Origin of the sequence: Streptomyces sp. NPDC102437, from assembly GCF_044765565.1 — a bacterium.
Classification (GTDB): Bacteria; Actinomycetota; Actinomycetes; order Streptomycetales; family Streptomycetaceae; genus Streptomyces.
Genome location: NZ_JBIWKI010000018.1, coordinates 113,430 through 171,100 on the forward strand (window position 1 = coordinate 113,430; position 57,671 = coordinate 171,100).

A 57,671-nucleotide genomic window follows, 5' to 3' on the forward strand; every position below is an offset into this window, starting at 1 on the left:
GCGCGGGGTGGAGGAGAGCAGGTCCTCGCCGCGCAGGACGTGGGTGATCTCCATCAGCGCGTCGTCGACCGGGTTGACCAGCGTGTAGAGCGGGGCGCCGTTGGCGCGGACGATGCCGTAGTCCGGCACGTTCTCCGGCTGGAAGGTCAGCTCGCCGCGGACCAGGTCGTTGAAGGTGAGCGCCTCGTCGGGCATCCGGAAGCGGACGATGGAGGTGCGGCCCTCGGCCTCGTAGGCGGCGATCTGCTCGGCGCTCAGCTCGCGGCAGTGGCCGTCGTAGCCGGACGGCTTGCCGGCGGCGCGGGCGGCGTCGCGGCGGGCGTCGAGCTCCTCGGTGGTGCAGTAGCAGTGGTACGCGTACCCGCCCGCGAGGAGCTTTTCGGCGACGTCCTTGTAGATGTCCATCCGCTGCGACTGGCGGTACGGGGCGTGCGGGCCGCCGACCTCGGGGCCCTCGTCCCAGTCGAAGCCGAGCCAGCGCATGGACTCCAGGAGCTGGTTGTAGGAGTCCTCGGAGTCGCGGGCCGCGTCCGTGTCCTCGATACGGAAGACCAGGGTGCCGCCGTGGTGCCGGGCGAAGGCCCAGTTGAACAGGGCGGTGCGGACCAGGCCCACGTGGGGGTTGCCGGTCGGGGAGGGACAGAAACGTACACGGACAGGTGCGTTAACCACGCTTGATCACCTTGTTGGTGAGAGTGCCGATGCCTTCGATGGTGACGGCGACCTCGTCGCCGACATGGAGGGGTCCGACCCCTGCGGGAGTGCCCGTGAGGATCACATCGCCCGGGAGCAGCGTCATGGCTTCCGTGATGTGGACGACCAGATCCTCGATCGAGCGGATCATGTCGCTCGTACGGCCGAGTTGCCGTTGCTCTCCGTTGACCGTCGCCTGAATGGTGAGGTCGTGGGGGTCGAGGTCGGTCTCCACCCAGGGGCCGAGCGGGCAGGACGTGTCGAAGCCCTTGGCACGGGCCCACTGCTTCTCGCGCTTCTGGGCGTCGCGGGCGGTGACGTCATTGGCGCAGGTGTAGCCGAAGATGACGTCCTTGACCCGCTCGCGCGGAACTTCCCGGCACATGCGGCCGATGACCACGGCCAGTTCGGCCTCGTGGTGGAGTTCGTCGGAGAAGGAGGGGTACTCGATGGCGTCGCCGGAGCCGATCACCGAGGTGGTGGGCTTGAAGAAGGCGACGGGTACGTCCGGTACCTCGTTGCCCAGCTCCTTGGCGTGCTCCGCGTAGTTGCGGCCGATGGCCACGACCTTGTTGGGGAGCACGGGCGGCAGGAGGCGGACCTTGCTCAGCGGGACCTTGGTACCGGAGAGCTCGAACTCGGCGTACGGGATGCCCTTGATGATGTCGAGGACGAGACCATCGGGCCCCTCGCCCTCGACGGCGCCGAAGGCGACATTGCCGTCGATGGAGAACCTGGCGATGCGCACGGGATGCTGTCGCCCCTCACTTGCTGGCTGAAGACTGACGCTCCAGGCTAACGCGTCGCCCGTCGGGAACCGCTCCGATTACCGGGCGGCGCGGGTGACCCGACAGGCTCCGAGGGGGACGGCGTCCGCGCTACTTGGCGACGGCGGTGACCGGGGCGACCATGAGGACGGTGCGCCGGGGGTTGGCCGTCTGGGTGGGCAGGTCCACGGCGTGCTCCGGCTGCTCCGGCGTGCGCGGCCCGTCGGCGCCGTCGAGGTGCGCCAGCGTGGTGCGCCGGGGGTTGGCAATGTTGCGGAACATCATCGTCGTCTTCATCTGCCGTTCGGACCCTGTCGGTACGGGCGCCGCCCGGAGGGGCGCCGGTTGTCGGATTTGCCATCCCTGTAAAGGGTCAGGCTAAACATCCGATTCCCTCCGGAAGCCCGGAAGAGACGACGATCATCATGTGAGTTTGCTCACGAACTGACAGACAATTCCCCCATTCCAGGCGGCCCGGCACGTCGCCAGAAACGGACATTACGTAACTGAATCAGCTATTCCGCTCCTGATCATGTCGACTGGGACACCTCTTACTCTTCGTCGATTCGCCGGTAATCGTCCGCTTTATCCATGATCACCCTCCACGGTTTGTTACTCAGTCATCACAACGCGTCACCCAGGTCACAGCCCGGCACGGGGCCCTTGTTGGAGATCCGGCACTGTGCTGGAATTCCACGCACCGCCGCGGGTTTCAAGCCGGCGCGCAGGGGGCGCAACGGAGCGCCGAGTGGCGGCGGGAAGGGGAAGGACGCCGGTCACTCACGACCACCATGGGGCGGGTACAACGCCCCACGACGCCGACACCGTCCGACCGCCCAGCGCGGGGGGACGCCTGGTCCAGAGGTTGCGACGCTAGTGCAGGGACGTTTCAAGAGGGATGGCAGCGCTGCGGCGGAGCAGGAGCCGCGCGGCGGGACCGACCGCGGCTCCTCGGCCCAGCACGCCCAGAACCCCGGGCCTGCCGCGGCCGGCGGCAGCGGCGACCGTGCTCAGCGACCCGGTGCCGCGGCGAACGGTGACGTCGATCCGATCTCTTCACTCAAGTCCCGGGAGCCCGTCAGCACCGGCTCGCGACTCGCGCTTCGCAACTGGCGCATCAGCACCCGTCTGGTCTCCCTGCTCGCCCTTCCCGTGGTCGCCGCGACCACGCTGGGTGGTCTGCGGATCAACGAGTCCATGAACGACATCCAGCAGCTGGATCACATGCAGCTGCTGACGAACATGACGAAGCAGGCGACGGCGCTCGCCCAGGCGCTCCAGCAGGAGCGCGACGAGTCGGCCGGTCCGCTGTCCAATGGGGGGAAGGCCGACGACTTCAAGGTCACTGTTCCCCGCAAGAAGACCGACCGGGCGAAGACCGCCTTCCTCGACGCGACCACCTCGATCGGCGACCCCTCCGGCGACGAGGCCCTCGAAGGCATCTTCGCCAGCGTCAACCAGATCGCGAGCCAGCTCTCCACGATCCGTGACATCCGCAAGGCCGCGTACATCGAGGGCAGTCCGAGTCTTCAGACCGTCGACCAGTACAGCCAGCTGATCACCTCGCTGCTGAGCCTCTCGCAGGACATGGCGCAGGCGACCAGCAACTCGGAGATGATCAAGCGGACCCGGGCGCTGGCGGCCTTCTCCTCCGCCAAGGAGTACGCCTCGATCCAGCGCGCGATCATCGCCGCGGCCCTGCCCGGCGGGAACAACAAGCAGCCGCACCTCGACGAGAACGACAAGCAGTTCGGCCAGGGCGCGCTGCGCAAGGAGCGATCGGCGCTCAACACCTTCAAGGCCGTGTACAAGGCGACCGGCAACAACGCCGACGAGCTGACCGCCACGCTGGACGAGGGCAACCCCGAGATCAAGGCCGCCGACTCCTACGCCAGGAAGGTGCTGGACAGTCCCCAGGGCATGTCCGGCACCGTGCGGCGTTCCTACCTGGACTGGTACGACCAGAGCTCGACCAAGATCCAGGCTATGAAGACCATCGAGGAGACCCTCCTCAGCGACATGGAGAGCAAGGCCCGCGAGCTTCGCGACGAGTCGAAGCGTGAAGCGATCATCAGCGGTGCGCTCATCCTGCTGGTGCTCGGCGTCTCGCTGGTCGGTGCCTTCGTCGTCGCCCGGTCGATGATCCGTTCGCTGCGGCGGCTGCAGGACACGGCCACCCGCGTCGCCCAGGACCGCCTGCCCGAGCTCGTCAAGCAGCTCTCCGAGGCCGACCCGCAGGACGTGGACACCTCGGTCGAGTCCGTCGGTCTGCACTCCCGGGACGAGATCGGCCAGGTGGCCGCGGCCTTCGACGACGTGCACCGCGAGGCCGTCCGTCTCGCCGCCGAGCAGGCCCTGCTCCGGGGCAACGTCAACGCGATGTTCACCAACCTCTCGCGCCGCAGCCAGGGCCTCATCCAGCGTCAGCTCTCGCTCATCTCCGAACTGGAGTCGCGCGAGGCCGACCCGGACCAGCTCTCCTCGCTCTTCAAGCTCGACCACCTCGCGACCCGTATGCGCCGTAACGGCGAGAACCTCCTCGTCCTCGCGGGCGAGGAGCCGGGCCGCCGGTGGACCCGCCCCGTCCCGCTGGTCGACGTGCTCCGTGCCGCCGCCTCCGAGGTGGAGCAGTACGAGCGCATCGAACTGGCCGCGGTGCCCGCCACCGAGGTCGCCGGCCGCGTGGTCAACGACCTCGTGCACCTGCTCGCCGAGCTGCTGGAGAACGCCACGTCGTTCTCCTCGCCCCAGACCAAGGTCCGGGTCACCGGTCACGCGCTGCCCGACGGGCGGGTGCTGGTCGAGATCCACGACACCGGCATCGGCCTCTCCCCCGAGGATCTCGCCGCGATCAACGAGCGGCTCGCCTCGCCGCCCACCGTGGACGTCTCGGTCTCCCGCCGCATGGGTCTGTTCGTGGTCGGCCGGCTGTCCCTGCGTCACGGCATCCGGATCCAGCTGCGTCCCTCCGACTCCGGCGGCACGACCGCGCTGGTCATGCTGCCCGTCGATGTCGCGCACGGCGGCAAGCAGCCGGCTCCCAAGCAGGCTCCCGGACAGCAGTCCGGCGCCCCGGGCGGTCTGCTCGGCGGTGGCCCGGCGGGCGCGGGCAACGCCTCCCGTCCCGGCCTCGGCGGCCCCGCCTCGGGCCCGGCGGGCCGTCTCGCCTCGGGTCCCGGCGCCTCGCGCGGTCAGGTCGGTGCGGGCTCCGCGCCGCGTGCCGCGCTGCCCTCGCGCGACGGCGGCCCCCGCCACCAGTCGGGCCAGCCGAACCAGTCGGGCCAGCAGAACGCCGGGTTCCAGTCCGCCGGGCTGTCCGGCACCGGGCCGCAGGACGTCTCCCGCCCGGAGCCGCAGCGTCAGGGCGGCGGCCTCGCCGGCGCCTTCGGCAACGGTGCCCGCCTCGGCGCCCGCGGCCAGGGCGACGGACCGGGCCGTACGGACTCGGGCCGTCCCGACCTGTTCGGCCAGAACCGCCAGGGTTCGGACCGTCAGGACCAGAACCGCCAGGGCCAGGACCAGAACGGCCCGCAGGGCCGCCCGAACGGTCCCTCCCCGTGGCAGCCGTCCCAGCCGCAGCAGGCCCGGCAGAACCCGGCCGGCCAGGACGGCCCCGGCCGTCAACTGCCCCCGGTCGGCGGCCCCCGTGCCGAACTGCCCGGCGGCAATCCGCAGCCGCAGCGTCCGCAGACCACCAGCTGGGGCACCGAGGAGCCGTCCGCGCCGCAGCACACTCCGCTGGACGCCCCGCGCGGTCACGAGGACCCCGAGTCCACCGGCCAGTTCCAGGGGCCGATGAACCCGCCGCTCACGCCGCGGGCACCCATCGACGACCGGCAGGGCCCCGGCTCCACCGCCGAGTTCGCCCGCCCGGACTTCTCGGCCCCGGCCCCGCAGCCCTACGGCTCGCAGAACACGTCCGCGCAGGACCCGGCGAGCACCGCGCAGTTCGCCCGCCCCGACTTCGGCCAGCCGCAGCCCGCACGGGCGCAGGACCAGGGCCTGCCGGCCCCGCGCCGTCGCGGCCCGGAGGACGAGGACTTCGGTGCCCCGCGGACGCCCGCCGGTGACGCGCAGTACCGTCCGGTCCTGCCTGCGCAGCCGCAGCCCGAGGCGCTGCCTCCGGCGGCCGGCCCCGGGGACGGCCGTACCCCGCTGTACGACACCCTGGAGACGAACTGGTTCCACGGCCCGCAGCAGGGCGGCCAGCAGCCGCCCGCCGAGCCGCAGGCGCCCGCGTCCCTCCCCCAGCGGCCGACCGGCCCGGACTCTCCCGCGGCGCCTCGCCGCGACGGAGGCGACCCGGGCGGCACCACAAGTTCCTGGCGCCCTTCGCCGAACGACGAACTCGTACGGCAGGCGGAGCGGGTCAAGAAGCCCGCGGCAGGCGGAGTCACCACCTCCGGACTGCCGCGCCGAGTGCCTCGCGCCAACCTGGTGCCGGGCACGGCACAGCAGCAGAACCATCAGTCCGGTCCTCAGGTGTCACGCGCCCCCGACGATGTACGTGGGCGGTTGACCAATCTCCGCCGGGGCATCCAGCAAGGGCGGCAGGCCAACAACAGCCAGTCGACCGGCAGTTTCCCACTCGGCCCCACTCACCAGCAGGAGCGTTAGTTGAGCCCGATGAGTCAGGCCGCGCAGAATCTGAACTGGTTGATCACCAACTTCGTGGACAACACCCCCGGGGTGTCCCACACGGTGGTGGTCTCCGCCGACGGACTCCTGCTGGCCATGTCCGAGGGATTCCCCCGTGACCGCGCCGACCAGCTGGCGGCCGTCGCCTCCGGACTGACCTCGCTGACCGCGGGTGCCTCCCGGATCTTCGAAGGCGGCGCCGTCAGCCAGACCGTGGTGGAGATGGAACGCGGGTTCCTCTTCCTGATGTCCATCTCCGACGGCTCCTCACTGGCCGTTCTCGCCCACCCGGACGCCGACATCGGTCTGGTCGGGTACGAGATGGCTCTGCTGGTCGACCGTGCGGGCAGCGTCCTCACCCCCGACCTCCGTGCCGAACTCCAGGGCAGCCTGCTCCACTAGGCGGCCATGGATCGATGACAGACTCGATTGCCCCAGGTAATGCCCATATCCCTCACCCGTCAGGCCGCTTAGAGCCCCCCACCGGCCCCTTCAGACGGCAAGCCGACGTACTGCTGTCACGCCCGGAGGATTCATGACCCCGCCACCCGCCTCACCCGATCCGTACGGCGCACTGCACCATGCGTCGTACGAAGGTGAAGGCGACCAGCCACTGGTCCGCCCGTACGCCATGACCGGTGGCCGGACCCGGCCCCGCTATCAGCTCGCCATAGAGGCACTGGTCTCGACCACGGCCGACCCCGCGCATCTGGGAACCCTGCTCCCCGAGCACCAGCGGATCTGCCACCTCTGCCGTGAGGTGAAGTCGGTGGCCGAGGTGTCGGCGCTGCTGTCGATGCCGCTCGGTGTGGCCCGGATTCTCGTCGCGGACCTGGCGGAAGCCGGCATGGTGGCCATCCACCAGCCGGGCAATGGAGAGGCCGGCGGCGCGCCGGATGTGACACTGCTCGAAAGGGTGCTCAGTGGACTTCGCAAGCTCTAGCGGCGGTGCGGCCCGTGCCACCACCTCGGCGAAGATCGTGGTGGCAGGGGGCTTCGGCGTGGGTAAGACCACGTTCGTCGGTGCCGTCTCGGAGATCAACCCGTTGCGTACGGAGGCCGTGATGACGTCCGCGTCCGCGGGCATCGACGACCTGACGCACACCGGGGGCAAGACGACGACGACCGTCGCCATGGACTTCGGTCGTATCACCCTGGACCAGGACCTGATCCTGTACCTCTTCGGTACGCCCGGTCAGGACCGCTTCTGGTTCATGTGGGACGACCTGGTCCGCGGCGCCATCGGCGCCGTCGTCCTCGTCGACACCCGCCGCCTCGCCGACTGCTTCCCCGCCGTCGACTACTTCGAGAACAGCGGCCTCCCGTTCGTCATCGCCCTCAACGGCTTCGACGGACACCAGCCCTACACCCCCGACGAGGTCCGCGAGGCCCTCCAGATCGGCCCGGACACGCCGATCATCACGACGGACGCGCGGCACCGCGCGGACGCCAAGAGCGGTCTGATCACGCTCGTGGAACACGCCCTCATGGCCCGGCTCAAGTAGTCACAAGTCGGTATTGCCATACGGTAGTTACCGTAGTCGGACGGGGGTGGACTGTGTCCTTTGACACGATCCACCTCCGTATTCATAACGTTTCGAAAGAGAATTACCCCGCGTTCGACACCCGACGCATCCGAACGGTGCCACTGCGCTCACATGAGCCCCGCCTTTTGGCGGGGCTCGTTCTTTATGCCCGTTTTATCTGAGGCTTGCGCCACTCGGAATGACAGATTCCGACTGTTTGGAAGGCGACCGGTCGCCGTGCTGGAATTCGTCGAACTCCCGAGTAGTACGGCCCTGAACGAAATACGGCACAACGTAGGTGCCGACGCCGAGAGGTTGTTGGTCGAGTGAGGCGAAGCAACGCGGACTCCACGGCGCGGGAGCGGGGCAACTTCACCCCGCCACCGCGCGCTGCGGCGTCCTCCGCGGAGGCGTCCGACGCAACGGGGCCCGGTGGCAGCACGAGTCGGCTGTCGCCGCGCAACTGGCGCGTACCCACCCGGCTGAACGCGATTCTCCTGATCCCCGTCCTGGTCGGCCTGGTCATGGGCGGATTCCAGGTGAAGGGGTCGATCGACACCTGGCGCGAGGCACAGGACGCCGAGAAGACCGCGCTCATCGTGCGCGCGGCCGCCGAGTACGGCCAGGCGCTGCTCAACGAGCGTGACCTCTCCGCCCAGCCCCTGCTGTCCAACAAGCGGGACGCCGGCATCATCACGGAGGTCCGGGCCACCACCGACGCCGCCGCGGAGAAGTTCGACGCGGCCGTGAAGGACATGCCGAAGAAGCAGGGCCTGGAGCGACGCCTTCAGCTGTTCCAGCTGGAGGAGCCCACCCTTCCCGAGCTGCGCAAGGCCGCCTTCGCCGAGGGCATGGACCCGGTGAAGACGGAGGAGGGCTACGTCAAGGTCCAGCACTCTCTGATGGAGTTCAGCAACGAGCTGGGTCTGGGCACCGGCAACATCACCGCCTACGGCCGTACGGTCTACGCGATCGAGCTCGCCAAGGCTGCAGAATCGCTTCAGCGCTCCATCGGCATGCACCTCCTGGTGCGTCCGAGTCAGGAGAGCGCCAAGTTCGACGCCCAGGTCAAGGCCTTCGGCTCGTACAACTACCTGGAGCAGATCGCGCTCGGCGAGTTCAACTCCGGCGGCACCGAGGCCGACGCGGCCCGGCTGAAGCAGGTCATGGTCGCCAAGGCCGAAGAGGGCGCGAAGGACCTGAAGCAGGCCAAGGAGGAGGCCGACGCCGCGGGGACCCCGTTCGTCGCCCCGCCGAGCATCGACGGCTCGGTCTTCGACGGCATGGCCCAGCAGATCGGCCAGGGCAAATCGCCCGAGAAGCTGGCCGCGAAGGGCATCACGCCGGAGACCTGGATGGCGGCCGCCACCGCCAAGTTCGACGGCTACACCACGGTCGAGGACGAGCTCGTCGACAAGGCGGTGACCGAGGCCGCGGACATCTCGTCCAGCGCCAAGAACGACGCCGTCATCAACGCCGCCGTCGTGGTCGTCGCCCTGCTGGCCGCCTTCGTCCTGGCCGGACTCATGGCCCGGCAGATGAGCCGCTCGATGCGCCAACTGCGTACCGCCGCCTTCGGGATAGCCGAGCAGCGGCTGCCGATGCTGGTCGACCAGCTCTCCCGGGCCGAACCGGGCCGGGTCGACACCCGCGTCCAGCCGATCCCGATCCACAGCCACGACGAGATCGGCGAGGTCGCCCGCGCCTTCGACCAGGTGCACCGCGAGGCGGTCCGGCTGGCGGCCGAGCAGGCCATGCTCCGGGGCAACGTCAACGCGATCTTCACCAATCTCTCGCGCCGCAACCAGTCGCTGATCGAGGGCCAGCTGACCCTCATCACCGACCTGGAGAACAACGAGGCCGACCCGGACCAGCTGGAGAACCTCTTCCGGCTGGACCACCTGGCCACCCGTATGCGCCGCAACGGCGAGAACCTCCTGGTCCTTGCCGGCGAAGAGCCCGGCCGCCGCTGGAACCAGCCGGTCCCGCTGGTCGACGTGCTCCGGGCCGCCGCCTCCGAGGTGGAGTCGTACGAGCGCATCGAGCTCGCCGGGGTACCCGAGACCGAGATCCACGGCCAGTCGGTCACCGACCTCGTGCACCTGCTGGCCGAGCTGCTGGAGAACGCCACCACGTTCTCCTCGCCGCAGACCAAGGTGCGGGTCACCGCGACCCGGCTGCCCGACAGCCGTGTGATGATCGAGATCCACGACAAGGGCATCGGGCTCACCGCCGAGGACTTCGCCGACATCAACCACAAGCTGGCCAACCCGCCGACCGTGGACGCCGCGGTGTCGCAGCGGATGGGTCTGTTCGTGGTCGGCCGGCTCTCCGACCGGCACGGCATCCGGGTCCAGCTGCGCCCCTCGGGCGAGCAGGCCGGAACCACCTCGCTGGTCATGCTGCCGGACGCGATCACCCACGGCGGCGGCGGCGAACCGTCCGCCGCGACGGACGACTTCACCGTCTCCTCGATCATTCCGGAGCAGCAGAGCTTCGAACAGCAGCCGTCCCAGCCGCACATGCGCACGGCGGCGGAGCTCGGCTTCGACGACTCGCGCTACGAGCAGCCCTCGGCGGACCCGGCGCAGCTGGACCCGGTGGGCCGTTCGCTGATGCGTGAGGAGCGCCGGGCGGCGCTGGAGGCGCAGACGGCGGGCGAGCACCAGCAGTTCCCGCAGGAACAGTACGCCGACAACCAGTACGGGGACGGCGGGTACGCCGGGAACGGCTACGCCCAGGAGCCGCAGCAGGAGCAGTACGAGCAGGCTCCCCAGCAGCTCCCGCAGCAAGGCCGGTACGAGCAGACTCCGTACCGGGGCAGCTACGAGCCCTACCAGGCCGACGCGGGCCTCGCCCAGCAGCCCGGCCAGGGTCTGCCCGGTGGTTATGCGGAAGGCGGGTACGCGGCCGCTGAGGCCCCGCAGCCGTCCTACGAGGAGCAGTTCGCTCCCCAGCCCCACCAGGACGACTGGCCGGATCAGGGCGCCTATCAGGGTGCGTACGAGCCTTCGGCGCCGACGGAAGCGGAATCCTTCCCGAGCGCTCCCGCAGAGCCGCAGGAGCGCGTAGGCTTCGACCGTCCGGGCCCCACGCCCGACTCCGGTCCCGAGCTGACCGAAGCCGGTCTGCCGCGTCGGGGCGGTCAGCAGCACTGGCAGCCCACCGGCCGCGGCAACGGTCGGCCCGTCGCCGCGCAGCAGCAGCGGGAGGAACCGCCGCAGCAGGAGCCCGCGCAGGCGGGCGCGGACGGCTCCGACGACTGGCGCTCGGCCAACGACGAGCGCTGGGAGCGGGCCGAGAAGCTCCGGGAGCCGAAGGCGGGCGGGATCACCCCGTCCGGACTCCCCCGGCGGGTGCCCAAGGCCAACCTGGTCGAGGGCACGGCCGAGCAGACCTTGCAGGGCGGCCCCCAGGTTTCCCGTGCTCCCGAGGACGTCCGCGGCAGGTTGAGCAACCTGCGGCGGGGCGTGCTGCGGGGACGCAGCGCGGGTTCGGACGACAGTAATACCTACAACCAGGAGCGTTAGTGTGAGCCCGATGAGCCAGGCGGCGCAGAATCTGAACTGGTTGATCACCAACTTCGTGGACAACACCCCCGGGGTGTCCCACACGGTGGTGGTCTCCGCCGACGGACTCCTGCTGGCCATGTCCGAGGGATTCCCCCGTGACCGCGCCGACCAGCTGGCGGCCGTCGCCTCCGGGCTGACCTCGCTGACCGCGGGTGCTTCGCGGATCTTCGAGGGCGGCGCGGTGAATCAGACAGTTGTGGAGATGGAGCGCGGATTCCTCTTCATCATGTCCATTTCCGACGGATCTTCACTTGCCGTTCTCGCACATCCGGACGCCGATATCGGTCTGGTTGGGTACGAAATGGCACTTCTCGTCGACCGTGCGGGCAGTGTCCTCACCCCGGACCTCCGTGCTGAACTGCAGGGAAGTCTTCTTAACTAATAGACAGACAGTGCGTTTCGCGCCACCGGGCCATAAGGTGCGTTGGCGCGGACCCACTGGGATCGGGACCGGTAGTCGGAGGAGGAATCGTGGACACACCCCAGGGCGGACACCCGTACAACGGTGGCCGACAGGTACCGGGTGAGCACGGGGACAACCGATTCAACTTCCCCTCCACACCCAGCGGACACGGCGCCCAGCAGCCTTACCGGCCCTATCAGCAGCAGCCGCAGCAGCCCCCGCGGCCGCCGCACGACGCCCAGCAGGGTTCCGGGTGGCCCACGCAGCGTCCGTTCCGCTACGACTCGCCCCAGGCGCCCCGTATCCAGCCGGTACAGCCGCGGCAGACCCCCGAGCCTGCCGCGGCCGCCGCGCACAATCCGCTGGTTCGTCCGTACGCCATGACCGGCGGCCGGACCCGACCGCGCTACCAACTCGCCATTGAGGCGTTGGTCAGTACCACGGCTGATCCGTCCCGGCTGCAAGGGCAGTTGCCCGAGCACCAGCGGATCTGCCGGCTGTGCTTCGAGATCAAGTCGGTCGCCGAGATTTCGGCACTGCTCTCGATCCCGCTCGGCGTTGCCCGGATCCTCGTAGCCGACCTGGCAGAGGCCGGACTCGTCGCTATCCATCAGCCCGGCGGCGACGAGTCCGCCGGCGGCCAGCCAGATGTGACACTGCTCGAAAGGGTGCTCAGTGGACTTCGCAAGCTCTAGCGGCGGAGCAGCCCGCTCCACTACCTCGGCGAAGATCGTGGTGGCAGGGGGCTTCGGCGTGGGTAAGACCACGTTCGTCGGTGCCGTCTCGGAGATCAATCCGCTGCGCACCGAAGCCGTGATGACGTCCGCGTCCGCGGGCATCGACGACCTGACGCACACCGGGGACAAGACCACCACGACGGTGGCGATGGACTTCGGTCGTATCACCCTGGACCAGGACCTGATCCTGTACCTCTTCGGTACGCCCGGTCAGGACCGCTTCTGGTTCATGTGGGACGACCTGGTCCGCGGCGCCATCGGCGCCGTCGTCCTCGTCGACACCCGCCGCCTCGCCGACTGCTTCCCCGCCGTCGACTACTTCGAGAACAGCGGCCTCCCGTTCGTCATCGCCCTCAACGGCTTCGACGGACACCAGCCCTACACCCCCGACGAGGTCCGCGAGGCCCTCCAGATCGGCCCGGACACGCCGATCCTGACGACGGACGCGCGGCACCGCGCGGACGCCAAGAGTGCGCTGATCACGCTCGTGGAGCACGCCCTCATGGCGCGCCTGCGGTAGGGCCCACGGTCCGGACATACGAAAAGGGCCCCGCACTCCCCAAGGAGTGCTGGGCCCTTTCGCGCGTGGTGTGTCAGCCCTGCCAGGAATGCGGGGCGCGGAAGCCCGGCGTGCGTTCCAGGCGGCGCCAGCCGGCGGTGTTGCGGCCCCGGTGGGCGGGGGGCGTGGCGGGCTGGGCCGCGGCGCGGGCGAGCAGGACCGCGGTTATCGCGGCCAGTTCCTCGGGGTCGGCAAGGCCCTTCTCGACGCGCAGCACGGACTCGGCGGCAGTGCTCATGGGTTGTTTCTCCGTCTTCTCGGCAGGTCTTCGCGGGCTCGGCAGGGGTGCTGCGCGGTGTGCGGACTACTGCGGGGGGTTGCCGTGCTTGCGGGACGGCAGGTCTGCGTGCTTGGAACGGAGCATGGCGAGCGAGGCGATCAGCACCTCGCGGGTCTCGGCGGGGTCGATGACGTCGTCGACCAGGCCTCGCTCGGCTGCGTAGTACGGATGCATCAGTTCCGCCTTGTACTCCTTGACCATGCGCTTGCGCATGGCTTCCGGGTCCTCGGCGTCGGCGATCTGCCGACGGAAGATGACGTTGGCGGCGCCCTCGGCGCCCATCACCGCGATCTCGTTGGTCGGCCAGGCGTACGTCAGGTCCGCACCGATGGACTGGCTGTCCATCACGATGTACGCACCGCCGTAGGCCTTGCGCAGGATCAGCGAGATCCTCGGCACCGTGGCGTTGCAGTACGCGTAGAGCAGCTTCGCACCGTGCCGAATGATCCCACCGTGCTCCTGGTCGACCCCGGGCAGAAAGCCGGGTACGTCCAAAAGAGTGATGATGGGGATGTTGAATGCATCACACATCTGGACGAAGCGGGCCGCCTTCTCGGAAGCCTCGATGTCCAGGACGCCGGCCAGGGTCTGCGGCTGGTTGGCGACGATGCCGACGACCTGGCCGTCCATCCGGGCCAGGGCGCAGACGATGTTGCGGGCCCAGCGCTCGTGGATCTCCAGGTAGTCGCCGTCGTCGACGAGCTCCTCGATGACCTTGTGCATGTCGTACGGGCGGTTGCCGTCGGCCGGGACCAGGTCGAGCAGGACGTCGCCGCGCCGGTCGGCGGGGTCGTCGCTCGCGGCGGCCGGCGGGTTCTCGCGGTTGTTGGAGGGCAGCATCCCGATCAGGTAGCGGACCTCGGCGATGCAGGTCTCCTCGTCGTCGTACGCGAAGTGCGCGACGCCCGAGGTCTCGGCGTGCACGTCCGCGCCGCCGAGCCCGTTCTGGGTGATCTCCTCACCGGTGACCGCCTTCACGACGTCCGGTCCGGTGATGAACATCTGCGAGGTCTCGCGGACCATGAACACGAAGTCCGTCAGCGCCGGGCTGTACGCCGCACCGCCCGCGCACGGGCCGAGCATCACACTGATCTGCGGGATCACGCCCGAGGCCCGGGTGTTGCGCTGGAAGATCCCGCCGTAACCCGCGAGCGCGGAGACGCCCTCCTGGATACGGGCGCCGGCGCCGTCGTTCAACGAAACCAGCGGCGCACCCGCCGAGATGGCCATGTCCATGATCTTGTGGATCTTCGTGGCGTGGGCCTCGCCCAGCGCACCGCCGAAGATCCGGAAGTCGTGCGCGTACACGAAGACCGTGCGGCCCTCGACCGTGCCCCAGCCGGTGATGACACCGTCGGTGTACGGCTTCTTCTCCTCCAGGCCGAACCCCGTCGCCCGGTGCCGGCGCAGCTGCTCGACCTCCTTGAACGAACCCTCGTCCAGGAGCAGCGCGATGCGCTCACGCGCCGTCAGCTTGCCCTTGGCGTGCTGCGCCTCGGTCGCCCGGTCACTCGGTCCGCGGCGGGCCTGCTCACGCAGCGCCAGCAGTTCGGCCACCCGGCCACGGGTGTCGCTCGGCTCGCCCGGGGTTTCGTCCACAACGGTCATGTACCGACCCTACGAAGCCGGGCAAGCAAATCCCGCCGTCGACTCCGTACAGTCTCCTGACCCGTTTCCTGGTGGAGCCCAACAGAAGCCGGACGGCTTGCAGGCGAAGTACCAGCCAGTACGGTGCAGTCTTTGTGCGAGTCCGACAAAGACTCACTGTGGTCTGCTGCACACCCCTGTCAGCCTCCGGGTGTCGTCCGCTTGGGCCTCCTGGACCCGTTGGACGTCCTCCAGCCGGGGTCGCACCGGGGCGTCGGGGTGGGCCATGGTCAGCAGCACCGCCTCGTAGAAGGCGTCCCGCACGGCGGCGGGCATCACATCGGAGGCGTCCAGGCAGAGCGGCACCCGCTGGTCGGTGAGGCGGTCGCTGATCTGCTTCTCGACCGTCCCCTTCGGGGCGGGCACGTCGGAGTTCGGCGAGAATACCCCGGCCCGGCGGCCCCACTCCTGCTGGGCCCCGCGCGAGGTGAGCCGGGTGAGCAGATCGCGGGCCTGTGCGGAGTCGCCGAAGAGCGCGGCGAAGTCGGCGGACACCTCACGGCCCTTGAGCCTCGGGCCCGAGGGCAGCAGCGGCGCGGAGTCCGTGACGGCGGCCAGCGCGCTGCGGTCCCGGTAGAAGAACCGGGCGAAGGAGCCCTGGTGCTCCAGGGAGCACCTCTTGCCGTCGTCGGATTTCCTGGTGCCGTCGAAGAGCAGTCCGTGGCCGCCGGGCTCTCCCCGGTGGTCTTCGCGCATGGCCCGGCCGGCGGATTCCTTGTCCTGGGCCAGCAGCCCGGCCCACAGGCTCCAGGCGTCGACCAGCCGGTCGTCCGCCCACTCCAGGTCCCCGGTCGCCCAGCGCTCGTACAGCACCGGGCCCACCGTCTGGAGGATCAGGTCCTCGATCCAGTCGCTGCCCGGCCAGCCGGACGCGCCGTCGTCGCCCATGCCGATGCACCAGGAGGCGAGCGACGCGGGGCGGGCGGCCGGGCGGCTGTCCTTGCGGTACCAGACGATGGACTTGAGGTCTGCCTTGAGCGGCACCCAGAGATTGGCCTCTATCCCCTTCGCCTCCGGCTGCCAGGGCCTGCCGTACTTCGCGGCCGCGCCGTCGCCGCCCAGCTGGCGCAGCCGCCCCTCGGCGGCGTACTCGACGAGGTCCCCGACGCCGGGCAGGATCGCGATGTCGGGCGGATTGCCGGCCTGCACGGCGGCGAGCAGGACCTCCCGGGTGGCGGCGGTGCCCTGGTAGGTGTACGCGGTGCCCAGGGAGTCCAGAACCGCCTTGAAGTGCGTCTCCTGTATGTCGGTCCACGGCCCGAGGATCGTCACCCTCGGCTGTTCGTCGCTGCCGCCGGGTGCGGCGAGCCCGCAACCCGCCGCGGTCAGCGCCAGGCACAGCAGGAGCAGGAGCGCTCGGGCATGCGACCTCATCCGGCCCTCCAGTAGTCGGCGTTCAGGTGCCGGCCGATGCCGACGGCGGGGAGCAGCACGACCAGGGCGCCCGCCGCGAGCGCCCCGTAGTAGATGCCGCTCTGCCAGCCCTGGGCGGCGAGCCCGGCGCGCACCCCGGTCGCCGTGTCGGTGACGTCCTGCTGGGATTCGGCCAGGTCGGTGTGGTTCCGGGCCTGTTGTTCGATCAGGACCAGTCCGTCGCGGGCCGCGTCCAGCCGGTCCTGGGTGTTGCTCGTCGCGATCAGCGGGGCCGTCGCCAGGAAGACGACGGCCAGCAGCGAGACCAGCAGGCAGAGATCGAGGCTGTGTCCGCAGCGGGTGCGCAGCGTCCACAGCGCGGAGAGGGTGATCAGTGCCATGGCCAGCAGCCCGAGTTCGGCGACCGCCCAGCCGGTCCACCGCAGGGGGCTCATCGAGGTGAGCGTGCCGACCCTGGCCATCTGGTGTCCCTGGAGGACGTCCAGGCGCGGCACCACACCGGTGCCCTTGCGGGTGAGCAGGGTCTCGGCCTCCTCGAACTTCTCCCGCTGCATCGGCTCGTCCCGCACGTACTTCACCGCGCCGGGGGTGATGGAGCTGCTGTACGAGGTGAGCAGCCCGTTCACGGTTTCGAGCACCCCGCGGCCGCGGTCCCCGTCGATCTGTACGTCGGAGAGCCGGGACAGGCCCTGGTCGGCGGCGGCGAGCTGGTTCTCGTACCGCGCGCCGGCGCCGACCACATCGGCGATGCCCTCGTGCACGGATGTCCGGGCCTCCTCGTGGGCGCGCAGCAGGGCGAGCTGGGTGGCGGCCACGCCCTGCACGGCCGGGGCGCCGCGAGTGCGCATCTCGCCGGCCGAGATCTGGACCTCGCGGTACGAGACGAGCAGGGCGGTCATCGAGACCAGGGCGGCCACCAGCAGCGCGGCCAGGTGCCATTCCAGCAGCCGCCGGGTCCGGGAGCGGTAGGCGTTCCTGCGCGGGCGGAACGGTCCGGGGCTCACAGCGTCCTCCCGCAGTCGATGCAGAACACGGCCGCGGGTCCGGCCGGGTGGTCGCAGTGCGGGCAGCGGGTCCCCGGCCCGGGTGCCGGGACGGCCGGCAGTTCCACGGGGTGTCCGGAGGTGATGCTCAGCATCCCCTGACGGACGGTGCCCGGGTCGACGGCGGACCCGATCCGGACCCGTCCCTGCGGGCCGTCCACGATGCGGGCGACCTTGCGGACCTCGTCCAGGACCCAGTCGGCGGCGATCTCGGTGGCGAGCCGGACGGCGAGCCCGAGCTGCGCCTCGGCCCGCTCGCGGCTCTCCAGGTCGAGGGCGGCGTACCCGTGGTTGAGGGCGGTCCGCATCTGTGTGGAGACGTTCATGGTGTGGACGTTGCGGCCCACGGCGCCGGAGATGCGGGCAGTGTCCGCGGCGGTACCGGCCGGCAGCCAGCGGACCACGACCGGCTCGGTGGCGCCGCCGACGGAGACCGCGGCGAGCTGGAGGGGCACGCCCAGCGGGTCGTTGCCCGCGTCGGCCCGGAGGGTGAGGAGGTAGTCGCGGGACTCCGGCTGCCACTGGTGGGTGCGGAACTCCAGCCGGTGCGGATCGTCCCGGTCCCGCTCCGGCTCCAGCCGCTGCTGGTGCGGTGCGGTCTCGGTCAGGGTCACTTCCCGCACCGCCGGGCGCACGGTCACCACGATGGGCAGTTCGGGGCTGCGGACCCGGCGCAGCCTGACCAGGGCGGTGGCGACGGCGGGGGCGAAGGCGTCGGGCGAGGAAACGGCGGTGCCGTGCAGCCGTTCCGCGACGGCGAGCAGCGGGGCCGGGTCCCAGCCGGCTCCCGGTGCGATGACATCGGCGGTGAACTCTCCCTCGCATGCGGCCAGTTCGAGGCTCAGGGCGCTTTCCGGGCGGGTCGCGTCGTCCCCGTCTCCCCGGCTGCCGCCGTCGGTGACGAGCACCAGGTGCCGTACGGGAAGGGGGCGCTCGGCGAAGAGATCGCGCGCCCTGGCCAGCCAGGTGGTGTACCCGGCCGGCTCCTGGCCCTCGGCGGAGGCGGAGATCCGCCCGACGCTGAACGCTGCCCGGTGCCGGTCGTCGGGCCCGGCCAGCGCCCACCGGCCGCGCAGCGGGTAGCACTGCTCTCCGCCGCCGCCCAGCACGGTGTACGAGATTCCGTCGGGCAGCGCGCCCACCGCCCCGGTCAGCGCGGCGACGGCCGCGTCACGCCGCCCGGCGGCCACGTCCACCGCGACGACCAGTGCGATGTCGACGGCTGGCACCCGGTCGCGCGGCCCGGCGGCGACCGCCCGGACCCGCACATGGGCGTCGATCCGGGCGTCCCGGTCCGGCCGCTGCTTCTTCGCGACCTGGACGGTGAGGCCGATTCCGAGTCCGGGCGACGCGGCGGTGCGGCCCATTCAACTGCCTCCAGGGGTGCGGCGCCGGGGCGGGAACCAGTAGCGGGTCTGCGGGCGGACGGCGTGCGAGAGGTCGATGAGCTTCTCGTGGTCGGCGGTGTCCCTGCACTGCCGGGCCATCCAGCGGTAGCACCGCGCCAGCTCCTCCCGTACGGCCCGCTCCCCGGGCACCGTTGCCGGTGGCAGTCCCCGCCGCCACCAGCGGCCGTCGTGACGCGGGTCGCCGGCCTCGGCCCGGACCGCGTCGAGCTTCCACTCGTACAGTTCGGTGCGCAGCAGCCGGGCCGATTCGTCGCCGGTCACCACGGACGCCGGATGCGGTCCATGGCCGCCCTCGCGCAGCGGGACCGCGGCGAGCACGGCGTCGATCCGCCGCGTCCCGGGCAGCGGCCGCCCGCCCACCTTGAGCCGGGCCGCCCGGATGCGTAGCGCGGCGATCCGGGCGACGGCGTGGTCCCGCGACTCGTCCGGCACCAGATCCAGGACCTCGGCCGCGGCGTCCCGGTCCCCGCGCTCCAGCGCCAGCCTGGCCAGGCCCAGCGCGGCGCCGACGTGGGAGGGGTTGCGGGCGTGCACGGCCCGGAAGAGTTCGTACGCCGACGGGACCTGACCGGCCGGGCGGTCCGGGCCGAGCTGTTCCGCGGCGTAGGCCAGGGCCAGCTTCGCGGCGTACTCGCCGGGCAGTGCACGGTGGACGGCCGCGAAGTGCTCCAGGGCGGCCTCCAGCAGTTGCCGCCGGTCGTCCAGGACCTCCGCGCTGCGCAGCGCGACGAGCCCCCAGTGCCAGCTGAGCCGCCACTGCCGCACCGGCCCGGGGCCGGGTATGGCGTCCGCCGCCGCCACCTGTTCGCGCGCCAGGCTCAGTGCTTCGGCGCCCTCCCGGCCGAGCAGCAGCCGGGCGTTGTGCAGACAGATCTCCACCGACTGTTCGCCCTCGGCGGGCTGGGCCAGCAGCCGTCCGGGGTCGTAGCTGCTCACCAGGAACCGGGCGGCTTCCGGGTCCCCCGGGTAGGGCCTGGGCACCGGCAGCCGCCGGGCGATCTCGGTGGGGGTGCAGCCAGTGCGCGTAGTCGGGTACGGTGCCCAGCCGCCCGCCGAGCAGCCGGGTGGACGGGGTGAAGTAGGCGGAGGGTTCGGTCCGGTCCTGTTTGCCGCGCAGCGCCCGGATCTCGCGCAGCACCCCGCGCAGCTGGCCGGCCATCTCCTCCGCGTCGGCGAACCGGCGTTCCGGGTCCCGGTCGGTCGCCCGTTCCACCACCAGGCGGAAGGAGCTGGTGCCGAGGCCGGGTACGTCGTCGCCGACCGCCCAGCCCGCCAGTTCGGCCAGGGTCGCGCCGACCGTGTGGATGTCGTGGGCGACGGTCAGCGGGCTGCCGCTGACCATCTCGGGCGCGGCGTATCTGGGGGTGATGACGGGCGGCGGTTCGGTGGATCCCTGCTTGCGGACCCCGCCGAGGTCGATGACCTTCACGCCGTCGTGCTGGTGGACGACGTTGGACGGCTTCATGTCCCCGTACAGGAAGCCCATGCCGTGCAGATGGGCGAGGGCTTCGAGGATCTGGCAGCCGTAGGTGATGACATGTTCGATGTCGAGGACGAAGTTGCCCTGCCGGGTCGCCTCGACGACTGCGGACAGGGTGCGGTCGCCGACGTCCTGCATCACGATGTAGCCGCCGGAGACTGTGCCGTCCGCGCTGACGGTGCTGACGAAGTCCCGGATCTGGACGATGCGTTCGTGCCGGATGGCGACGAGGCTGCGGCGCTCCTCGGCGGCCTGGGCGGCGCCGCGTTCCGCGTACCGGTTCAGCATCCCCTTCACGGCGACGAGGTCTTCGAGGTGGGTGTCGCGGGCGAGGTAGACCCAGCCCTGGCCGCCGTGGGCGATGGGTCCGAGGATGCGGTACTGGCCCTGGAGCAGCGGCCCGTCCCGGTCGAGTTCGGGACGGTAGGAGTAGGGGACGCCGCACCTGGGGCAGTGGCCCTCGTCGGGCGGCGGGGCGGCGGTGTACGGGGCGACGAAGTAGGTGGCGCAGGACTTGGACGAGCAGCTCATCCGGACGTGGGCCCGGGTCACGGCGGCGCCCAGCCGCTGGTCGGGGGTGCTCGGGTCGAGCGGTGGCAGTTCCAGCAGGTGCCGGGGGCCGCACCGGTCGGGGGCGGTGGGCAGCGGCGGGAGTCCCGGGCCGTCCTCGGAGCGGCCGCAGGTGTCGCAGTAGCCGGTGGACCGCACGGCGCCGTCGCAGGGGGCTCCGGTGAACCGGCGGTGCGGGCAGGGGATCCTCATCGGCGGCCGGCCCGGCCGTGCTCGCCGCGCGGTCCGGGTACGTCCGCCCGGCCGTGCCGCTCCAGCTCCGCCCGGACTTCACGCAGCAGGGCGCGCAGGGCGGAGAGCCGTTCACGCGGGTCGCCGACGGTGCGCAGCCGGGCCAGCTGCTGTCGGTGGCGGGCCGCCTGGGTGCGCGGCCGGGGGCCCAGGGAGGCGGATTCCACCAGGCCGTTCAGCCCGGCCCATCGCTTCTCGATCTCCTCGACGCGGCGGACCAGTTCGACGGCCCGCTCGTCGAGAGCAGGCACCAGCAACTGCCGTACCACCTCGTCCACTTCGTCGCCGCCGCTGTCCCGCACGATGACGAGCAGCCGGAAGCCGAGTGTCCGCACCCGGGCGAGCAGGGGCACCAGCCGGTGCGGCCGCCGGTCCTCGTCGAGCCCGACCACGGCGAGGGTGGGTCCGGAGCTCCCCCGCCCGCCGTCCGCCGCCCGCTCGGGCGGGGTGCCGCCCGTGAGCAGCCACTCGCGGTACGCCTGGGCCTGGTGGCGGGGCGGCCGCAGCCTGGTCACCAGTTCGTCGACGAAGTCCTCGGGGACGGTGCGGCCACCCCGGTAGACGAGATGGGCGCGGTGCAGATGGTGCCTGAGCGTGCGGTCGCGGCCGCCGTCGTGCGGTACGACGCTGAAGCGCACCGCGGGTTCCTCACCCCCCGCGAACCATCTGCGCAGCCGCCGGTCGAGGCCGTGGTCCCAACCGTCCGGTCCGCTCAACTCGGCGACCAGGGGGACGAGTTCGGCGATCTTGTCGATCGGGATCATGTACGAGAACGCCAGGTCGTTGTCGGCGGGCAGGGCCAGATCGAGGTCGCCGCGCCAGCTGACGACCATCCCGACGACCCGCTCGGGCGTTCCGGCCGGTCCGCCGCGCACTTGCACGGCGGCGCCGCTGAACCCGGGTTTCACCACTTGTTCGTTGCGTGCGGCGTCGAGCTGGATCCAGGCGCCGTGCGCTCCGCTGATCCGCCCGGTCAGCCACATCCCGTCGGCGAAGGACCGCGCATAGCCGCCGATCCACACTTCGCCTCCGCGCTCCAGGCGCCGCTCCAGTGTCGCGGGGGTGGCGTGCGGACGCGGGCTGTCCAGGGCGAGTACCGCGATGTCCTCGCGGGTCGCGCCGAGACCGGGCAGCCAGCCTCCCTCGGCGACGCGGGCCCCGACCGGGGCGATGGCGGGGTTCTCTGCGAATTCCACCCAGATCCGGGCGTCCGGCTCCCCCACGACGTGCGCGCAGGTCAGTGCCCGGTCCTGGGTCAGCAGCACTCCGGCGCCGCAGACCCGCCCGTTCGCGTGGCCCTGCCGTAATCGGATCCGCCAGTCCGCCCTGAGCTCCCCCATGCCGCACGAGAATACGCGCGTAGCGGGGGCCGATCCCAGACCTCGGACACACTCCGGTCACTCAATGTCCATCCGGCGTCACGGAGCGGGAGCCGCCACCGTACGCGTGATGCGGGGCGGGGCAGCCCGCCAAGGACTGCCCCGCCCCGCATCGGATCGCGTCAGCCGCCGCAGTGGAAGCGGGCGTCGCCCCAGTCCGCGTGGTCGTTGCCATTGCCGTCGCCACCGTCACCGACGACCAGTTCGACGTACTTGGCCCCGGTGACGTCCGCCGTCAGCGACCAGGCGCTGTCGGCCGCCTTCAGCACGGGCGACTTCACCTTCTCGGTGCCGTCGGCCGTGACGGAGAACTGCACGCTGCCGGCGCTCTTCTGCACGTCGTCCACGCCGACCTGGGCGGTGAACGAGGTGCACTTCCCGCCCAGGTAGTAGCGGATCCTCGCCGGTGCGTGGCTGCCGAGCCCCTTGGTGTAGACGGTGGAGCCGATGGTCAGCGGGGAGCCGTCGCCGGTGCCGGTCTCACCGTTGGAGAGGTCCTTCTCCACCGGGCCCCAGCCGTTCTGGGAGGCAGTCCAGTCCAGGTCGCTGGCCCAGCTGTCGGTGGTGGGCGGCGGCGGCAGGGTCCGTACGGAGGTCTGCGCGCCGAGCGTGCGCCGCGCACCGCCGACGGTGTAACCCGCCTCGGAGCTCAGGCCGTACGTCTGGTACTTGGCGTCCACCGGCGGGGTGACCTGCCAGCTGCCGGTGACCTGGGCGCCGGCCGCGACGGAGTCGAAGGTGACGGCGCCGGTGGGCTCCGCCTGCCAGCCCTCGGGCACGGTCAGGCTCAGCGCGACGCCGGTCGCCGCCGTCGCCTCGTAGTTGGTGAACGAGACCTTGACGGTGTTGGCGGTACCCGGCTCCAGGGTCTCGGCGGCCGGTGCGACGGCGAGGGTGCCGCAGGCGGCCTGCTCGGAGTCGGGGGCCGGTCCGAGGTCGGTCACGGTGAAGGAGTCGAGTACGAAGTCGGCGCCGTCGGGGGCGTCACCGCGCTTGCGCAGCCCGGTCCAGGTGTCGCCGCAGCCCGCGACGACCGTCTCGGCGAAGTGGCCGGTGGTGCGCTGCTGTCCGATGGCGGTGGTCCGGGTCTCGACCGAGCCGGGCTTTTCGTCGGCGGTGATCCGGTCGTAGCCGTCGACCCATTCGTAGGCGCCCGCGTGGCTGGACTGGTAGTCGTACTCGACCTTGTAGCGGTGCCCGCCGGTCATCGGCACGGTCCACGGGGCGGTGCGGTAGACGAGTCCGGAGTTCTCCTCGTGGGACTTGAGGGACTCCTTGCCGCTGATCACGTCGTCGATCAGCTTTCCGTTCCAGCCGGCCTGGGTGTACGGGGCGTGCAGCTGGGAGATGACGGTGCGGGGGTCGGTGGAGCCGCCGGCGTCGCCCTTGAGGAAGGGGCCCCAGCCCTGGTCGACGGCCTCGAAGTCCTCGTAGGAGAGGGTGTTCGCCTTCGTCTGAGGGGCATTGGCGACGATGCGTACGTCATCGGCCCGGACGCTCGCGGAGCTGCCGTCCGCCGCCTCGATGCGCAGGGTGGTGCTGCCGTTCGCGGGGGCGGTGAAGTTCACCTTGGCCCGCTGGAAGTACGTGCCGTGCCGCTCGGACGCGGCGACGTAGTCCTTCGCGGTGGAGCGGTCCACCGAGACGGACTTCCCGCCGATCGAGAGCGTGGTGTGCCGGCTCTTCCCGGGCTGGACCTCGATGAGGGCGGACGCGGTGTAGCGCTTGCCCGGGGCGAGGCCGTCGATGCGCTGCGAGAGCGCGGCGGTGGAACTGCCGGAGAGCTGGGCGCTGTTGAGCCCCTTGCCGTCCTTCTCACGGGCGACGGTGCCGGTCTTCGACCAGGCGGCCAGCGCCTTGTCGTTGAAGCCCGGGTCGTCGACCGGGGTGCCCTCGCCCCACCGTGGGTCGGCCGCCTTCGGGGCCTGCTGCGGGTAGAGGACGTACGGCTGACCCGCCTTCGCGGTCAGTGTGACCTTCCCGTCGACGGGCTTGACCGTGCCGGTCTTGACCCGGCCGTTGTCGGTGAGCTCGTAGACGGTGTACGTGCCGTTCGACGGCACCGCCCAGCTGCTCGTACCGCCCAACTTGCTGTAGTGGTACAGCTTCTTACCGCCGTCCCACGGCAGCAGGTAGTCGGTGCCGCTGAGGACCTTGCGGCCGTGGTCGTAGAACGTCCGCCTGCCGTCCTCGACCGTGCCCCGGACACCGCCGGTGAAGGTGATGTCGTTGCCGTCCCAGCGGGTGATCTTCTGCTGCTGGAGGTACTTGGCGGGCAGGTTGCGCTGCCAGATGTTGCTGGAGAAGGCGTTCCAGTCGGTCTCGTTGGTCCAGCCCTCGAACTCCTCGATGGCCGTCTGGCCGAGGACCGGGTCGTTGTTCCAGACGTCCTTCTCGCCGTTGCGGATGAACCGGATGATCTTCGAGTTGAGGCCCTTGTTGGTGGCGCCGCCGTAGTCGAGGTCATTGGCCCAGTGCGACCAGAGCGAGCCGCGCTCGAACTTGTCGGCCCACTCGGTGGCGACGTTCCAGCCCTGCTTCTGCACGGACTGCAGGGTCTTGTCCGCGATCCAGCCGTGCGTGTAGTAGACGTCGATGTAGAGCAGGCTGAGATTGGGGTCCGTCTCGTCGCGCAGCTGCTGGAAGCGCTTGGCCAGGTCACCGCTGTTGATGTCGCGGCGCTGGTCGATGTAGTAGCTCTGGCCCAGCCAGTTCCAGCCCGGCTTGGTCTTGTCGACGAGCTTCTCGTCGAAGGCCTTGGCCTCCGGGTACGCCTCCGTGGCGTTGACGTGGACGCCGAAGGTGGCGCCCCACTTCTTGCCGCCCTTCAGGAGCTCGTTGAGGTCCTTCAGCCCGCCGGCGCGCTTGTTGTAGTCGCCGCCGTAGTCGGGGTGGGCGGAGTCGTGGCCCTCGGAGGCGTATCCCTTGAGGAGCGCGAGCTGCCCGAGGCCGTCGGTGGCGAGGGAGACCCGTTTGACGTCGTCGAGGGTGCGCAGGAAGGGGTGGGTGGCCTGGCTGGCGAAGTTGAACGGGATGTGGGTGACGACCCGGTCCGGGGTGTCCTTGCCGCCGGGCGCCACGACGCCGATGGAGCGGAACGCGATGGCGCCGTCCTGCCAGTCGACCGCCTTGTCGCCGTTGGCGTCGGAGGTGACGACGACCTTCGCCCAGGGCAGGTTGTTCCCGCTCTCCGGCTTCGGCGCCCCGTCCCCGCGGTAGGTCCACTGCCCGGACCAGACGCCGACCCGGACGCTGCCGTCGTCGGCCTTGCGGGCCTGGTGCCAGAACCGGGCGTCGTCACCGCCGGTGGCGCCGGACGGCTTGTCGTACGAGGAGTTGGACTCCACGGCCGCGGCGAGCGAACCGGTGTTCACGATGGCGTACGAGGCACCGACCGGCGCCTTGTCGGCGGCGGTGTCCGCGGTGACCTTGGAGAAGACGTCGGCGGTCTTCGTCGAGTCGTTGTCCAGCCGGGTGAAGGCGGTGGCCCCGCCGGTGTCCGTGGAGCCGACGGAGACCAGGTCGTGGCCGGGGATGTCGATGGTGCCGACGCGGAACGCCTCGGTGTCTCGGACCGCCGTCACCTTGAAGGTGGTGGCGCGTCCGGAGACGGAGAGCGAGGCGTCGATCTCGATGCCGGGCAGGTCGGTGAAGACCAGCGTGTAGCGGGCGGCCGAGGCGGTGACCACGGGGGCACCCTTGAGCTTCACCGGGTGCGCGGTGCCGTTCAGGGTCACGGCGGTGACCGGCTGGGTGCTGCCGAACAGCTGACTTCCGGTGGCCTTGTCGGTGTACGCAAGGACCCGCGGGAAGTCGTCGGCGACGGCGACCGAGAGCTGCTCGGACCCGATGACCGTGGCGCCCGCGGGAACGGCCGGCCCGACTGCGGCGGGTGCGGTGGTGGAGGCGGCGGTGGCGGGGAGCGCGGTCCCCACCAGCGCCAGGACGGCGGCTGAGGCGGCGGCGACAGCGCCCGCCGAAGTGAATCTTCGCGACATGTGCCCTGAGTAGTCGCCGTGACCGGACACCGTCAACGACCTGCGGCAACTCGGGGCCCTCCAGTCCAACAACCGCGTTGCGTAAGTCCAAGTGGACGGTAGGTGTCCGGTCCGGTACGCGATCTCAGCGGCGACCGTCGCGCGGCGCTCCCATGGTGTGGTGGGCCAGTGCCAGAACGCTCAGGCCGAACATCAGGACGCCCAGCGGGACATGGACCGACGGGACGCGTGCGATACCGAGCACGACCTGCACCGAGGCGAGGACGAGGAAGCCGGACGCGTACCCGATGGGACGGGCCGGACCGCCGCCCGGCCGCCACGCCAGCACCGCGGCGAGCACGTACAGCATCGACGCCCCGTACATCACGCGCGCCCCGATGCCGTGCAGCAGCTCACCGTGCGACGAGGACAGCAGCACACCGGCGCTGACCGCCTGGAGGAAGATGGTCAGGGTCTGCAGGGCGACCGATATCCGCAGGAACGCCGCAGCCTTCGTCGTTCTCACCATTGCCGTTGCCGTTGCCCTTGCCGTCTGCGTGGTCATGACGTCGTCCCCTTGTCCGCCCGGAAGCAGTGGATCGATAAGGTCTCACCAGCCCGACGACACAGCTCCGCGAAATGCAAGGCGGGAACGAGAACGGCGGGCCCGGGGGGAAGTGGTCATGGCCAGGGGTGCACCCGCGTGGAGCGCGGCGGACGTCGACGGTGAGCGACGCCAACTCATCAACATCGCCTACCGGTTGCTCGGTTCGCTGGCCGAGGCCGAGGACGCCGTGCAGGAGGCGTACGCCCGCTGGTACGCGCGGTCCCGGAGCGAACGGTCGGCCGTCGTGTCGCCCGGTGCCTGGCTGACGACGGTGACCGGGCACATCTGCCTGGACGTGCTGGGCTCCGCGCGGGCCCGGCGCGAGCGCTACGTCGGCGCGTGGCTGCCCGAGCCGCTGCCCGACCGCCGGGAGTGGGCCGACGGGCGCGGCACCGACGCCGCCGACCCCGCCGACCTGATCACCCTGGACGAGTCGGTGACCATGGCCTTCCTCGTCGTCCTGGAGTCGATGACGCCCGCCGAGCGGGTCGCCTTCGTGCTGCACGACGTGTTCCGCTACTCCTTCCCCGAGATCGCCCAGATCGTCGGCCGCACCCCGGGAGCATGCCGGGAGCTGGCGAGTTCGGCCCGGCGGCGGGTGCGCGCCGAGCGCGCTCCGGCGGGTGCGACGGCGGGCACGGCGGTCGGGCAGGCCGAGGTGGTGCGGCAGGTGAAGGAGGCGTGGGAGGCCAAGAACATCATGGCGCTCGTCGGCCTCCTGGATCCCGGCGCCGTGATGACCGCCGACGGCGGCGGCCTGGCCGGCACCGTGCTGCGCCCGGTCGAGGGAGGCGCGAGCATCGCGCAGTACATGATCGCGATCGCCGACAAGGCTCCCGGGCTGCGGCTCCTGGAGTGTTCGGTGGCCGGTGCGCCGGGCCTGATCGCCCAGCACGCGGGCGTCACCGCGACCGTGGCGGCGTTCGACGCCGCGGATGGCCGCGCCACCCGGATCTGGGTGGTCCGTAACCCGGAGAAGCTGCGCCTGTGGACACCGGGCGAGCCCTCCGCCGGGCCGTCGTTCACCAGCGCAGGGCCGTGAAGTCGATCGGCTGGGGGCGCAGCTCCGCCGTGCGTTCCGCGAGTGCGAGCAGTCGCCGGGACATCTCGTCTGCGTCCAGCCGGCGCCGGTCACCATGGCCCGGCAGCACCCATTCGAACCGCAACTTCTCCGCCGTCCTCGCCAGCGAGGCGGCCAGCTCCTCGATGGAGTACCAGGTCACGCTCTCCGCGACTTCGAGGTCCTCGGTCGTACGGGACCAGTAGAAGCTGTCGCCGCTGAAGCAGTACCGGTCGTCCGCGAGGTAGAGCACGCTGCCCCGGGTGTGGCCGGGCAGCGGGTGCGCGGTGACGCCCTCGCCAATCTCCACCGGGTCGAGCCCCCGGATCACCTGGTCCGCGTCCGGAACCGCGTCGAGGTCGCCCTCGTGGATCCACAGCCTGGCCCCGAAGTGGTCGGCGTAGCGGCGCCCGTGCGCGACATGGTCCCGGTGGGTGAGCAGTACGTCGGTGACGGGCCCCGTGGCCGCCACGTACCGCTCGGCGAGTCCCGGGCTCCAGCGCGGGGTGTCGATCATCATGACCGTGCCGGACGGGCGCCGCAGCAGATAGGAGTTGGCACCGGCGGTGTGCGTGGAGTTGTGCCCGCACACCAGTACGCCGTCGTCCAGGGCCATCGGGAACGGGTCGAGCGAGGGGTCCGGCTGTCCGGACGCGGGCCGGATCGACCGGGTGTGACAGGCAAAGACAGCGGCGTGTAAGCGCCGGTTCTCCGCGTCACCATCCGGTTGCCGCAGAATCCGCGACGCCCCTTCCTCCTCGATGATCAGCTCGGGCGCGAACTGTCGGGCGACGTCGCAGTTGGTGCAGCGATCGTCCACGTACCAGCCGTCCACGGCAGGGCTCCTTCACTTCCACGGGAAGCGACCCCGTCGAGGGCCGCAGCTCCAGGAATAGCCCACTCGCGGCCCGCCCCGGTAGACCCCACCGACGCCGCGAACTCGCACCACACCACCTTGCCGGGGTTCCGCTCCCCCACCCCCCACTTGTCCGCGAGCGCCGCCACCAGCCGCAGCCCACGGCCCCCTTCCTCCTCGGAATCCGCCCAGGAATCGGCGATCCGGACCTCCCCGTCACCACTGTCGTGGACCTCGACTCGCAGGGTCCCGCCGACCGGTTCCAGCTGGAGCCGGAGGCGAAACCCACGACCGGGCGGGACGCCGTGGAGCAGGGCGTTGGTGACGAGCTCGCTCACGCAGAGCAACACGTCGTCGGTCCGACCGTCGCACGCCCAGTCGACGAGAGCGTCCCGCACGAACTGTCGTACGAGCGGCACGGATCGGCGTTCCCGGCGGTGGAACACCTCGCGGATCTGGGGGAGTTGAGTTGTCTCGTTCACGCAGCCAACGTCACACATAGTCACTACGGTTGAGCAGAGTGTGGGGTCGTACATCTCCGTTGTACGACTTCTGACAGGTCATCCGGGGCCCGTGACGGGGAGAGGCAGTTCATGCAACCGGCAAAGCAGAAGAGCAAGCGGATCACGTCCTGGCACCTGATCGGCGCCCAGCTGGCGACGTTCCGCAAGGCGGCCCGACTGACACAGGCGGCGTTGGCCGAGCAGTGCTCGGTGGGCGACGACACGATCTCGTCGATCGAGCAAGGGCGCAGAGCGCTGCAATGGGACTTCGCGGTCCAACTGGACGAACTGCTGGACACGAAAGGGGCGTTGCAGGTCGCGGTGTCGAAGGTGCCGCAGAAGGAGCGGTTCTCGGCGTTCGTACAGAACTTCGTGGACTACGAGCAGGAGGCGGTGACACTGCTCTCGTACCAGGACCGAGTGGTTCCGGGGCTGCTCCAAACAGAGGAGTACGCCCGGTTCGTCGTCTCCTGCCTGTATCCGCCCCCGGAGGAGGACGAGCTGGAGAAGTGGGTCGCAGACCGAATCGATCGACAGAAGCTGCTCAACCGCAAACCCCGCCCCATGCTGCACTTCATCCTGGAGGAGAGCATTCTGCGAAGCCAGATCGGCGACCCCGCCATGATGCGGAGCCAGATCCGGCATCTGCGCCAATGCATGGAACTGCCGTTCCTAGGGCTCCAGATCATGCCGATGAAACTACCGAAACACGCCGCCTTCGACGGTCCGATGGTGCTGCTGGAGACCCCCGACCACGACCACCTCGTCTACGTGGAGGGACAGCTGACCAGCTACCTTCACGAAGATCCAGACGACGTCAGTGTGCTCCAGCAGAAGTGTGGGATGCTGCGTTCGCAGGCGCTTTCCGTCGAGAAGAGCGCGCGCCTACTGGACGAACTGCTTGGAGAGACATGACCCGCGCAGCCCACCCGGCCCCTCGCACCGCCGCCCTCGCATGGTTCAAGTCCAGCTACAGCAGCGACCAGGGCGGCAACTGCATCGAAGTCGCGTACGACTGGCGCAAGTCGAGCTACAGCGGCAGCCAGGGCGGCGACTGCGTAGAGGTGGCCACCCACCCCGCCGCCGTCCACATCCGCGACTCCAAGGTGACCGGCGGCCCCGTCCTCACCGTTCCCCCCACCGCCTGGACCGCGTTCCTGAACGCCACGGTCTGATCGCGTCACGGCCCGGTACGCCGGGCCGCAACCTCCCTCGAACTATGTCGAGTTGTAAAGACTTCCCGTTTCTGAGAGCGCTCTCAGTCATAAGTCTTGACGCCTGATGCGGCTCTCACGAGAGTGGTTGCCCCCCACAAACCTCGGGAGTCTCTCGTGATCTCACGCAGAATGTTCCTGACGGGCGGCGCCGCCGCCACCGCGACCGCCCTCACCTCCCCCCTCTGGGGCAGCGCCCTCGCCCCGAGCGCGTCCGCCGCCCCCGCAACCTGTGAACTCGCCCTGGAAAACCGTTCGTTGCCGGGAAGGGTCAACGCCTACGTAACCGGCCACGAACAGGGCACCGACCGCTGGGTCCTGCTGCGGGCCGACGGCAGCGTCTACCGCCCCGACTCCCCCGCCGCCCCGCAGACCCCACTGCCCGTCGACTGCGCCATCCCGCTGAACGCGGCGGGCGGCGGACCGGTGGTGCTCACGCTCCCCCAGATGTACGGAGCCCGCGTCTACTTCGTACGCGACGACACGCTCACGTTCTATCTGAACCCCGGCCCCGCCTTGGTCGAGCCGGCGTTCGCGACGTCCACCGACGCCAACTACGGCCGCACCTGGTCGTTCTGCGAGTTCACCTTCAACCCTCAGCAGCTGTACGCGAACATCAGCTACGTCGACCTGGTCACCGCGCTGCCGATCGGCCTGACCCTGGCCGGCGACGCGACGCACACCGTGGCGCCGCTCCCGGACGGCGCGGTGCAGCGGATCGCGGACGGCCTCACCGCCCAGGCCGCCGCCGACGGCCAGCCGTGGGACAAGCTGGTGATCCGCGGGACGGATGGCAACGTACTGCGGGTGATCTCGCCGCAGAACCTGATGGCACCGTTCTTCGACCGCCCGGACGAGATGCCGTTCCGGGATGTGTTCACGTCGTACATCGACCGGGTCTGGGAGAAGTACCGCTCCACCGACCTGCGGATCGACCTCCAGGGCGGCCGGGGCGTCCGTACCGGCCGGGTCAGTGGCGACGCCCTGACCTTCGAGGGCGGGCACACCTTCACCAAGCCCATCTCCAAGGACGTCTTCACCTGCAACCACGGCCCGTTCGCCAACAACCCGGGCGACCCGGACGACAAGAAGGCCCTCCTGGCCCGCCTGGCCTCCGGCTTCAACCGCTCCCTGATGCTCACCCACCCCGACCAGCCGAACGGCACCTCGGCCGCCGACTACTACCGGGACCCGGCCACCAACCACTGGTCCCGCGTCGTCCACGCCAACACCCCGATCGGCTACGCCTTCCCCTACGACGACGTCCGCCCCGACGGCGAACCCGACGTCTCGGGCGCCGCCAACGACGGCAACCCCCGCCGGTTCACGGTGACCGTGGGGGCCTGATCCTGCTCACCCCCCAGCAGGCGCAGACGCGCACAACGACGACGACAGGGCCTCCGAACCTGCGCGGCTCGGGATCGCACCCCCGAGCCGCAAGGAGGCCCTGCCTTCATTCACCCGCCACCCGAAGATCACCCGACAAGGAACCCCGTTTGGCCAAAACCGGTTGAGACACGGATCCTGAGGTCAAGCGTCGAAGAGAACCATGTGCGTGGAAGGCTGGCCCGGCGCAGGAGCAGGCCGCCGGAATTCTCCCTCGACGAGCGTCGTGCGCAGGGCGTGGTGCACGGCCTCCACTCGCTCGTCCCGGTACTCATGGAACCAAGGAGTGGCCTGAAGCAACAGAGAGTCGTTCGGCAGCACTGAGATCGAGGAGAAGGCGCCGGAGTTGCGCAGGACATCGATACCTCCGAGGCTGTGCACGATATCGCCGGAGACGACCGTGAGCCACGAATACCCTCTGAGTCGCTCACGCCAATTTGGCGTGTTGTGTGATGGAACACGCGCTGGACCGCGAAGATATCTCTCAACTTCAGTACGCCCACCAGAATGCGCGTACGAGAAGTGACCGAACACCACGTTGTAGCGACTACATGCCCACTCGACCGCAGCCAACAAGCGCGAACGCTCGGTTTGCGCGGTATCGGAATTAACCAGTACGGCCTCATCGATAAGGTACGAGAGTTTCACATAATTCGGCAATTCCTCGTCAAAGGAAACCGAGAGCCGGATTACGGAATTAGATATCTCGCCACCCGCGGAAAACTCGCCAATCTCAACATCGGCCGATTCCGGTTTCTCGGTGAGGCGATTCATCAACCACGGCAGGACATCCTGCACATAAGGGTTATACAGCACATCGAAAGTACCCTGGGGAGCAACGGATACAGAGCCCCACAGTCCGGAATTCCCTCGCATCGGCATGCTGTCGCGCGCTCGCGAAAATCCATTTACTGAAACTCGAAGCCCCTGCTGGAGCCTACTCAATTCGCCGCCGATAGCAGATTTGCCAACTCCCTCGGTAAGCCATCCGAATGCCCCGGCAGACAAGCCATCGGGGTTCTCATCATAGACAGTAAGCTCCATCACGAGATCATGACTAAGGCCGGAGTTTACCGAGATGAAGGCATCCATTTGCCACCTCAAAGATTTCTGAGTTTTAGGCGGGGAACCCGCGTATCCAAACCACGGCACCCCGCCTTCATGCTACCCGACCTCGGCCGACCAGCCTCCGAGGTGACGCAGGCTACCCTACGCCAAAGGGGTCGGTCACCATCTTCCCAACTACGTAGAGCACTCCTGCCCCTATTGCACCCCAGGCAATATCCCTTTGCTGCTGCGGTGTCGGCTGCCATGCCTGGATTGTGATTGGCGCGGACACAGGGACAGGCTCCATTCCCTTTGGCGACTTATCTCTTGGCGTCTGCCTGCGTGTCCACCAGCCGACGACCCCTTGGTACTCCGGGCCAGTGCGCGGCGATCCCGCCCTGGTTCGAGTTGACTGCGCAACTACTTGCTGCCTTGGGTTTAGCGGGTCGACGGTTGCCACCTGCAAGAGCTCCCAGCCGCGGTGAACAGTGCGACCAAACGTTTTTTTGTCCTCAATCTTCTGCTGCGCTCTGATGTATCGGTCAAGCGTCTTGGGCCCATCCAGCTCGGCTGTTTTGGCTGACTTGACCTCCCAGATGAACATGTCATCTCCCCAGATGACGACTATGTCAGCCCAACCACCCTTACCGTCTTTTCGCTGCGCACCAGGAATCCAGTACTCCGTCAGCACCTGGACCTCAGGGGTCATCACCATCTGAGCCTGCAGGAAGGCCGCCATTGCCTTCACTGCTTGATTGTGGCGGGTCCTGTCCGTTGCCATGTCTTCACCGGACCTCCCCTTAGGTTTGTCAGAGCCGTCTCCACCCTTCCCACCGCCACTCGCCGTGCCACCGGTCCTGCCTGGAGTCGGGCTTGATGGACCAGCGGGCCCTCCGTCGCGCCTCGGCTCGCTGTGCCCGGTGCCGTCGTCGATCCACATGCCAGTGGGATCAGCCGACGTAACAGGGGTGTTGTTGCCGTACGCGTACCCATTCAGGGACTGGTGCTGGGCGGGATCCAGCACCGGGTCGACGCTGATGAACTGACCGATGGTCGGGTCGTACTCACGAGCACCGATATGGGTGAGCCCGGTCGTGGTGTCGGCAGGCTTGCCCAGGAAAGCCTTGTCGTCGGGCCAGGTCGTGGACTTCGGGCCGCGGGGGGCGCCGAAGGGGGTGGTGTGGCGCTTGGTGACGTCCTGGGTGGTGGCGTCCATGGCGATGCTGCTGGTGCCGTGGTGGTCGGCGGCGAGGAAGCTGAGCTTGCTGCCTGCGGTGCCGGCCGTTGCGGTGCGGACCCCGATGGTCTGGCCCGCCGCGCTGTAGTAGCGGGAGCTGGAGACCGTCTTGGTCGCGCCCTTGGTGGTGAGGCGTACCTCGGTGGCGCCGAGGTAGAGGACGGTGTCGCCGTCTCCGGTCGCGCGGCGGATGAGGAGTTCACCGTCGGCGTCGTAGAGGTAGGTGGTGCCCAGGGCGGGCTTTGCGCCCGCGGCCGGTTCGGTGGTGGAAGCGAGTTCGCCTTCGCTGTTCCAGTCCAGGGTCTGGTTGGCCTGGGTGCCGGGGCGTCCTGTGGTGTTGCCCGCCTTGTCGTACGCGTACGTGGCGGCCTTCGCACCCGTCGTCTTGACGAGCGGGTGGGGCTGGCCGGTCGCTGTCTTGTATCCGTACGTGGTGGTGGCGTCGCCCGTGGCCGCGTGGGTGGTCTCGGTGTCGCGCTGGCCGGCGTCGTTGTAGGTGTAGCTGGTCCAGTACGGGGCGGCGCCGTCGAGGTTGGCGGTGGTGCGGCCGCCGGTGGCGCAGTCGGCGGTCTTGGGGGTCCAGGCCTCGGTCAGACGCCGGTTGGCGTCATAGGTGAAGCACTGGTTGTCGGCCTTGGTGGTGTCGCCGAGAGTGGTGGGATCGAAGATGGACTGGACGTTGCCGGCGTCGTCCTGGGTGAAGTTGAGGTCCTGCAGCATGTACGGGTGGGTCTGGTCCGTGACATGGCTGCGGGTGAGTCGGCCGGTGCCTGCCTCGTACGTGTTCTTGATGAAGGCGTTCTTGGCACCCGCGATGCCGAGGGTGAGCGTTTCTGCCTGGCCGAGGGCGGAGTAGGAGACGTCGAGGAGGTAGGTGCTCGTTCCGGAGAGTTTGATGGGCAGTCCGACGGAGTTGTACCTGATTCCGACGATCTCCTTGGGGAGTCCGCCGGCTCCCGGCTCCGTTGTGTTGCTGACACTGCCGTCGAGGAAGTAGTCCGTGCCGAACGTGAGCGTGGACGGTACCGCCCCGGAGGTGACCAGCGGGTCGTCACTCGGCAGCACGACATCGGTGCTGATGGCGCGGTCGAGGGTGTCGTAGGCCGTGATCTGCTTGGTGTAGGCCTTGCCGGTGGTGCCGCCTACGTAGCGGGTGGAGGCGGTGGGCTTGCCCTTGAGCAGAGTGTCGTACGTCCAGTGGGCGAGTTTGTCGGCGTCCGTCTTCGTGGTCTGCCACAGGTCGGTCTTGCGGCCGATCTCGTCGTAGCCGTAGAGCAGCTTCGCGTTGCGTGAGTCGGTCGTGGAGTCGATCTGGTCGAGCTCCGTGTACTCGGTGGTGGACGCGCCCTTGTCCGGGTCGGTCGTGCCGGTCTGGCGGCCGAACAGGTCGTAGGTGTAGGTCCACTTGGCGTCGTCGATGCCTGTGATCTGCGACTGCTTGCCGTCACGGGTGTAGTCGTACTTCACCCGGGTGTAGGCGGTGCCCGTCGTGGCGCCGTACGCGGTGTCCTTCGGCTCGGTACCCGCGTAGGTACGGGTCTCGGCGGTGCGGCCCAGGGTGTCGGTGATGGTGCGGGTGGCATTGCCGCCCTTGACCGCCGTGGTGGCGGTCGAGTCACCGGTGTAGCTGGTGGTGGTCGACCAGCGGTCGTCACCGAAGACGGTGAAGGTGCTGGTCGTGGGACGTGCTGCCTCGTCGTACGTGGTCCGGGTCAGGGCCGGGGTGTGGGCGTAGGAGGCGCGGGCGTACTTGCCGTCCGGAGCATTGGCGTTGTCGTAGATGTCGGCGTACGTCTCGTAGGCGAGGCCGCGTGAGTCGTAGCGGGTGTCGGTCAGGATCCGGCCGCCGAGGGGCGATGCGGTCTGGGTCTGGAGTGGTCGCAGGAGCGCGTCGGTGACGGCGTAGCTGGTCTGGTAGCTCTCGCCATCGGCCTTGATGGTGGCGACGGAGGTCCAGGGCTGACTGCCACGGGCGAAGTTGTAGCCGTACTTCACATTGGGGGTGTCGATGCCCTTGGTGCGGTTGGGCGCCCAGGTGTCGGTGATGCGGCCGAGCGCGTCGTAGCTGTTCTCGGTCTTCTTGACGTTGGCGTCGAGGACGCTGGTGACCGATCCACGTGCCGGGTCGACGTAGGTGTACATCTTGTGGGACTGGCCGTTGGAGGCGAGCTTGGGGGCGGCGACAACGGTGGAGGTGAGCGGGCCGGCCGCGGCGGGGTAGTACGTCGTGGTGGTGGCGTTGCCCTTGGCGTCCGTAACGGCGAGCGGGCGTCCGAGGGAGTCGTGCGTGGTCCTGGTCACCGTCTGCCAGCCGCCGTCGAGGGCGGGGGTGCGGTCGTTCGTACCGATCGCGGCCGGGTACGCCTTGGCCCTGCCGGTCCAGGTGGCGAGGCCTCGGGTCGGGGACTGGGAGGCGGACCAGCCGGTGGCCGTGGCGTTGTCGTACACGGCAGCGGTGTCGGAGAGCACGTCCCCGCGCGTCTTGGAGTTCGTGGGGAGATCCAGCTTGTCGTCGGTGATGACGGCCCCGGCGCTCAGACAAGCGGATCCGACGACTCGGGTGCGGGAGACGAGGCTGGTGAGTCCCTTGTCGGGGTTGCGCGCGTACCAGACCCGGGTGCAGGTTTCGTCCCCGGTCTTGGCCTGGTCGCCGATGGCTTCGGACTGGGTGACCATGCCGTACGTGGGGTCGTAGGTGTGCGAGGTGTAGCTGCGGCGCCAAGTGTTGCTGAGGGGCAGGTAGGTGTAGGCATAGGTACGGCCTGTGCGCACGAAGTACGCCTTGGTGTTGGCGTAGGACCGCTGCTGGCTGGCGGTCAGCTGGTTCCAGAAGTTGTTGACCGTGACGGTGACCGGCTGGGAGCCGTTGTAGGTGAGTTCCTCGCGCAGGGATCCCGCGTACTGGTCGTAGTCGGTGGCGTCCGTCACGTCCAGGCCGGCCACGTCGATGCCGGCGATGGTTGCGCTGCGAGTGGCGGTGGTGTTCAGGCGCTTGTCGCCGTGCATGCCCTGCATGTACAGGCGGACCGTCTTGGACTGAGGAAGACCGGCCTTACCCGCGTAGGTGGTGACCTTCTGGTAGCCGCGCCAGCTGGACCAGCTCCGCTCGTCCTCGGGGGTGAAGGGGTCGTCGTTGTAGTGCCAGCCGGGACTCTCGTAGGTGTAGGAGTTCTCCACCGCCTGGTTCTGGCCGGCCGGGTCCGAGGTGGACACGGAGATGACGTTGTACTTGTGGAACCAGTCCAGTTGCGGGTCGCCACCGTTGATGGGCCAGTACACGGGGTAGCAGGACAGGTTGTTGTCGTCCTCGGCCTTGGGCATCTTGCTGCCGCGGACGCACTCCGGCTCGGAGAGGGTGACCGTGGTGATGGCGCCGGTCTCGGTGGTGATGGTGTTGATGCGGGGGCGGGTCAGCGGAAGAATGTTGTCGCTGTCGGAATCCACGCGGTTGGGCCGCATGTGGTAGCCGAACTCCACCGGCGGCACGGTGATGGTGCCGCCGTTCTTCCCAGTGCGCTGAAGCGACTTGAGGGTCAGAGTCTTGTCCGACGGGTTGCCGATGTCCGCGCCGTCCAGAAATTCGTAGGTCAGGCTGTAGCTGTCGACCGGCTTGTACGCGTCGGGCTCGGCGGCCACGGACCATACATTCGTGTCGACCCCGGTGAGCATCTTGCGGGTGAAGAACGCGGGCCCGGTGGGCAGGCAGTCGGTCTCGTCAGCCGTGCAGATGGCATCGAAGGGAACGTCCGGCCACCTCGTGGCCGTGTCCTCGGTCAGTGAGGAGCAGTCCGTGGCGGTGCAGCGTTCCTTGTAGGTGAACTCCACGGTGCCGGAGGGCTTGCCGGTGAACAGGGTGTCGGAGCGCTGACCGTACTTGATCTCTTCGAGGTAGCCGCCACGCGTGTAAGCGGCGAGCTTCGTCTTGTCGCCGTTCTTGGCGTAGTGGTTCGTATCCGCCTTGTACCAGTAGGTGGAGGCGTTGCCGTGGACGTCGGTGACGAGGTCGAGGTTCCAGCGCCATGCCTGGGTCTTGGCACGGCCGGAGAAGCCGGTTCCGGAGGAGTAGCCGGGCTCGCCCGAGTCGTCGCCGAAGACGGGGGCGGTCCAGACCGAGTTGGTGCGCTCGGTACCCGCGCCGGGGAGTTTGTTCAGACCGAAGGTGTACGTGGTGCCGTCGCCGGTGACGACCTTCCAGTACTCGCCCTTGCCGTCCCCCTTGCCGGCGACGATGTCGTCGCCGTCGTCGCCGTTGTCGGCGCCGGTCTCGTGGGTGACCTGGGAGGCGTCGTCGTTCTTCAGGTGCCAGACGCCCTTGGCGTCGTCCTTGACAAGTTCGGTGGCCTTGCCGTTGAGGACAAGTGAGGCGTTCTCGTACTTCCAGCACTGGTCGGACTTGTCGGGCTGCCCGTCATCCTCGCACGAGCCGTATTTGCGCTCGATGTAGGAAGAGGTGAGGTCGAAGCCTTCACCGAGCATGGAGCCCTGGTTGTTGGTGTTCGAGGTACGCCCGTCGATGCTGCCGGAATCGTAGGAGAGCGAGAGCGACGGGGCGGGGCCGGCTGCTGCGGGCGGAACGCTGATCGGGTACGACCAGGTGAACGCCCCCGAGGAGCCGCCCGCTTCCCAGCTGGAGGAAGCTGCGAGGGGGGTTGCCTTGTAGTCACCGGACGCGGATGCCGGAGCAGCGGCGGTCGCCGTCACGGCGAAGACACCTGCTGCTGCCGGGGCGCTGTCGGCCGCGGTCGTCTGTGGCAGGGAGACCTGAGCGGAGACGTTCTGCTTCGTGGTGTCGTTTCTGGACGGGATGGGTGTCTGTGTACGGCACTTGGCCTTCTGCGGGCTGGTGAGCGCACAGGCGGGCAAGGAGACCAGTCCGAGACGAGGTCCCCAGTTGCCGCCGATCGCGTCGGCGAAGGTGGAGTAGTCGACGCTGATCCGGGCGGTGCCGGGGGACTCGGCTGCGGCGGTGAGCACGACGCCGGTGACGCCCGCGCGGCGTGCTGCCTTCTGGTCGAGCACGCTCACCGTGGCAGTGCCTGTGGCGGCAGCGGTCTGCTTCCCGCCGCGTGCGGTCGCCTTCGCAGGGCGGGGCGCGGTCACCAGGACGGGGCCCGTTCCCGGCTTGCCGGATATCCTCTGCGTGCTGTGTGAGGCCTTCGGCCAGTGGGCGGCGCGCTCGCTGCGTGCCTGTGCGGCCTGCTTGTCGTTGGCGGCTCTGTTCTTCGCCACCCGCTCGCGAGCCTCCTTCGCCCCGAACGCGGAGACCGTCCTGACCTTGCTCACGCGGGGCTCCGTGGCGTCCGGACGTCCCAGCGGATCCGCCGCGACGGCGAGAGGGGTGAGCCCCGCCGGGACGGACAGGATCAGGACCAGCGCTCCGACCACGGGGATACGGAGCTTCCGGGCGCCCGAGGCAGGACGGCGTCTTCCGCCGTGTTTCAGGAACGAGGGGAAGGTTCTGGACACAGACACGTCTTCTTCTCCAGGAGATGCCGCCGTCCGGCAATGAGCGGCGGCGATGTGGCGGAGCAGGGCTGGGAACAGGCGGGGCCGCCGCGAAGGCCGGCCCCGCTGCTTGCGGTCTGGGGTGGGGCGTGTCAGGTGCCGACGATTTCGTCTACCTGGCCTTCGTCGCCCAGTGCTCCTGACCAGATCCGGATATCGTCGATCCGCCCAGGCAGGTAGTTGCCCCAGGCGCCGAGGTATCCCTTGCCGACGGAGAACTCACCGCTGCCGACCTGCGCGGTGTAGGCCTTGGCGTCGTCGCCCTGAGGGGATGCCGTGAGATAGAGCTGGATGGTGCCGTCCTGGGCGTTGTGGACACCAGTGAGGCGGACCTCGGAGTCGAGCACGGCTTCTTCCTTGCTGACGACCGATGCCCCTGTGCCGTCTGCGGTCAGACGGCCGAAGTGCCACCGGCCCACCGGAACGGTCTTGTTCACGGGATTGCCGTTCTCGTCAAGGACCGGTTCGTCGTTCTCGTCGAGTTCGGGCTCCTGTTGGGTGCCGGTCTTCTCGAACCACAGGCTCCAGGAAGATCCGGTCGCCGTGCGCTGACCGAGGATCTGGGCCTTGTAGCCATCCGGCTTTTTCACGATCCCGGCAGCGTCGACGACCGCCTGTGTCGTCACTGTGAACGAACCCGAGTCATCAACCACCGGGCCCGGCGTGCTTCCGGCCCCTGTTGTGCCGTCCAGTACCAGTTCGTCGCCGACGAGAGAGGCACCGGAGGAGAGGGTCAGGGTTCCGCCGTAGCCAGGAGCACTGTTCGGCAGGGACGTGCCTGTCGCCTGAGCGGGGTTCCAGGAGGCGACAAGTTCCGCAGAGGGATTTCCGCCCGCGTCGAGGAGCCTGCTCTCCTGCTTCACCTGCAAGTCGGTCAATGCGGCCTGCCACACCGCGGCTTCATCGATCACGCCCGGGAAGTAGTCCACGTACGTGCCCGACGAGTGAACGCGCCCGATCTGCAGCGGTCCGGTTGCCGCCCATGGCGTCGTGGACTGCACCGTGCCCTGCGGCTCACCGTTCACGTAGAGGCTGATCGTGTTGTCAACGGCGTTGAACACACCCGCCAGGTGGGTCCATACCTTGGGAACGGCTGCGTTCTTGGAGCTGACCCGCTGGTAGGACCACGTCCCGCCGGCGGGCGCGTCGGCGCTGGCCTCGCGGAGGGACCACTTCTTGGTGCTCTGCTCGTAGCCCAGAAGGAACGGACTGCGATTCACACCGTCCTGACCCATCACGGTGGCGTTGCGCGTGTCCGTGTCCAGGCGGACCCACGCGCCCACGGTGTACGAGGCGCGTGTGTCGATGACGGGGCCCGCTGTCGCGGCGTAGCCACTGGTGCCGTTGAGACTCAGGCCGCTGTCTGTGACCTTCTCGGCCGGACTGGTGTCCGTGGCCGGTTTGACCGTGATCTCACCGCGACGTCCTTGGGTGGTTCGGACCGCGCCACCGGCGAGGGTGGCGTTGTCCCGGAGGTCGGGGTCGGCAGTGGAGGAGTCCACCGCCTCATTGCCCGAGTCGTGGAAGTTCCATCGCCCGACCGGCCCATCGCCCTCCTTGACGACGAAGTCGACGGAGTTGCCTGCCCCCGGGCCGTAGGTGTCCTTCGCTTCCACCTGCAGGGTCATCGTGCCCGAGGTCGGAGGGACAGGAGCAATCTTCACGGTCGCCCCGGGCACATAGGCCGACCATGCATTGTCGGTGGACAGCTTGTACCGGTACGCCGTGTTGACGTCACCTGCCGCCGGACCAAGGGTGAAGGCCCCCGCCAGGCCGGGCTTGCCGCCCGGGGTGCAATCATTCGGCAGGCATTGGGTGTACGGGCCAGTGCTGCTGAACGTGATGGTGGGGGGCTTGGGTGCCTTGCTGTCGACCTTGAAGTAACACCAGCCGGTTGTGGAAGCGTTCGACGGGCCGGCCAGGTATTCGGACCCGTAGTACGAACGGGTCCAGGCCCGGTAGCGGTACAGCGTGTTCTCTTCCAACGTGGTGGGAAACGAGTCGGTGACCTTGACGTTGTCGCCGATCGGGCTGGACGGAGCCAGCATGTCCCCCGTCGCCTTGGTCCAAGTCGTACCGGTCTTCTTGTCCAGAGACATGACGATCCGCAGACTCGCACCTCGCTCTCCGCCTGATTCCGTCTGGGCCGTGGCCGTCAGTGCAGGGGTGGGATCGGTGGCGATCGCCGGGGCGGATTCTGTGGTCGTGCACGTCTGGCTGGATCCCGTGACCAGGCCGATGGCGCTCGGCTTGGCGGGCTTGCCGACGTAGTCGACGCTCAGGACCGCGTCATCGTCGAACCGCTTCCACGAGATCGTGTCCTTCTCGTCCTTGGCCATCAGCATCAGCGTCAAGCGCGAGATCTTTCCGGCGGCGAAGTTCCGGACGGTCGGTGTCAGATTCTCGTCGGGTTCCGGTGCGTAGTCGTGGAACTCGATCGGGGCACGTGGCTGGGACGGACTGCAGTTGCTGCCTCGGCCCGCGGACACGTTCCGGTCGCCCATCTGGTCCAGCTTCGTGGGGCCGGGCCACTTCGATGACGGCGAGATGTTGTTCGTTCGTTCCAGATCGACCCATCGGGCGTCGCAGGAGAACGACCACGTCTCCGTGACCGCGAACCGGGCGTCCAGAATGTGCTTCCCCTTCAGCTTGCCCGGGTCGAATTCGAAATACATCCGGTTCACGTAGCCGTTGCCGCAGTAGTACGAGATGCCGCCGATCACCGCGGATCCACACTTGCCCACGCTCATGCCGTTGTCGCCGCCGGAGAAGTTCCAGAACACATCACCGTCCGAGGACAGCACCGTTCGCTCCGACTCGTTCAGCTCGATCGACGGGTCGATGTACAGCGGGAAGTCGGCCTCGTCAGTGGCTGCCAGAAGCTCGGGGTCCGGCTCGACCGTCACAGATTTTTCGGTAACCGCCAAGCTGAGAACCGAGGACGCGTCACCCGCCCCCGGACCGGCCAACGGGTCGCCCTCTTCCTCGGGGCCTGCCGGCACGGGCGCATCCGCATCGGCCTGAGCCGGTCCGGCCAGGTACAGCGAGCGTTGCGCGGCGGCGGGGGCGGTGTCGTCGCCCGCCGAGTTCCACATCTGTGCCGCCGGCGAGCGGAACACCGGGCGGCCGTTGCCGTCCAGCGCGTCCACGCCACCCCCGGCACTGGACCGGACCGTCAGATTCTCCGTGCCGAGCCGGTATTCGATACGGGCCAGCGCCGGGTTGGCCGCGGCCTCGGGAGTCTTCACCGCCAGGACCTGACGAAAGCCTTCGACCGTCGCAGTGAGGACAAGGTCCACATCGGGCAACACGTTCTCGTAGACCGCGCGCGTGCCGTCAAGTCGCGGAGCGGGCAAGGTGCCCGGCCAGCCCAGCGAAACCGACTGTGCACCCTCTGCGATCGTGACCAAGTTCGCCCCGGCACCACCGGGTGAGAAGGACAGATCCACGGCTGCGGCCTTCGGGCCAACCGAACCGTCGGTTTTCTTCACCAGAGTCGCATCGGGATCCACCCAACCGCCGTCCCGGGCGGCGACCCTGACCGGCGCGACCGACTTCTCCAGCGTGAACGTCGTCCCGTCAGGATTGGCGAACACCGTCTCCCTCTCGGTGCGCTCCTCCACGACCTCCACACGTTCACCCGCTCCGGCCGCAGCAGCCGACGCTCTCGATTCCGGTGACGCCGACTCCCCCACGACGCCCCCGAAGGACGCGGGGGAAGCTGCAGCCTGCGAGGTCAGAGCAGGGATCGAGCCCGCCACCGTGGCCGCGACAGCCAGCGCACACGCACCGTGACGCGCTCGACGCCACAACTCACCGTTCACAGATCCCGCCCCACTGACCACATAGCCTTTACAAAAGTCAGCCAAATATGAGGTCAAGATCACGGTCGGTCAAGAGTGACCTGGGTCACCCAGTGGATGGGTTGCGACAGTGAAGACATCGAGCCCACCGAGGGGAACTTGATCACCATGGTTACGTGAAAACAGACCGCAGGGTTCAATAAGTCATGGGAACTCTGGCTCCAGCAGGCCGACTCGCTCACCTGGCACGCCCGCACATCGCCGACAGGTCCTTCACTCCGCACCGCATCCCGTTCCGCAGTGCGAACGTCACTCACCTCGGATCGAGAGGCCCCCGGAGGCGCACGCGGGCTCCACCCGGAGCCATGACCACCGGCACAGGAGCGAGTGAACGGCGCGCGCCCCCGCTGAGACGGTGGTTTTCACGCAACTCTGTGTAACGGGCAAGGGATTCGCGGTGTGGCTGTGCGGACAGAGATCTGCCGGGTCCTCGGCGCCCAAATACCTCCAGACTCGGCATTCATGATGCCTCGTCAGGGATGCGGCACCACATGCGAGCTGCGCCTGCGCCCCGCAGGAGGCAGTGCGCCTCGGTCGACCGGGCGCCGCGAACGACGGCAACCCACGCCGCTTCACGGTGACCGTGGGGGCCTGAGCCGCCGACTTCGGCCTTCACCGAGGCGCGCCGGGGCGCGCCGGTGCGGGCCCCCAAGGTCAGACGGGCGGCATCAGATCGCTCTCGCTGATGGTGTACGTCAGCAGGGGGTAGACGAAGTCCGCTTCATTGTTCTCACGGCGCCGCAGTCGGTAGAACTCGCGCTGCTGCTCATCGTCGGCCGACATGAGGTGCGCACCCTGCGGGAGGTGTGCATGTCCATCGCGAAACCGAACGAGGGTCTTTGACGTTCGAAACGTTACGCCCAGCCATTGGTTGTCCGCCGCCTGGACCGGCGCGTCCAATACAATTTTGTGCTTGAGTCGTCGATTCGAGTCGACGGAGAACGCGACGACGCTGTTGTGGGCGAGGGGGATCTCGAACTTCTCGCCACCGGACTCCTTTGATTCGAAGATCAGCTTCCTCGGCGGGCCCGCTTCGGGATGCTCGTAGCAGGAGAAGACAGCGATGAACGACTCGTCGGCCAGATCGAGGGCTTGATCGGAATGGCTTCCCATGGTCTTGTAAGCGTTCGTGTAGCTCTCGATGAGAGCGTTGTTGAACCCGACGGAAAGCTCCGCACGCTCTTGGATCTGTCGCGCCAGCCGTTCGTGCACCGCCCGGAAACGCTGCGTCGGACTGCCGTATCGAGTGGTCGTGCGTACCAGAGGCACACCACCCGCATCGTCGACCTTGGTGAGCACGGCGCCCCGCCGGCCCTTTCCTACGTCTTCCCAACGAGCCGACGCGGACAGCTCCGCAAAGAGATTTTCCTCGATCGACAAAGCGCACGAAATTATCTCGTCCGGGATCCTAGACCCGAGGGGCAACGTAATCTCCCGTGTTCATGCTGAAGAGAAATTTGTCGCCGTAATCGATGAAGGACGAGGTCCTGTTCTCCTCGGCGTACAACCTGCGCAGATCGTCCATGCCGGCCGGTGTGGGTGGCTCCAGCTTCACCAGATCTCCGGCCAATTTGAGGAACGTGTTGCCGTTCTTGTGAACGGCTTCGGTGCTCGAACAGCGCACCACATATCCCAGGCGGGTCGGGAGTGACTCGGCGTCCAACACCGAGGGCCGGATCTCGTGCGTGTACAAGCGGTTGGTGGACAGTGGCATGAAGAAAACGGAGCCGGGATAGAGGGTCACGGTGAACTGCGGAGGGAGCGCGACCCCGTCGTGCTCTCCGGTCGACCCCTTGAGGCGGAAGTGGAGTCTGGTCAGCCCGCTGGCGCCCTTCACACCGTAGTCGAAGGCATCTTCGGCCAGGGGCCGCAGTTTTTCGAGCCGGTCATAGAAGGTGCAGAAGGCCATGATGCCGTTGACGGGCATGTCCTTGGTCTTGTCGGCATGGGCCGAGATCTTGGCCTTGGACTGCTTGCGCTCGGCCGTGGCAAGGGTGTTGTGATAGAGCTGCGCGAGGACATGATTCAGCGGTGCCTGGTTCCGGAAGACCGCGGCAGCCTCGCGGTTCAGAGCATCGACGATATGCGTGTCGGTGGGGCGAAAGCTCTCGGTCGGCCCCGAGAGATTCGTGGAGCACCGGAGCAGGCGGAAATGCAGTTCGTCATCGTTTCGTGTGACGGGCGTCAGATAGATTCCGCTGCGATGGGCCGTTCCAGGCTTGGTGGACTCCGTCAGGGACTGGAACGCGTGCTCCTCACCGATGCGTCCGAAGTAATCGGTGTCGAGTCCGAAAAAGCGCCGGTAGTACACGCCGACGCCGTGTACGCCGATGGGCACTCGGCCGAGGCCGACGAGGGCCCAGGGTCTATCGGCGTCCTCGTGGTAGCCGTGCGACAGCTCGCGGATGACGAACACCCGTGCAGCCGCCTTCAGTTGGCGGCCGCTGATCCCGGATATGTCGCCACACAGGTAGACGTTCTTCTGCGCGAGGTCGGGCGAACCGGAAGCAAGGTCCTCCGGCGTGATCGTGGACCCGAAGAAGTCCCTGATCAGGTCATTGTCCTGCAACATCGAAGGTGCGACCAAGATGTTGCTCGAATTCTCGATGCGGGCTTCTGTGAGCTCTGTTGCGTACATCAAACGGCACCTGCCACTCGCGGATCCTGATGGATTACTCAAAACCGTGGACATGGCAACGGCCCGCATTCATCCGCGGGTGCCCGCCCACGGCTGGACGAAAGACCCTAGTTCTGCGGTGCAAGGGTGCGCAGGACGCAGAACTCGTTGCCCTCGGGGTCTGCCATGACCACCCAGTTCCGGTTCGGGCCCTGGCCCACATCCGTCCTGGTGGCGCCAAGCCCGAGCAGTCTGGTCACCTCGTCCTCGGTGCTGCCGTCGATCGGGCTGACGTCGAGGTGGAGCCTGTTCTTCACGGTCCTGCCCTCGGGCACCTGAATGAACAGCAGAGTGGGCGACATCTGGCGGGCCCGGACATCCTCGATGGTCGGCACCCAGGAGCCGATCTCGACCTTGTCCTGGCTCCGGTCGATCACCTTGAAGTCCAGGACCTCGCACCAGAAGGCCGCGAGCCTCTCCGGATCGTGGCAGTCAACTGCCAGTTCGGTGAACCTACTTGTCATGACTCTCCCAGATAGCACGGACGGGCCTCAGGTTACGCTGCCCGGCATCCGGGTCCCTCGTTGAACGGATCGACCACGTGCACGTTGAATTCACCGGCCGCGTCATCGAGTGGCGGGGGCCTTCACCGTTCTACTTCGCCGCCGTGCCGGCCGAACAGGCCGCCGACATCCGCGAGGTGGCCGCGCTGGCCACGTACGGCTGGGGCGCGGTCCCCGTGGACGCGCGCATCGGCGAGACCGCGTTCACCACGTCGCTCTTCCCCAAGGACGGCGGCTACCTGCTGCCGCTCAAGAGCGCGGTCCGCAAGCCGCAGGGGCTCTCGGCGGTTGACGAGGTGACCGTGGCCGTGACCGTTCGCGTTTAGGCCAGCGCTCCCGCGCGTGCGTCACGATCCACGCGACGGCGAGTACGACACCGGCAACCCCCACGGTTCGGGCCAGGACCTCGGCAGTCGACCATGCTGATCCGGCCGCAGGAAGCAGCACGGGGTGCCCCCTGTCCGGCGGACAGGGGGCACCCCGTGCCAGGCGATGCGTGCGGAGGTCAGCAGCCGCCGCAGTTGTAGTACGTCACGTCCCAGTGGTTGCCCTCGTCGGCGTAGACGTTGCCGGAGCCCGACTGGTACTGGGGGGCACCGTCACCACGCACACCGATGTAGGTGAAGACGTTGTGGACGTAGTTGGTGAGGCAGGTCGACTTGGCGAAGTCGAGCTTGTAGCCGTTCCAGTGCGAGTACGTGCCGCCGGCGTGCCCGGTCTCGGTGCCGCCGGTGATGTTCAGCGCGCAGCCGGTGGCGCTCTTGAGGGTCTGGGCGCCCTGGGCGGTGGCCAGGTTGAGCTGGTCGAACGAGGTGCAGGTGGCGACGTTGCGGTCGGAGCAGCCACCGGAGGACGACCAGGTGATCCCGGAGGAGCTGAACCGGGCGGTGGCCTGGGCGTGCGTGAGCTTGGTGACGGCGTGGGCCTGGGTGGCACCACCGCCGAGGACGCCGACGCCCGGGGCGAAGAGGACGCCGAGGACGAGGGCGAGTGCGGTCAGGACGGGGCGCAGTCTCATACGGGACACCATGGGGGGACTCCTCCTGCTCATGACAAATGGATGCAGGGAGATACTGCCCGAGTTCTACGCGCGTCCGCCAGAGGGTGGCGGCATCGGCGGGCAGTAATTGAGCGGGCGTTCGGCCGATGTTCATGAGCCCCTCCCGATGCGCACCCCACCCCTAGATGTTGAACGTTGAAATAGATTGCGCTACAGTCAATCTCGTTGAAGGTTAAACAATCACTTCGACCCCGCTCGTTCACGTCCCCAAGGAGGAGCCATGGCTCTGTTCGGCCGCAAGAACAACAACGCCCCCGCCACCACCACCACCACCGTCGCCCCCGCTGTCGACCCGGCCCTGGCCGCCCTCACCGGCGAGTACACGATCGACCCGGCGCACAGCAGCATCGGTTTCACCGTGCGCCACGCGATGGTCACCAATGTGCGCGGCACCTTCGGTGAGCACGAGGGCACGCTGAAGCTGGACGGCTCGAACCCGGCGAACTCCACCGCTTCGCTCGACGTCAAGATCGCCAGCGTCGACACCGGCATCGCCGACCGCGACGGCCACCTGGTCAGCGGCGACTTCTTCGACGCCGAGAAGTTCCCGCTCATGACGTTCCGCTCCACGCAGGCCGAGCAGCTCGGCGGCGACACGTACCGTGTCACCGGTGACCTCACCATCAAGGACGTCACGCGTCCGCTCTCCATCGACCTGGAGTTCAACGGCTCCGCCACCGACGTCTACGGCAACGAGCGGGTCGGCTTCGAGGGCAGCACGAACATCCTGCGCTCCGACTGGGGCCTGACCTGGAACGCGGCGCTGGAGACCGGCGGCGTGATGGTCAGCGACAAGGTCAAGCTCAGCTTCGACATCTCCGCGATCAAGTCCGCCGCGACCCAGGCCTGACACGTACCGCCGTCCGACGCGTACCGTCCCCCGGCGCCTGCCGCCGTCCGACGCGTACCGCCGCCGGCCGACTCTTCGGCACCGCACCACGCCTGAACCCGAGCGCGCCCGCTCTCGCCTCCCCCGCCGGGGAGGGAGGCGGGCGCTCGGCGTTGCCCGGCGGCGCGGCGCGGCCCCGTCACGCCCGGCGGGCGGCGACCGCGCGGTTCACGTCTTCGGTGATCAGGTCGGCGTTGATGGCCGCGGCGGCCTGCACCCCGGCAGCGGCGGCGGCGACGACCTTCCCCCTCGGGTCGGCGACATTGCCGGCCACCCAGATGCCGGGCACCTCCGTCGCCCCGGCCGGATCGGCGGCGACGTACGTCCCGAGCACCCGGCCCTCCGCCTCCATCCCGACCGCCTCCAGTCCCAGGCCCGCGAGGAAGTCCGCGCGGGCGGTGAATCCGGGGTGCACCACGACGGCCTCGCGCGGGATCACCCGGCCATCCGCCAGCCGCACCCCGGTGAGCCGGTCGTCCGTCACTTCGAGGCCGGCCACCTCGCCGTCGACCACGGCGATGCCGCGGGCGGCCAGCTGTTCGTACTCCTCGTCCGTGGGCTCGGGCCCGGTGTGGCGAAAGAGGGTGAGGTCCTCGCTCCACTGGCGCCACATCAGTGCCTGGTGCACGGCCAGCGGGCCGGTGGACAGGATGCCGATCGGGCGGGAGGCGACCTCCCAGCCGTGGCAGTACGGGCAGTGCAGGACGTCGCGCCCCCACCGCTCGGCCACGCCGGGCACCGAGGGCAGCTCGTCGAGCAGGCCGGTGGTCACCAGGAGCCGGCGCGCCACCACCGGCGGCCCGTCCTTCCGTACGACGCGGAATCCCGCGTCACCGGGCAACGGCTCGGCGGCCACCACGGCGTCATCGACGAGCTCTCCCCCGTAACGGGTCACCTCGTCCCGGCCGATGGCCAGCAGCTCCGAGGGCGGGACGCCGTCGTGTCCGAGGTATCCGTGCATGTGCGCGGCCGGGGCGTTGCGCGGCTGTCCGGCGTCGATCACCAGCACCGAGCGGCGCGCCCTGGCCAGGGTCACGGCTCCGCTCAGTCCGGCGGCGCCACCGCCGATCACCACCACGTCGTAGGGGCGGTCCAAAGCGCCGTCCGCGCCTCGGCCGCCGGTCGCGTCACCGGTCGCATTGCTGGTCATGTCGTTCATGAGGAGCACCTCCCTTTCGCCTGGAGCGTGCGCGACACGGCGCCATATCGGCAAGCTTCATTGCCATAGCAGCAAATTGCTGCGCGGGCCGCCCGGCCCCTAGAAGGCGTCTTCCTCCGGATCGCCGACCGTCTGCTCCGACCAGATGACCTTGCCCGTCTCGGTGTAGCGGGTCCCCCAGCGTTCGGCGAACTGGGCGACGAGGAACAGGCCCCGGCCTCCCTCGTCCGTCGTCGCCGCGTAGCGCAGGTGCGGGGAGGTGCTGCTGCTGTCGGAGACCTCGCAGATGAGGTTGCGGTCGTACAGCAGGCGGACCTCGATGGGCGCCGTGCCGTAGCGCACCGCGTTGGTGACCAGTTCGCTCAGGATCAGCTCGGTGGCGAACGCCTCCTCCTCCAGGCCCCGGTCCGCGAGCCACTGGGAGACGTTCTTGCGGACCCCGGCGACGGCCGCCGGATCGGTGGCCACGGCCCACTGCGCGACCTGGTCCGGATCGAGCGTGCGGGTGCGGGCCACGAGCAGCGCGATGTCGTCGTCCGGCCCGTCGTCCAGCAGCGCGTCGAGTACGTCGTCGCAGGTCTCCTCCGGCGTCCGGTCGCGGCCGGCGAGGCCGGCGCGCAGCATGGCGAGGCCGGTGTCGATGTCCCGGCCGCGCCGCTCGACGAGGCCGTCCGTGTAGAGGACCAGACGGCTCCCCTCGGGTACGTGGAACTCGGCCGCCTCGAAGGGCATGCCGCCGATACCCAGCGGAAGCCCGGTCGGGACCTCGGGGAACTCGACCGTGCCGTCGGGGAGGACCAGTACGGGCCCGGGGTGGCCGGCGCGGGCCACCGTGCAGTTCCCGGAGACCGCGTCGTAGATCGCGTACAGGCAGGTGGCCCCGGCGACCTCGGCACCGTCGTCGTCGGCCTCGTCCCGGTCGATCCGCATGACCATTTCGTCGAGATGGCCGAGGAGTTCGTCGGGGGCGGGATCCAGCGAGGAGAAGTTGTGGACGCTGGTGCGCAGCCGCCCCATGGTGGCCGCGGCGTGCAGCCCGTGGCCGACCACGTCGCCGACGACCAGCGCCACCCGGGCTCCGGACAGCGGGATCACGTCGAACCAGTCGCCGCCCACCCCCTCGTGTGCGGGCAGATAGCGGTAGGCGACATCGAGGGCGTTCTGCTCGGGCAGGCCGCGTGGCAGCAGGCTGCGCTGCAGCGTCACGGCCAGTGCGTGCTCCCGCGTGTAGCGGCGGGCGTTGTCCACGCCGACCGCGGCCCGCGCCACCAGTTCCTCCGCGAAGGACACGTCGTCGTCGGCGAAGGGTTCAGACTCTCCCGAGCGCCAGAAGTTGGCCATGCCCAGGACCGTGCCGCGCGCGTGCAGCGGCACCGAGATGAGCGAGTGGAATCCCTGCTCCCTGAGCCGCTCGGCCACGTCGGGGTCCCAGTTCCGCCAGCCCAGCATCGTGAAGTCGTGCTTCAGATCGGAATCGTCGCTGTGCACCCGCATGGCCCGGGTCCGGTCGGGGACGAAGTCCACCACATGTCCGACCGGGTACAGCGGATGGTCCTCGCGGACCGCCGCGACGGAGGTGCGGCGCATCGCCAGCGTGCCGCCCTCCGGAGTGACCGGCTCGTCGCCGCGCCGTACGGGGTCGGCGAGGTCGACCGACGCGGCGTCGGCGAAGCCGGGCACCGCCACGCCCGTCAGCTCCTGGGTCGTCCGGGTCACATCGAGGGTGGTACCGATCCGGGCCCCGGCCTCGTACAGGAGCAGCAGCCGTTCGGTCGCCAATTCCGCCTGTCCCGTGACCGCGCGAAGTTCGGTGGTGTCGCGCAGCGTCACCACGGTGCCGGGCGGCCCGCCGTTCGCGTCGGTCGGGCGGAGGTTGACGGCCAGCATCCGGCTGCCGGCCCGCAGCACCTCGTCCGTGACGGTCTGGCCGGAGACGAGCAGTTCGGTGGCACCCGGGTCCAGCCCCAGGTCCGCCACCGTCCGGCCCTCGGCGTCCGGGGGCAGGTCAAGGAGTCTGCGTGCCTCATCGTTGGCCAGGATCAGCCGCCGGTCGACCCCGATGATCAGGACACCCTCGCGGACCGCGTGCAGTACCGCGTCGTGGTGCTCGTACATCCGGATCATCTCGGCGGGTCCGAGCCCGTGCGTCTGACGGCGCAGCCGTCTGCTCACCAGCGCCGCGCCACCCACCGTGAGCGTGAGGGCGGCCACCGCGGCGGCGATGCTCAACCGGATGGAACGATCGGCCACGCTGTTTACCGACCTGTCGGTGAGTCCGACGGCCACCAGGCCGACGACCGAACCGTCGGACCGGGTGACAGGCACCACTGCTTCGATCGAAGGCCCCAGGGTGCCGGAGCCGCTCTGGGTGAAGCCCTTACCGGTCAGCGCCTTCTTGTACGGGCCGACGAAGTGCTTGCCGATCAGCGCGGGATTCGGGTGGGTATAGCGGATAGCCCGGGCGCTGGTCACGACGACGTAATCGACATGGGCCTCCTTGCGGACCTCCTCCGCGCGTGGCTGCAGGATCGCGGTGGGGTTCTTGCTCTCCAGCGCCTGCACGATCCCCGGCGAGTCGGCGAATGTCTGGGCCACGCTCAGTGCGCGGGTCCGGGCCTCTTGCAGGCTGTCACTGCGGCCCTGCACCACCAGCGCGGTCGCAGCGCCGGCGACGAGCAGCATGACGAGCCCGAGCACGAAGCAGAACACCTGGCCGGCCACGGTGCGCACACTGAACAGGGACAGCAGTTCGCGGCCCACGGAGCGGTGGGACATGTGCAGGTCGGGCAGCTCGGGGGCGGCTTGGCCCGAGCGCCCCCCATCGTGCCGATGCGATCGCCGGACGGAGCCTCGCAGCCGCGCCCGAAATCGGCCGATACCAGACATAACTTCAGGTTTAGCATGAATCGCACCTGCCCGAGGTCTCGCTGGTCAGCGGCTCAGAACCCGCCCCCGTCGAATCCTCCGCCGCCACCGAAATCGCCTCCTCCGAATCCTCCGCCGTCGAATCCCGACGAGTCGAAGTCGGCCCCGGAGACGTCTCCGCCGCTCCAGTCCCCGCCGGAGCCGAAGTCGCCGCCGCCGTACTCCGCCGCGTACGCGGGGCTCGACAGCATGGAGCCGAGCGCGGTGCCGACGAGCAGGCCGGGGAGCAGGCCGCCGCCGAAGTAACCGCCCGCCCACGGACCGTACGCCGGGCCCGCCTCCCAGTACGGGCGGCGGCCCTCGCCGGTCTCGACGGTGCGGCTCAGCGGCTCCTCGCCCGCGCGCAGCCGGACCTCGTCCGCCGCGCAGACCGGGACCTCGCGTGCCGTTCCGCCGGACGGGGACCACCGGACGTCGGTGACCGAGGGGCCGTGGCGCGGGTCGAAGAAGCACGGCGGGCGCCGGACCGGCAGCTCGCCGCCGGTCCGGCGGGCCTCCAGGACGGCGAGGGAGAAGCGGCCGTCCTCCAGTGCCCGGGTGACCCCGCGCACTTCGGACGGGCGCCGGGCCTTCGACATACGGGTCTTCGCGGTCTCGTACGAGTCGAGCGCCCGCTCGTAGTCCGCCCGCATGACGTCGTCCGCGCCCGCCTCGGCGGGGTGGAAGTCCAGCCGGTCCAGGGTTTCGCCGTACGCGGTGATGTCCTCGTCCACGACGACCCGGAGCCTGTCGAGCGCGGCCCGCTCCTCGGCCTCCTTGCGCCTGCGGTTGCGGCGGGCGAGCGCGTAGGCCGTGCCGCCGCCCAGCACCAGGACCGCGCCGACCGTGATCAGCCCGATGGCGGACGACGATCCTCCGCCGGACGAGCCGCCCCAGGAGGCGGGGGCGCTGCCCCGGGCCTGTTCCACGGCCCGGTCGACGAATGCGTTCAGCTGGGTCGCGGCGTCGGTGCCCGTGCCGGGCGCCTTCACCGCGGCGGTGAGGTTGTGGACCGCCCGGGTGGACATGACCTGGGGGTCGGCGCCCGCGTCGAAGCCGTTGCCGAGGCGGACCGCGTAGACGCCGGTGATTCCGGTGTCGGTGCGCAGGGTGGCCAGCAGGGTCTTCGCCGGGAACGCGGAGGTCTGCGGCAGTACCGCCACGAACACCGGCTTGTCGGCGTCCTTGATCTTCTTCGTCAGGGCGGCGGCCTGCCCCGGTGACAGCTGGCCGGACGCCGCGGGGTCGACGTACACCGGGCTTTTTCGCAGCGCCTGCGCGACATCGTCGACGGTGGCCGCCCGGGTCGACGACGGCGCACCGGGCGCCATGCCCAGGACGGCCGCCGCCAGGATCAGCAGCAGGCCGGCCAGCATCGCCGGGAACAGCCTGTTCCGCATAGTTCGAAGTTAACCCGGATGGGTGGCGGGTGCGACAGCCCGGCCCGCTCCGGAAGGGGTGCGACAGCCCCGGACCGCCGCGCTCGTCCGCCCCGGGGTGAGGCGGGCGGGGTCGCGATCGATGTGCGCCACGTCGCGTGCGACGGCGACGACCCCGGCTTCGGGATCAACATCCTTGATCTCGTCAACGACGTTGCCCCGCAAAGGGTTACATGAACCGCCGTCGCATTTCTGCCGCCGCCCTGCCGAGCAGATCTACCACCCGTGACCCTGCCCCGCCCCGTCGGGCCCACGGCAACTGCGCCATGGGCCCGTCCCCCGCACGGCCTACTCCGTCGGCTCGACGCCCGCGCGCAGCAGCCCGTAGGTGTATGCGTCCTCCAGGGCCTGCCAGGACGCGGCGATGACGTTCTCGGCGACGCCGACCGTCGCCCAGTCGCCGGCGCCGTCGCCGGTGGTGATGAGGACTCGGGTGGTGGACTCGGTGCCGGTGCGGCCTTCGAGGATGCGGACCTTGTAGTCGACCAGCTCCAGCTTGGCGAGCTGGGGGTAGATGCGTTCCAGGGCGACGCGAAGCGCCCGGTCGAGGGCGTTGACGGGGCCGTTGCCCTCGGCGGTGGCGACGATGCGTTCGCCCTTGGCCCAGAGCTTCACGGTGGCCTCGTTGGCGTGGGTGCCGTCGGGGCGGTCCTCGACGATGGCGCGCCAGGATTCGGTGCGGAAGTAGCGGCGTACCCGGCCCTCGGCCTCGGCGCGCAGCAGCAGTTCGAAGGAGGCGTCGGCGGCCTCGTACGTGTAGCCCTTGAGCTCGCGCTCCTTGACCCGCTCGACGACCCGGCCGACGAGCGCCCGGTCGCCGCCGAGGTCGATGCCGAGCTCCTTGCCCTTGAGCTCGATGGAGGCGCGGCCCGCCATGTCGGAGACCAGCATCCGCATGGTGTTGCCGACCAGGGCGGGGTCGATGTGCTGGTAGAGGTCGGGGTCGACCTTGATCGCGGAGGCGTGCAGTCCGGCCTTGTGAGCGAAGGCGGAAACACCCACATAGGGCTGGTGGGTGGAGGGAGTGAGGTTGACGACCTCGGCGATGGCGTGCGAGACGCGGGTCATGTCGGCGAGCGCGCCCTCGGGCAGGACCGCCTTGCCGTACTTGAGTTCCAGGGCCGCGACGACGGGGAAGAGGTTGGCGTTGCCGACCCGCTCGCCGTAGCCGTTGGCAGTGCACTGGACGTGGGTGGCGCCCGCGTCGACGGCGGCCAGGGTGTTGGCGACGGCGCAGCCGGTGTCGTCCTGGGCGTGGATGCCGAGCCGGGCGCCGGTGTCGGCGAGCACGGTGGCGACGACGGCCTGGACCTGGGCGGGGAGCATGCCGCCGTTGGTGTCGCAGAGGATGACGACATCGGCGCCGGCCTCGGAGGCGGCGCGAACGACGGCCTTGGCGTACTCGGGGTTGGCGCGGTAGCCGTCGAAGAAGTGCTCGCAGTCCACGAAGACCCGGCGGCCCTGCTCGCGGAGGTAGGAGACGGTGTCGACGACCATCTCCAGGTTCTCTTCGAGGGTGGTGCGCAGCGCGAGTTCCACATGGCGGTCGTGGGACTTGGCGACCAGCGTGATGACCGGGGCCCCGGACTCCAGCAACGCCTTGACCTGGGGGTCCTCGGCTGCCCTGCCACCGGCCCGGCGGGTCGCGCCGAAGGCGACCAGCTCGGCGTTCTTGAATTCGATCTCCTGCTGCGCGCGGGCGAAGAACTCGGTGTCGCGGGGGTTGGCGCCGGGCCAGCCGCCCTCGATGAAGCCCACGCCGAAGTTGTCCAGGTGCCGGGCGATGGTCAGCTTGTCCGCGACCGTCAGGTTGATGCCTTCACGCTGGGCCCCGTCGCGCAGGGTGGTGTCGAAGACATGGAAACTGTCGTCGGTGGGCTTGGCCTTGGTGGTCATGCTGGTCTGACTCCTGTCGGATGAGCGGATCCGGACGATCTGGCTCCACTTGCCCCCATCATCCCGCGTGCGTCTCGCGCCGACCGAGGTGATGGCCGGAAAACGAAAAAACCCCTCGCGGGTGCGAGAGGTCTGCGCGCGGGTCTGGGGCACGGTGGCCGTGCCGTACATGGTGGTACGGGACGGTCACTGCGGACCGGCGCGCCTGCTGCCGATAATCATGGCGTTCGAGGGCACGGAAGCAGTTTTGCACAAGGCCGCCTCCGTGCCCCGGCCCGTCTCAGGATGCGGGCGTGACGCTCGTCGCGCCGGACGGCTCCGCGCCCGCCCGGTCCGCGTCCTTGGCACCGACCCGGCCCAGGTCGATGTCGCGGGTCTCGCGCATGGTCAGGTAGACGACCAGGGAGACCGCCGCGCAGCCGGCTACGTACCAGTAGAAGCCGGACTCGATGCCCGCCTTCTTGAACCAGAGCGCCACGTATTCGGCGGTGCCGCCGAAGAGCGCGTTGGCGATGGCGTACGGGAGGGCGACGCCCAGGGCGCGGATGCCGGTCGGGAAGAGCTCCGCCTTCACACAGGCGTTGATCGAGGTGTAGCCGGTGACGACGACCAGCGCGAGCAGCGCCAGGCCGAACGCGGGCCAGAACGTGCCCGCGTGCTTGAGCATCGTCATGATCGGCACGGTCAGGAAGGTGGAGCCGACGGCGAAGGTGATCAGCAGCGGGCGGCGGCCGATCCGGTCGGAGAGCATGCCGGCCAGCGGCTGGATGCACATGAAGACGAACAGGGCGCAGAAGCTGACGAGCGAGGCGGTGGGCTTGTCCATGCCCGCGCTCTTGGAGAGGAACTTGGAGAGGTAGGTCGTGTAGGTGTAGTACGCCACGGTCCCGCCCATGGTCAGCGCCATCACCAGGAACGCCTCGCGCTTGTGCCGCCAAAGCGCCTTCAGCGTGCCGCGGTCGGCCTCCTCGGCGGCGCCGGACTCCGCGTACACCTCGGTCTCCAGCATCGAGCGGCGCAGGTAGAAGACGATCGCGGCGCCGAGCGCGCCGACGATGAACGGGATGCGCCACCCCCAGCTGTGCAGGGCCGCCTCGGACATGTTGCGCTGGAGGACGATCTGCAGGCCGAGGCCGACGAGCTGTCCCGCGGTCATGGACACGTACTGGAAGCTGGAGGCGAAGCCGCGCCGGTGGGCGGCGGACGCCTCGGTGAGGTACGTGGCGCTGGCGGCGTACTCGCCGCCGACGGACAGACCCTGGAGCAGCCGGGCCACCAGCAGGACGGCGACCCCGCCGTACCCCGCGACGTCGTACGTCGGTGCGGCGGCGATGAGGATCGCGGAGGCCGACATGAGCGTGACGGTGAGGGTGAGCGCCGCCTTGCGGCCCCTGCGGTCGCCGATCCGGCCGAGCAGCCAGCCGCCGACCGGCCGCATGAAGAAGCCGACGGCGAAGATGCCCATGGTGTTCATGAGATTGGCGGTCTCATTGCCTTCGGGGAAGAACGAATCCGCGAAGTAGACCGCGAAGGTCGCGTACACGAACCAGTCGAACCACTCGACCATGTTGCCGGCCGAAC

At 69.2% G+C, this 57,671-nt stretch carries 38 protein-coding genes and 2 pseudogenes (2 of these 40 cut by a window edge); 14 read left to right on the forward strand and 26 right to left on the reverse strand.

Features of this window, described 5'->3' with window-relative positions; all coding sequences use genetic code 11:
• From gltX to ACIRJP_RS23470, 3 genes are all read right to left on the reverse strand, one after another.
• A protein-coding gene (gene gltX / locus ACIRJP_RS23460) for a glutamate--tRNA ligase (RefSeq protein ID WP_404177334.1) crosses the window boundary here: on the reverse strand, positions 1 to 672 show its beginning. Its footprint begins 801 nt before the window's first position; 672 of the gene's 1,473 nt are visible here — the first part of the coding sequence; it begins with the start codon at positions 670 to 672; its stop codon lies off the left edge, out of view.
• Entirely contained in the window at positions 665 to 1,441 is a 777-nt protein-coding gene (locus tag ACIRJP_RS23465) for a fumarylacetoacetate hydrolase family protein (RefSeq protein ID WP_266688366.1), read from the reverse strand. The genes gltX and ACIRJP_RS23465 overlap by 8 nt, the downstream gene beginning before the upstream one ends.
• Before the next feature lie 130 nt (positions 1,442 to 1,571).
• Positions 1,572 to 1,757, reverse strand: coding sequence for a hypothetical protein (locus ACIRJP_RS23470; RefSeq protein WP_404177337.1), 186 nt, complete (start codon positions 1,755 to 1,757; stop codon positions 1,572 to 1,574).
• Between the two features lie 579 nt (positions 1,758 to 2,336).
• Here ACIRJP_RS23470 and ACIRJP_RS23475 point away from each other — a divergent pair.
• From ACIRJP_RS23475 to ACIRJP_RS23510, 8 genes are all read left to right on the forward strand, one after another.
• Positions 2,337 to 6,077, forward strand: a complete 3,741-nt coding sequence (locus ACIRJP_RS23475) for a nitrate- and nitrite sensing domain-containing protein (RefSeq protein ID WP_404177340.1) — start codon at positions 2,337 to 2,339, stop codon at positions 6,075 to 6,077.
• 9 nt (positions 6,078 to 6,086) lie between these two features.
• Entirely contained in the window at positions 6,087 to 6,500 is a 414-nt protein-coding gene (locus ACIRJP_RS23480) for a roadblock/LC7 domain-containing protein (protein WP_259934900.1), read from the forward strand.
• Positions 6,501 to 6,633: 133 nt separating this feature from the next.
• Positions 6,634 to 7,041, forward strand: coding sequence for a DUF742 domain-containing protein (locus ACIRJP_RS23485; RefSeq protein WP_030978706.1), 408 nt, complete (start codon positions 6,634 to 6,636; stop codon positions 7,039 to 7,041).
• A complete protein-coding gene (locus ACIRJP_RS23490) occupies positions 7,022 to 7,603 on the forward strand; it encodes an ATP/GTP-binding protein (protein WP_072487286.1) in 582 nt (193 codons plus the stop codon). The genes ACIRJP_RS23485 and ACIRJP_RS23490 overlap by 20 nt, the downstream gene beginning before the upstream one ends.
• 347 nt (positions 7,604 to 7,950) lie before the next feature.
• Positions 7,951 to 11,154: a nitrate- and nitrite sensing domain-containing protein gene (locus ACIRJP_RS23495; protein WP_404177344.1), complete on the forward strand. Its 3,204-nt coding sequence runs from the start codon at positions 7,951 to 7,953 to the stop codon at positions 11,152 to 11,154.
• 10 nt (positions 11,155 to 11,164) lie between these two features.
• Entirely contained in the window at positions 11,165 to 11,578 is a 414-nt protein-coding gene (locus tag ACIRJP_RS23500) for a roadblock/LC7 domain-containing protein (RefSeq protein WP_006127847.1), read from the forward strand.
• A gap of 89 nt (positions 11,579 to 11,667) precedes the next feature.
• Positions 11,668 to 12,294 (forward strand): DUF742 domain-containing protein, encoded by a 627-nt coding sequence (locus ACIRJP_RS23505; protein ID WP_404177347.1) that lies wholly within the window; start codon positions 11,668 to 11,670, stop codon positions 12,292 to 12,294.
• Positions 12,275 to 12,856 (forward strand): ATP/GTP-binding protein, encoded by a 582-nt coding sequence (locus ACIRJP_RS23510; RefSeq protein WP_014048542.1) that lies wholly within the window; start codon positions 12,275 to 12,277, stop codon positions 12,854 to 12,856. Before ACIRJP_RS23505 ends, ACIRJP_RS23510 begins: the two co-directional genes overlap by 20 nt.
• Before the next feature lie 73 nt (positions 12,857 to 12,929).
• Here ACIRJP_RS23510 and ACIRJP_RS23515 read toward each other — a convergent pair whose 3' ends face one another.
• From ACIRJP_RS23515 to ACIRJP_RS23555, 9 genes and pseudogenes are all read right to left on the reverse strand, one after another.
• Entirely contained in the window at positions 12,930 to 13,133 is a 204-nt protein-coding gene (locus ACIRJP_RS23515) for an acyl-CoA carboxylase subunit epsilon (protein ID WP_266729473.1), read from the reverse strand.
• A 66-nt stretch (positions 13,134 to 13,199) separates the two neighbouring features.
• Positions 13,200 to 14,783, reverse strand: a complete 1,584-nt coding sequence (locus ACIRJP_RS23520; protein WP_358945767.1) for an acyl-CoA carboxylase subunit beta — start codon at positions 14,781 to 14,783, stop codon at positions 13,200 to 13,202.
• A gap of 153 nt (positions 14,784 to 14,936) precedes the next feature.
• A complete protein-coding gene (locus tag ACIRJP_RS23525; protein WP_404177351.1) occupies positions 14,937 to 16,196 on the reverse strand; it encodes a carbohydrate ABC transporter substrate-binding protein in 1,260 nt (419 codons plus the stop codon).
• Complete coding sequence (locus ACIRJP_RS23530) at positions 16,193 to 17,200, reverse strand: hypothetical protein (RefSeq protein WP_404177354.1); 1,008 nt, start codon at positions 17,198 to 17,200, stop codon at positions 16,193 to 16,195. The genes ACIRJP_RS23525 and ACIRJP_RS23530 overlap by 4 nt, the downstream gene beginning before the upstream one ends.
• Positions 17,197 to 18,606 carry a hypothetical protein gene (locus ACIRJP_RS23535; protein WP_404177357.1) on the reverse strand — a complete coding sequence of 470 codons (1,410 nt, stop codon included), beginning with the start codon at positions 18,604 to 18,606 and terminating at the stop codon, positions 17,197 to 17,199. Before ACIRJP_RS23535 ends, ACIRJP_RS23530 begins: the two co-directional genes overlap by 4 nt.
• Positions 18,607 to 20,890, reverse strand: a pseudogene (locus tag ACIRJP_RS23540) (tetratricopeptide repeat protein).
• Positions 20,887 to 22,269 (reverse strand): serine protease, encoded by a 1,383-nt coding sequence (locus ACIRJP_RS23545; RefSeq protein ID WP_404177360.1) that lies wholly within the window; start codon positions 22,267 to 22,269, stop codon positions 20,887 to 20,889. The pseudogene ACIRJP_RS23540 and the gene ACIRJP_RS23545 overlap by 4 nt, the downstream one beginning before the upstream one ends.
• A 161-nt stretch (positions 22,270 to 22,430) precedes the next feature.
• Positions 22,431 to 26,306, reverse strand: coding sequence for an endo-alpha-N-acetylgalactosaminidase family protein (locus ACIRJP_RS23550; RefSeq protein ID WP_404177363.1), 3,876 nt, complete (start codon positions 26,304 to 26,306; stop codon positions 22,431 to 22,433).
• A gap of 124 nt (positions 26,307 to 26,430) precedes the next feature.
• Positions 26,431 to 26,850: a hypothetical protein gene (locus tag ACIRJP_RS23555; RefSeq protein ID WP_404177366.1), complete on the reverse strand. Its 420-nt coding sequence runs from the start codon at positions 26,848 to 26,850 to the stop codon at positions 26,431 to 26,433.
• Between the two features lie 118 nt (positions 26,851 to 26,968).
• On the opposite strand from ACIRJP_RS23555, the gene sigJ reads away from it, so the two are divergent.
• Positions 26,969 to 27,934 carry an RNA polymerase sigma factor SigJ gene (sigJ, locus tag ACIRJP_RS23560; RefSeq protein WP_404177369.1) on the forward strand — a complete coding sequence of 322 codons (966 nt, stop codon included), beginning with the start codon at positions 26,969 to 26,971 and terminating at the stop codon, positions 27,932 to 27,934.
• On the opposite strand, the gene ACIRJP_RS23565 is transcribed toward sigJ, so the two are convergent.
• Positions 27,915 to 28,787, reverse strand: coding sequence for an MBL fold metallo-hydrolase (locus ACIRJP_RS23565; RefSeq protein WP_404177372.1), 873 nt, complete (start codon positions 28,785 to 28,787; stop codon positions 27,915 to 27,917). The two genes, sigJ and ACIRJP_RS23565, sit on opposite strands and share 20 nt — an antisense overlap.
• A gap of 98 nt (positions 28,788 to 28,885) precedes the next feature.
• A pseudogene (locus tag ACIRJP_RS23570) lies at positions 28,886 to 29,290 on the reverse strand (ATP-binding protein); the annotation flags it as partial.
• A gap of 111 nt (positions 29,291 to 29,401) precedes the next feature.
• Here ACIRJP_RS23570 and ACIRJP_RS23575 point away from each other — a divergent pair.
• The 3 genes from ACIRJP_RS23575 (at position 29,402) to ACIRJP_RS23585 (ending at position 31,872) form a co-directional block, all read left to right on the forward strand.
• Positions 29,402 to 30,226 (forward strand): helix-turn-helix domain-containing protein, encoded by an 825-nt coding sequence (locus ACIRJP_RS23575; RefSeq protein WP_404177375.1) that lies wholly within the window; start codon positions 29,402 to 29,404, stop codon positions 30,224 to 30,226.
• Complete coding sequence (locus tag ACIRJP_RS23580; protein ID WP_404177378.1) at positions 30,223 to 30,486, forward strand: DUF397 domain-containing protein; 264 nt, start codon at positions 30,223 to 30,225, stop codon at positions 30,484 to 30,486. The genes ACIRJP_RS23575 and ACIRJP_RS23580 overlap by 4 nt, the downstream gene beginning before the upstream one ends.
• Positions 30,487 to 30,657: 171 nt before the next feature.
• Positions 30,658 to 31,872, forward strand: a complete 1,215-nt coding sequence (locus ACIRJP_RS23585) for a glycoside hydrolase family 64 protein (protein WP_404177486.1) — start codon at positions 30,658 to 30,660, stop codon at positions 31,870 to 31,872.
• Positions 31,873 to 32,055: 183 nt separating this feature from the next.
• Here the strand turns inward: ACIRJP_RS23585 and ACIRJP_RS23590 are convergent, their stop codons facing one another.
• The 6 genes from ACIRJP_RS23590 to ACIRJP_RS23615 form a co-directional block, all read right to left on the reverse strand.
• A complete protein-coding gene (locus ACIRJP_RS23590) occupies positions 32,056 to 33,003 on the reverse strand; it encodes a hypothetical protein (protein WP_404177381.1) in 948 nt (315 codons plus the stop codon).
• Positions 33,004 to 33,115: 112 nt separating this feature from the next.
• Positions 33,116 to 39,667: an RHS repeat-associated core domain-containing protein gene (locus ACIRJP_RS23595; RefSeq protein WP_404177384.1), complete on the reverse strand. Its 6,552-nt coding sequence runs from the start codon at positions 39,665 to 39,667 to the stop codon at positions 33,116 to 33,118.
• A gap of 125 nt (positions 39,668 to 39,792) precedes the next feature.
• Positions 39,793 to 43,323, reverse strand: a complete 3,531-nt coding sequence (locus tag ACIRJP_RS23600; protein WP_404177387.1) for a LamG domain-containing protein — start codon at positions 43,321 to 43,323, stop codon at positions 39,793 to 39,795.
• Positions 43,324 to 44,217: 894 nt separating this feature from the next.
• Positions 44,218 to 44,988: an alpha-ketoglutarate-dependent dioxygenase AlkB gene (locus ACIRJP_RS23605; RefSeq protein WP_404177390.1), complete on the reverse strand. Its 771-nt coding sequence runs from the start codon at positions 44,986 to 44,988 to the stop codon at positions 44,218 to 44,220.
• On the reverse strand, positions 44,972 to 46,201 hold the full coding sequence (locus ACIRJP_RS23610) for a hypothetical protein (RefSeq protein WP_404177393.1): 1,230 nt from the start codon (positions 46,199 to 46,201) through the stop codon (positions 44,972 to 44,974). Before ACIRJP_RS23610 ends, ACIRJP_RS23605 begins: the two co-directional genes overlap by 17 nt.
• Positions 46,202 to 46,308: 107 nt before the next feature.
• Positions 46,309 to 46,704: a VOC family protein gene (locus ACIRJP_RS23615; RefSeq protein ID WP_404177397.1), complete on the reverse strand. Its 396-nt coding sequence runs from the start codon at positions 46,702 to 46,704 to the stop codon at positions 46,309 to 46,311.
• 77 nt (positions 46,705 to 46,781) lie between these two features.
• Between ACIRJP_RS23615 and ACIRJP_RS23620 the strand changes: the two genes are divergently transcribed.
• Complete coding sequence (locus tag ACIRJP_RS23620; RefSeq protein WP_404177399.1) at positions 46,782 to 47,069, forward strand: DUF1905 domain-containing protein; 288 nt, start codon at positions 46,782 to 46,784, stop codon at positions 47,067 to 47,069.
• A 179-nt stretch (positions 47,070 to 47,248) separates the two neighbouring features.
• On the opposite strand, the gene ACIRJP_RS23625 is transcribed toward ACIRJP_RS23620, so the two are convergent.
• On the reverse strand, positions 47,249 to 47,773 hold the full coding sequence (locus ACIRJP_RS23625; protein WP_266729493.1) for a hypothetical protein: 525 nt from the start codon (positions 47,771 to 47,773) through the stop codon (positions 47,249 to 47,251).
• A 250-nt stretch (positions 47,774 to 48,023) separates the two neighbouring features.
• On the opposite strand from ACIRJP_RS23625, the gene ACIRJP_RS23630 reads away from it, so the two are divergent.
• Entirely contained in the window at positions 48,024 to 48,653 is a 630-nt protein-coding gene (locus tag ACIRJP_RS23630; protein WP_404177402.1) for a YceI family protein, read from the forward strand.
• A 178-nt stretch (positions 48,654 to 48,831) separates the two neighbouring features.
• On the opposite strand, the gene ACIRJP_RS23635 is transcribed toward ACIRJP_RS23630, so the two are convergent.
• The 5 genes from ACIRJP_RS23635 to ACIRJP_RS23655 form a co-directional block, all read right to left on the reverse strand.
• The gene (locus ACIRJP_RS23635) at positions 48,832 to 49,842 is read right to left on the reverse strand and encodes an NAD(P)/FAD-dependent oxidoreductase (RefSeq protein WP_404177489.1); all 1,011 of its coding nucleotides are present in this window, start codon (positions 49,840 to 49,842) and stop codon (positions 48,832 to 48,834) included.
• 108 nt (positions 49,843 to 49,950) lie between these two features.
• Positions 49,951 to 52,626 (reverse strand): SpoIIE family protein phosphatase, encoded by a 2,676-nt coding sequence (locus ACIRJP_RS23640; RefSeq protein WP_404177405.1) that lies wholly within the window; start codon positions 52,624 to 52,626, stop codon positions 49,951 to 49,953.
• Between the two features lie 164 nt (positions 52,627 to 52,790).
• Positions 52,791 to 54,155, reverse strand: coding sequence for a hypothetical protein (locus tag ACIRJP_RS23645; RefSeq protein ID WP_404177408.1), 1,365 nt, complete (start codon positions 54,153 to 54,155; stop codon positions 52,791 to 52,793).
• Positions 54,156 to 54,482: 327 nt separating this feature from the next.
• Entirely contained in the window at positions 54,483 to 56,090 is a 1,608-nt protein-coding gene (gene cimA / locus ACIRJP_RS23650) for a citramalate synthase (protein WP_404177411.1), read from the reverse strand.
• A 280-nt stretch (positions 56,091 to 56,370) separates the two neighbouring features.
• Positions 56,371 to 57,671: the 3' portion of an MFS transporter gene (locus ACIRJP_RS23655; protein ID WP_404177414.1), read on the reverse strand. The gene runs 34 nt beyond the window's last position; only the last 1,301 of its 1,335 coding nucleotides appear in the window; its start codon lies off the right edge, out of view — the gene reads right to left on this strand; the stop codon is at positions 56,371 to 56,373.

What these genes read in the sequence shown, in the direction of transcription:
- ACIRJP_RS23470 (WP_404177337.1), bottom strand. Translation starts at nt 1,757, where the DNA reads ATGAAGACGACGATGATGTTCCGCAACATTGCCAACCCCCGGCGCACC.
- ACIRJP_RS23480 (WP_259934900.1), top strand. Translation starts at nt 6,087, where the DNA reads ATGAGTCAGGCCGCGCAGAATCTGAACTGGTTGATCACCAACTTCGTG.
- ACIRJP_RS23485 (WP_030978706.1), top strand. Translation starts at nt 6,634, where the DNA reads ATGACCCCGCCACCCGCCTCACCCGATCCGTACGGCGCACTGCACCAT.
- ACIRJP_RS23500 (WP_006127847.1), top strand. Translation starts at nt 11,165, where the DNA reads ATGAGCCAGGCGGCGCAGAATCTGAACTGGTTGATCACCAACTTCGTG.
- ACIRJP_RS23515 (WP_266729473.1), bottom strand. Translation starts at nt 13,133, where the DNA reads ATGAGCACTGCCGCCGAGTCCGTGCTGCGCGTCGAGAAGGGCCTTGCC.
- ACIRJP_RS23520 (WP_358945767.1), bottom strand. Translation starts at nt 14,783, where the DNA reads ATGACCGTTGTGGACGAAACCCCGGGCGAGCCGAGCGACACCCGTGGC.
- ACIRJP_RS23525 (WP_404177351.1), bottom strand. Translation starts at nt 16,196, where the DNA reads ATGAGGTCGCATGCCCGAGCGCTCCTGCTCCTGCTGTGCCTGGCGCTG.
- ACIRJP_RS23535 (WP_404177357.1), bottom strand. Translation starts at nt 18,606, where the DNA reads ATGGGCCGCACCGCCGCGTCGCCCGGACTCGGAATCGGCCTCACCGTC.
- ACIRJP_RS23545 (WP_404177360.1), bottom strand. Translation starts at nt 22,269, where the DNA reads ATGGGGGAGCTCAGGGCGGACTGGCGGATCCGATTACGGCAGGGCCAC.
- ACIRJP_RS23550 (WP_404177363.1), bottom strand. Translation starts at nt 26,306, where the DNA reads ATGTCGCGAAGATTCACTTCGGCGGGCGCTGTCGCCGCCGCCTCAGCC.
- ACIRJP_RS23555 (WP_404177366.1), bottom strand. Translation starts at nt 26,850, where the DNA reads ATGACCACGCAGACGGCAAGGGCAACGGCAACGGCAATGGTGAGAACG.
- sigJ (WP_404177369.1), top strand. Translation starts at nt 26,969, where the DNA reads ATGGCCAGGGGTGCACCCGCGTGGAGCGCGGCGGACGTCGACGGTGAG.
- ACIRJP_RS23575 (WP_404177375.1), top strand. Translation starts at nt 29,402, where the DNA reads ATGCAACCGGCAAAGCAGAAGAGCAAGCGGATCACGTCCTGGCACCTG.
- ACIRJP_RS23580 (WP_404177378.1), top strand. Translation starts at nt 30,223, where the DNA reads ATGACCCGCGCAGCCCACCCGGCCCCTCGCACCGCCGCCCTCGCATGG.
- ACIRJP_RS23585 (WP_404177486.1), top strand. Translation starts at nt 30,658, where the DNA reads ATGTTCCTGACGGGCGGCGCCGCCGCCACCGCGACCGCCCTCACCTCC.
- ACIRJP_RS23590 (WP_404177381.1), bottom strand. Translation starts at nt 33,003, where the DNA reads ATGGATGCCTTCATCTCGGTAAACTCCGGCCTTAGTCATGATCTCGTG.
- ACIRJP_RS23610 (WP_404177393.1), bottom strand. Translation starts at nt 46,201, where the DNA reads ATGTACGCAACAGAGCTCACAGAAGCCCGCATCGAGAATTCGAGCAAC.
- ACIRJP_RS23615 (WP_404177397.1), bottom strand. Translation starts at nt 46,704, where the DNA reads ATGACAAGTAGGTTCACCGAACTGGCAGTTGACTGCCACGATCCGGAG.
- ACIRJP_RS23625 (WP_266729493.1), bottom strand. Translation starts at nt 47,773, where the DNA reads ATGGTGTCCCGTATGAGACTGCGCCCCGTCCTGACCGCACTCGCCCTC.
- ACIRJP_RS23630 (WP_404177402.1), top strand. Translation starts at nt 48,024, where the DNA reads ATGGCTCTGTTCGGCCGCAAGAACAACAACGCCCCCGCCACCACCACC.
- ACIRJP_RS23635 (WP_404177489.1), bottom strand. Translation starts at nt 49,842, where the DNA reads ATGACCAGCAATGCGACCGGTGACGCGACCGGCGGCCGAGGCGCGGAC.
- ACIRJP_RS23640 (WP_404177405.1), bottom strand. Translation starts at nt 52,626, where the DNA reads ATGTCCCACCGCTCCGTGGGCCGCGAACTGCTGTCCCTGTTCAGTGTG.
- ACIRJP_RS23645 (WP_404177408.1), bottom strand. Translation starts at nt 54,155, where the DNA reads ATGCGGAACAGGCTGTTCCCGGCGATGCTGGCCGGCCTGCTGCTGATC.
- cimA (WP_404177411.1), bottom strand. Translation starts at nt 56,090, where the DNA reads ATGACCACCAAGGCCAAGCCCACCGACGACAGTTTCCATGTCTTCGAC.